Origin of the sequence: Pseudomonas oligotrophica, from assembly GCF_021726475.1 — a bacterium.
Taxonomy (GTDB): Bacteria; Pseudomonadota; Gammaproteobacteria; order Pseudomonadales; family Pseudomonadaceae; genus Stutzerimonas; species Stutzerimonas oligotrophica.
In genome coordinates this window covers 169,880-227,550 of the sequence record NZ_JAKJRU010000004.1, presented here as the reverse complement: position 1 = coordinate 227,550, position 57,671 = coordinate 169,880, and the positions used below count along the sequence as shown (strand labels likewise).

At 67.1% G+C, this 57,671-nt stretch carries 45 protein-coding genes and 2 pseudogenes (2 of these 47 running past the window's edge); 25 read left to right on the top strand and 22 right to left on the bottom strand.

Translation table 11 applies throughout. The features are described 5' to 3' along the window. The 7 genes and pseudogenes from glgA to L3N39_RS10385 all read left to right on the top strand — a co-directional run. A protein-coding gene (glgA, locus tag L3N39_RS10415) for a glycogen synthase GlgA (RefSeq protein ID WP_237257260.1) crosses the window boundary here: on the top strand, positions 1-163 show its 3' end. Its footprint begins 1,400 nt before the window's first position; 163 of the gene's 1,563 nt are visible here — the last part of the coding sequence; the start codon falls outside the window, past its left edge; the stop codon is at positions 161-163. Between the two features lie 8 nt (positions 164-171). Next, entirely contained in the window at positions 172-1,941 is a 1,770-nt protein-coding gene (gene treZ, locus L3N39_RS10410; protein ID WP_237257259.1) for a malto-oligosyltrehalose trehalohydrolase, read from the top strand. Beyond that, positions 1,938-4,010: a 4-alpha-glucanotransferase gene (gene malQ, locus L3N39_RS10405; RefSeq protein WP_237257258.1), complete on the top strand. Its 2,073-nt coding sequence runs from the start codon at positions 1,938-1,940 to the stop codon at positions 4,008-4,010. The genes treZ and malQ overlap by 4 nt, the downstream gene beginning before the upstream one ends. After that, positions 4,011-6,835 (top strand): annotated as a pseudogene (locus tag L3N39_RS10400) (malto-oligosyltrehalose synthase). After that, complete coding sequence (locus tag L3N39_RS10395; RefSeq protein WP_237257256.1) at positions 6,832-7,179, top strand: DUF2934 domain-containing protein; 348 nt, start codon at positions 6,832-6,834, stop codon at positions 7,177-7,179. Before L3N39_RS10400 ends, L3N39_RS10395 begins: the two are co-directional and overlap by 4 nt. 66 nt (positions 7,180-7,245) lie before the next feature. Next, positions 7,246-9,399 (top strand): glycogen debranching protein GlgX, encoded by a 2,154-nt coding sequence (glgX, locus tag L3N39_RS10390; RefSeq protein WP_237257255.1) that lies wholly within the window; start codon positions 7,246-7,248, stop codon positions 9,397-9,399. 161 nt (positions 9,400-9,560) lie between these two features. Further along, positions 9,561-10,421 (top strand): M23 family metallopeptidase, encoded by an 861-nt coding sequence (locus tag L3N39_RS10385; protein ID WP_237257254.1) that lies wholly within the window; start codon positions 9,561-9,563, stop codon positions 10,419-10,421. 3 nt (positions 10,422-10,424) lie between these two features. On the opposite strand, the gene L3N39_RS10380 is transcribed toward L3N39_RS10385, so the two are convergent. Both L3N39_RS10380 and L3N39_RS10375 read right to left on the bottom strand, forming a co-directional pair. Next, on the bottom strand, positions 10,425-10,712 hold the full coding sequence (locus L3N39_RS10380; protein ID WP_237257253.1) for a DUF2218 domain-containing protein: 288 nt from the start codon (positions 10,710-10,712) through the stop codon (positions 10,425-10,427). 25 nt (positions 10,713-10,737) lie between these two features. Next, on the bottom strand, positions 10,738-11,559 hold the full coding sequence (locus L3N39_RS10375; RefSeq protein WP_237257252.1) for a DODA-type extradiol aromatic ring-opening family dioxygenase: 822 nt from the start codon (positions 11,557-11,559) through the stop codon (positions 10,738-10,740). Positions 11,560-11,666: 107 nt separating this feature from the next. On the opposite strand from L3N39_RS10375, the gene L3N39_RS10370 reads away from it, so the two are divergent. The 6 genes from L3N39_RS10370 (at position 11,667) to L3N39_RS10345 (ending at position 18,076) form a co-directional block, all read left to right on the top strand. Then, positions 11,667-12,590, top strand: coding sequence for a LysR family transcriptional regulator (locus L3N39_RS10370; protein WP_237257251.1), 924 nt, complete (start codon positions 11,667-11,669; stop codon positions 12,588-12,590). A gap of 260 nt (positions 12,591-12,850) precedes the next feature. Beyond that, the gene (locus L3N39_RS10365; protein WP_237257250.1) at positions 12,851-14,098 is read left to right on the top strand and encodes a zinc-dependent alcohol dehydrogenase; all 1,248 of its coding nucleotides are present in this window, start codon (positions 12,851-12,853) and stop codon (positions 14,096-14,098) included. A 15-nt stretch (positions 14,099-14,113) separates the two neighbouring features. Next, a complete protein-coding gene (locus tag L3N39_RS10360; RefSeq protein WP_237257249.1) occupies positions 14,114-15,034 on the top strand; it encodes a DUF72 domain-containing protein in 921 nt (306 codons plus the stop codon). Then, entirely contained in the window at positions 15,031-15,831 is an 801-nt protein-coding gene (locus L3N39_RS10355; RefSeq protein ID WP_237257248.1) for an endonuclease/exonuclease/phosphatase family protein, read from the top strand. Before L3N39_RS10360 ends, L3N39_RS10355 begins: the two co-directional genes overlap by 4 nt. After that, a complete protein-coding gene (clsB, locus tag L3N39_RS10350) occupies positions 15,828-17,081 on the top strand; it encodes a cardiolipin synthase ClsB (protein ID WP_237257247.1) in 1,254 nt (417 codons plus the stop codon). The genes L3N39_RS10355 and clsB overlap by 4 nt, the downstream gene beginning before the upstream one ends. Beyond that, entirely contained in the window at positions 17,078-18,076 is a 999-nt protein-coding gene (locus L3N39_RS10345) for a lysylphosphatidylglycerol synthase domain-containing protein (protein WP_237257246.1), read from the top strand. Before clsB ends, L3N39_RS10345 begins: the two co-directional genes overlap by 4 nt. Before the next feature lie 59 nt (positions 18,077-18,135). On the opposite strand, the gene L3N39_RS10340 is transcribed toward L3N39_RS10345, so the two are convergent. Beyond that, positions 18,136-19,917 carry a PQQ-dependent methanol/ethanol family dehydrogenase gene (locus tag L3N39_RS10340; RefSeq protein ID WP_237257245.1) on the bottom strand — a complete coding sequence of 594 codons (1,782 nt, stop codon included), beginning with the start codon at positions 19,915-19,917 and terminating at the stop codon, positions 18,136-18,138. Between the two features lie 281 nt (positions 19,918-20,198). On the opposite strand from L3N39_RS10340, the gene L3N39_RS10335 reads away from it, so the two are divergent. Continuing rightward, positions 20,199-21,437, top strand: a complete 1,239-nt coding sequence (locus tag L3N39_RS10335) for a substrate-binding protein (protein WP_237257244.1) — start codon at positions 20,199-20,201, stop codon at positions 21,435-21,437. Positions 21,438-21,523: 86 nt separating this feature from the next. Here the strand turns inward: L3N39_RS10335 and L3N39_RS10330 are convergent, their stop codons facing one another. The 6 genes from L3N39_RS10330 to L3N39_RS10305 all read right to left on the bottom strand — a co-directional run bounded on the left by L3N39_RS10330 (position 21,524) and on the right by L3N39_RS10305 (position 31,408). Continuing rightward, a complete protein-coding gene (locus L3N39_RS10330) occupies positions 21,524-22,702 on the bottom strand; it encodes an NAD(P)-dependent oxidoreductase (RefSeq protein ID WP_237257243.1) in 1,179 nt (392 codons plus the stop codon). Between the two features lie 315 nt (positions 22,703-23,017). Next, the gene (gene tpx, locus L3N39_RS10325) at positions 23,018-23,518 is read right to left on the bottom strand and encodes a thiol peroxidase (RefSeq protein WP_237257242.1); all 501 of its coding nucleotides are present in this window, start codon (positions 23,516-23,518) and stop codon (positions 23,018-23,020) included. 62 nt (positions 23,519-23,580) lie between these two features. After that, positions 23,581-24,933 (bottom strand): alanine/glycine:cation symporter family protein, encoded by a 1,353-nt coding sequence (locus tag L3N39_RS10320; protein ID WP_237257241.1) that lies wholly within the window; start codon positions 24,931-24,933, stop codon positions 23,581-23,583. 304 nt (positions 24,934-25,237) lie between these two features. After that, entirely contained in the window at positions 25,238-28,918 is a 3,681-nt protein-coding gene (locus L3N39_RS10315; RefSeq protein WP_237257240.1) for a translocation/assembly module TamB domain-containing protein, read from the bottom strand. Continuing rightward, on the bottom strand, positions 28,915-30,615 hold the full coding sequence (locus tag L3N39_RS10310; RefSeq protein WP_237257420.1) for an autotransporter assembly complex protein TamA: 1,701 nt from the start codon (positions 30,613-30,615) through the stop codon (positions 28,915-28,917). Before L3N39_RS10310 ends, L3N39_RS10315 begins: the two co-directional genes overlap by 4 nt. A 154-nt stretch (positions 30,616-30,769) precedes the next feature. Then, positions 30,770-31,408, bottom strand: coding sequence for a GNAT family N-acetyltransferase (locus L3N39_RS10305; RefSeq protein ID WP_237257239.1), 639 nt, complete (start codon positions 31,406-31,408; stop codon positions 30,770-30,772). 135 nt (positions 31,409-31,543) lie between these two features. On the opposite strand from L3N39_RS10305, the gene xthA reads away from it, so the two are divergent. Both xthA and L3N39_RS10295 read left to right on the top strand, forming a co-directional pair. Then, positions 31,544-32,356, top strand: a complete 813-nt coding sequence (gene xthA / locus L3N39_RS10300) for an exodeoxyribonuclease III (RefSeq protein ID WP_237257238.1) — start codon at positions 31,544-31,546, stop codon at positions 32,354-32,356. 100 nt (positions 32,357-32,456) lie between these two features. Beyond that, positions 32,457-33,824 carry a substrate-binding domain-containing protein gene (locus L3N39_RS10295; protein ID WP_431978020.1) on the top strand — a complete coding sequence of 456 codons (1,368 nt, stop codon included), beginning with the start codon at positions 32,457-32,459 and terminating at the stop codon, positions 33,822-33,824. 43 nt (positions 33,825-33,867) lie between these two features. Here the strand turns inward: L3N39_RS10295 and L3N39_RS10290 are convergent, their stop codons facing one another. Continuing rightward, the gene (locus L3N39_RS10290; protein ID WP_237257237.1) at positions 33,868-35,094 is read right to left on the bottom strand and encodes an acyl-CoA dehydrogenase; all 1,227 of its coding nucleotides are present in this window, start codon (positions 35,092-35,094) and stop codon (positions 33,868-33,870) included. A gap of 140 nt (positions 35,095-35,234) precedes the next feature. Here L3N39_RS10290 and L3N39_RS10285 point away from each other — a divergent pair, with 140 nt between their 5' ends. Continuing rightward, entirely contained in the window at positions 35,235-36,152 is a 918-nt protein-coding gene (locus tag L3N39_RS10285) for a LysR family transcriptional regulator (protein WP_237257236.1), read from the top strand. Positions 36,153-36,179: 27 nt separating this feature from the next. On the opposite strand, the gene L3N39_RS10280 is transcribed toward L3N39_RS10285, so the two are convergent. The 4 genes from L3N39_RS10280 to L3N39_RS10265 all read right to left on the bottom strand — a co-directional run bounded on the left by L3N39_RS10280 (position 36,180) and on the right by L3N39_RS10265 (position 40,744). Next, positions 36,180-37,199, bottom strand: coding sequence for an HTH-type transcriptional regulator GntR (locus tag L3N39_RS10280; protein WP_237257235.1), 1,020 nt, complete (start codon positions 37,197-37,199; stop codon positions 36,180-36,182). 58 nt (positions 37,200-37,257) lie between these two features. Further along, entirely contained in the window at positions 37,258-38,274 is a 1,017-nt protein-coding gene (locus tag L3N39_RS10275; protein WP_237257234.1) for a TRAP transporter substrate-binding protein, read from the bottom strand. A 61-nt stretch (positions 38,275-38,335) separates the two neighbouring features. After that, positions 38,336-39,613 carry a TRAP transporter large permease gene (locus L3N39_RS10270; protein WP_237257233.1) on the bottom strand — a complete coding sequence of 426 codons (1,278 nt, stop codon included), beginning with the start codon at positions 39,611-39,613 and terminating at the stop codon, positions 38,336-38,338. A gap of 51 nt (positions 39,614-39,664) precedes the next feature. Beyond that, positions 39,665-40,744 carry a gluconokinase, GntK/IdnK-type gene (locus L3N39_RS10265; RefSeq protein ID WP_431978024.1) on the bottom strand — a complete coding sequence of 360 codons (1,080 nt, stop codon included), beginning with the start codon at positions 40,742-40,744 and terminating at the stop codon, positions 39,665-39,667. Between the two features lie 228 nt (positions 40,745-40,972). Here L3N39_RS10265 and L3N39_RS10260 point away from each other — a divergent pair, with 228 nt between their 5' ends. Next, the gene (locus L3N39_RS10260) at positions 40,973-41,251 is read left to right on the top strand and encodes a peptidylprolyl isomerase (protein WP_048330477.1); all 279 of its coding nucleotides are present in this window, start codon (positions 40,973-40,975) and stop codon (positions 41,249-41,251) included. Here the strand turns inward: L3N39_RS10260 and zapE are convergent. Continuing rightward, entirely contained in the window at positions 41,239-42,378 is a 1,140-nt protein-coding gene (zapE, locus tag L3N39_RS10255; protein WP_237257231.1) for a cell division protein ZapE, read from the bottom strand. The two genes, L3N39_RS10260 and zapE, sit on opposite strands and share 13 nt — an antisense overlap. 354 nt (positions 42,379-42,732) lie before the next feature. Here zapE and L3N39_RS10250 point away from each other — a divergent pair, with 354 nt between their 5' ends. Next, a complete protein-coding gene (locus L3N39_RS10250) occupies positions 42,733-44,322 on the top strand; it encodes an ABC-F family ATPase (RefSeq protein ID WP_237257230.1) in 1,590 nt (529 codons plus the stop codon). Positions 44,323-44,445: 123 nt separating this feature from the next. On the opposite strand, the gene L3N39_RS10245 is transcribed toward L3N39_RS10250, so the two are convergent. From L3N39_RS10245 to L3N39_RS10215, 7 genes are all read right to left on the bottom strand, one after another. Continuing rightward, entirely contained in the window at positions 44,446-46,299 is a 1,854-nt protein-coding gene (locus L3N39_RS10245) for a SurA N-terminal domain-containing protein (protein ID WP_237257229.1), read from the bottom strand. Between the two features lie 203 nt (positions 46,300-46,502). Next, positions 46,503-46,775: a nucleoid-associated protein HU-beta gene (hupB, locus tag L3N39_RS10240; RefSeq protein WP_003282502.1), complete on the bottom strand. Its 273-nt coding sequence runs from the start codon at positions 46,773-46,775 to the stop codon at positions 46,503-46,505. Between the two features lie 133 nt (positions 46,776-46,908). Beyond that, on the bottom strand, positions 46,909-49,305 hold the full coding sequence (gene lon / locus L3N39_RS10235; protein ID WP_237257228.1) for an endopeptidase La: 2,397 nt from the start codon (positions 49,303-49,305) through the stop codon (positions 46,909-46,911). A gap of 126 nt (positions 49,306-49,431) precedes the next feature. Further along, complete coding sequence (gene clpX / locus L3N39_RS10230) at positions 49,432-50,712, bottom strand: ATP-dependent Clp protease ATP-binding subunit ClpX (RefSeq protein WP_237257227.1); 1,281 nt, start codon at positions 50,710-50,712, stop codon at positions 49,432-49,434. Between the two features lie 99 nt (positions 50,713-50,811). Then, a complete protein-coding gene (clpP, locus tag L3N39_RS10225) occupies positions 50,812-51,450 on the bottom strand; it encodes an ATP-dependent Clp endopeptidase proteolytic subunit ClpP (protein ID WP_237257226.1) in 639 nt (212 codons plus the stop codon). 89 nt (positions 51,451-51,539) lie between these two features. Further along, positions 51,540-52,850: a trigger factor gene (gene tig / locus L3N39_RS10220; protein WP_237257225.1), complete on the bottom strand. Its 1,311-nt coding sequence runs from the start codon at positions 52,848-52,850 to the stop codon at positions 51,540-51,542. A gap of 199 nt (positions 52,851-53,049) precedes the next feature. Continuing rightward, a complete protein-coding gene (locus L3N39_RS10215) occupies positions 53,050-53,880 on the bottom strand; it encodes an undecaprenyl-diphosphate phosphatase (protein ID WP_237257224.1) in 831 nt (276 codons plus the stop codon). A 168-nt stretch (positions 53,881-54,048) separates the two neighbouring features. Between L3N39_RS10215 and L3N39_RS19020 the strand changes: the two are divergent. From L3N39_RS19020 to L3N39_RS10190, 6 genes and pseudogenes are all read left to right on the top strand, one after another. Next, a pseudogene (locus L3N39_RS19020) lies at positions 54,049-54,936 on the top strand (cache domain-containing protein); the annotation flags it as partial. 120 nt (positions 54,937-55,056) lie between these two features. After that, a complete protein-coding gene (locus L3N39_RS19015; RefSeq protein WP_431978023.1) occupies positions 55,057-55,791 on the top strand; it encodes a methyl-accepting chemotaxis protein in 735 nt (244 codons plus the stop codon). A 331-nt stretch (positions 55,792-56,122) separates the two neighbouring features. Further along, positions 56,123-56,392, top strand: coding sequence for a hypothetical protein (locus tag L3N39_RS10205; RefSeq protein ID WP_237257222.1), 270 nt, complete (start codon positions 56,123-56,125; stop codon positions 56,390-56,392). Between the two features lie 137 nt (positions 56,393-56,529). Beyond that, on the top strand, positions 56,530-56,814 hold the full coding sequence (locus tag L3N39_RS10200; protein WP_237257221.1) for a hypothetical protein: 285 nt from the start codon (positions 56,530-56,532) through the stop codon (positions 56,812-56,814). Positions 56,815-56,873: 59 nt separating this feature from the next. Then, a complete protein-coding gene (locus tag L3N39_RS10195; RefSeq protein ID WP_237257220.1) occupies positions 56,874-57,566 on the top strand; it encodes a DUF421 domain-containing protein in 693 nt (230 codons plus the stop codon). Positions 57,567-57,659: 93 nt separating this feature from the next. Beyond that, positions 57,660-57,671, top strand: partial view of a hypothetical protein gene (locus tag L3N39_RS10190; protein WP_237257219.1) — the beginning only. The gene runs 153 nt beyond the window's last position; only the first 12 of its 165 coding nucleotides appear in the window; its start codon is at positions 57,660-57,662; the stop codon falls past the right edge of the window.

The following is a 57,671-nucleotide window of genomic DNA, read 5'->3' as shown; positions in this document are numbered from 1 at the left end:
GCAGCGGGCGCTGGCCATCCACCGCAGCCCGGAACTGCTCGGTGCCATGCGCTGCCGCGCGATGAACGCGGGATTTTTCTGGCGCCACGCGATCGAACCCTATGACCAGCTCTACCGGCAGTTGCTGGCCGAGCGACGCGAGGTTCATCTTTCCCCGGCCTGAGGTCATCAATGCCCAATCAGCGTGCTCATATCTGGCGACATGGACCGCACCCGATCGACCCCAACAGGACCCTGTTCAGACTCTGGGCACCGGACGCCAAAAGCGTCCAGCTCGACATCGTCGGCGGCGAGACGCTGGCGATGCAGGCCGCGCAAGACGGCTGGTACGGGGTGGAAGCGCCCTACGGCAGCGGCACCCTCTACCGCTTCCTGATCGACGGCGAGCTGGCCGTCCCCGACCCCGCCTCGCGCGCCCAGGCTGGTGACGTCCACGACCCGAGCATCGTGGTCGCGCCCGGCGACTACCTGTGGCAGCACCGCGACTGGCAGGGCCGGCCCTGGCACGAGACGGTGCTCTACGAACTGCACGTCGGCGCGCTCGGCGGCTATGCCGGCGTCGAGCGCCACCTGGCCGAGCTCGCCGAGCTGGGCGTCACGGCGATCGAGCTGATGCCGCTGGCCGAGTTCCCCGGCGAGCGCAACTGGGGCTACGACGGCGTGCTGCCCTACGCACCCGAGGCGTCCTACGGCACCCCGCAGGACCTCAAGCACCTGATCGACACCGCCCATGGCCTGGGCCTGATGGTGTTCCTCGACGTGGTCTACAACCACTTCGGCCCGGACGGCAACTACCTCGGCCGCTACGCCCGGCACTTCTTCCGCCACGACCAGCAGACCCCCTGGGGCGACGCCATCGACTTCCGCCGCCGCGAGGTGCGCGATTTCTTCATCGACAACGCGCTGATGTGGCTCAACGAGTACCGCTTCGACGGCCTGCGCCTAGATGCGGTGCACGCGATCCCCGAGCGCGGCTTCCTGCTGGAGCTGGCCGAGCGGGTGCGCCGCGAAACGGCGCCCGGCCGCCACGTGCACCTGGTGCTGGAGAACGAGGACAACCGCGCCAGCCTGCTCGGCGAGGCGCGCTTCGACGCGCAGTGGAACGACGACGGCCACAACGTGCTGCACGTGCTGCTGACCGACGAGCAGCAAGGCTACTACGCCGACTACAGCCAGGAGGCCAGCGCCAAGCTGGCGCGCTGCCTGGGGGAAGGTTTCGTCTACCAGGGGCAGAACAACCGGCGCGGCGAATCGCGCGGCGAGCCGAGCAGCCATCTGTGCCCCACCGCCTTCGTGCTGTTCCTGCAGAACCATGACCAGGTCGGCAACCGCGCCTTCGGCGAGCGCCTGGTCAGCCTGGCCGAGCCCGAGGCGCTGCGTGCGGCAACCACCCTGCTGCTGCTCTCGCCGATGATCCCGCTGCTGTTCATGGGCGAGGAATGGGGCGCGCGCCAGCCTTTCCTGTTCTTCACCAGCCACCATGGCGAACTGGCCGACGCGGTGCGCGAAGGCCGCCGCGGCGAGTTCGCCGAATTCGCCGCATTCGCCGACGCAGCCACCCGCGAGCGCATCCCCGATCCCAACGACGAGGCGACCTTCGCCGATTCCCGACCGGATTTCGGCGCCCGCCGCGAACCCGGCCATCGCGAATGGATGGCGCTGTACCGCGAGCTGTTGCGCATCCGCCATGCCGACATCGTGCCGCGCCTGCCGGGTTCGCGCTTCGCTGGCGCCCAGGTGCTCGGCGAAGGCGCGGTGCTGGCGCGTTGGCAACTGGGCGACGGCAGCCGCCTGCGCATCGCACTGAACCTCGGTCGCACGCCGGTGGCGCTGGAGCCGGTTGCCGAATCGGCCAGGCTGCTGTTCGCCAGTGCCACGGCCGAGGCGCCCGACCGCCTGCCCCCACGCACCACCCTGGTTCACCTGGAGCACGCGCTATGAGCGAGACCCCACTCCACCGGCTGGCCACGGCCGCCGGCCTGTCGATCGACTGGCTCGACGCCGACGCGCGCCCGCAGCGGGTTTCCGACGAGGTGCTGCGCGCCGTGCTCGCCGGCCTCGGCCTGCCGGCAGGCGATGACGGCGAGATCCAGGCCAGCCTCGAGCGCCTCGACGGCGCCGGCCACCAGGAATTGCCGCCCCTGCTGACCGGCGACCAGCACCGGCCGTTCGAGCTGGGCAACTGGTTCGCCCCGGGCACTGACTATCGCCTGGCGCTGGAGAGCGGTGAGCGGCGCGAAGGCCGGCTCGACGAGCACGGTCGCCTGCCGGGTATCGGCGAGCCGGGCTACCACCAGTTGCAAGTCGATGCGCGCAGCCTGACCCTGGCCGTCGCCCCCGCCGCCTGCCCCAGTGTGCTGGAACTGGCCGGTGGCCCCTGCTGGGGCCTGACCGTGCAGCTCTACAGCCTGCGCCGCCCCGGCGACGGCGGCCTCGGCGACACCCTGGCGCTGGAGGCCATGGCACGCAACGCCGCGGCCCACGGCGCCGATGCGCTGGGCATCAGCCCGGTGCATGCGATGTTCAGCGAACACCTGAACCACTACAGCCCCTACTCGCCGTCCAGCCGGCTGTTCTTCAACGTGCTGCACAGCGCGCCGGAGGCCATCCTCGGCGAGCGCGCGCTGCGCCAGGCCATCGAGCGCTGCGGCCTGGAGGCTGAGCTGCTGCGTCTGGAGGAACTGGAGCTGGTCGACTGGCCCGGCGTGGCCCGTGCCCGCCAGTGCCTGCTGCGCGCGCTGTACGAGGATTTCAGCCAGGGCGGCAACGCCCTGCAGGCCGACTTCGACAGCTTCCGCGCCGCCGGTGGCGAGGCGCTGGAGGACCACTGTCGCTTCGAGGCGCTGCATGCCGCGCTGACCGACGCCGAGGGCTACCCGCAGCACTGGCGCAACTGGCCCGAGGCCTACCGCGACCCACGCAGCGCCGCGGTACAGCGTTTCGCCGAAGAGCAGGCCGGGCAGGTGCGCTTCCACGTGTTCGCCCAGTGGCTGATGGCCCGGGGCCTGGAACGCGCCCAGGTGGCCGCCACCAGCGCCGGCATGCGCATCGGCCTGGTCAGCGACCTGGCGGTCGGCGCCGACGGCAGCGGCAGCCAGGCCTGGAGCCGCCAGGGCGAAGTGCTCGACTCGCTGAGCATCGGCGCGCCGCCGGATATCCTCAACCGCGCCGGGCAGAACTGGGGGCTGGCGGCCTTTTCGCCCACCGGCCTCAGGCGCCACGGCTACCGGGCGTTCATCGAGATGCTGCGCGCCAACCTGGCCCACGCCGGCGGCATGCGCATCGACCATGTGATGGGGCTGATGCGCCTGTGGGTGATGCCGGCCGGCGCCGACCCGCAGCACGGCGCCTACCTCAACTACCCGTTCGACGACCTGCTGCGCCTGCTCAGCCTCGAGGCCTGGCGGCACCGCGCGGTGATCCTCGGCGAAGACCTCGGCACGGTGCCGCACGGGCTGCGCGACAAGCTGGCCGAGCGCAACATCCTCGGCATGCGCGTGCTGCTGTTCGAGCGCGACGGGCAGTCGTACTTCTTCCCCGCCGCGCACTGGTCGGACCGTGCGCTGGCGACCAGCACCACCCACGACATCCCGACCCTGCACGGCTGGTGGCAGGGCCATGACATCGACTGGCGCATCCGCGTCGGCCAGGTCGGCGAGGCATCGCGCGACGATCTGCTGCAAGAGCGCGACCGCGAACGCGCCGGGCTCAACCGGACCCTGCGCGAGGATGCCGGCAAGCCGGGCGAGGACCTGCTCAGCGTCGACGAGGCGGTCGATGCCGCCGCCTGCTTCCTCGGCCACACACCGGCGCCGCTGGTGCTGCTGCCGGTCGAGGACGCCCTTGGCCTCGCCGAGCAGACCAACATGCCGGGCATCGTCGACAAGCACCCCAACTGGCGCCGGCGCTACCCCGGCGACAGTGCCAGCCTGCTCGACGGCGAGCCGTGCAACCATCGCCTCGACTGCCTGCGCCAAGCCCGCCAGCAGTCCCGTGGGAGCCATGCCTAGATGAAACCCCTGAGCGCCACCCTGCGGCTGCAGTTCCACCGCGACTTCACCCTCGACCACGCCGCCGAGCTGGTCGACTACTTCGCCGCGCTGGGTATCTCGCACCTCTACGCCTCGCCGCTGCTGACCGCCCGCCCGGGCTCGATGCACGGCTACGACGTGATCGACCCTACCCGCATCAACCCCGAACTGGGGGGCGAACAGGCGCTGCAGCGGCTGGTGGCGAAGCTGCGCGAGAAAGGCATGGGGCTGATCCTGGACATCGTCTCCAACCACATGGCGGTGGGTGGCGACGGCAACCCCTGGTGGCTGGACGTGCTCGAATGGGGCCGACGCAGCCCCTACGCGCAGTTCTTCGACATCGAGTGGAATTCCCCCGACCCGCTGCTCGAAGGCCAGTTGCTGGTGCCCTTCCTCGGCAGCGACTACGGCGAGGCGCTGCAGCAGGGCAGCGTCACCCTGCAGCTGGACGTGGAAGCCGGCGCGCTCTACGCCAAGCATTACGAGCATCGTTTCCCGATCACGCCACCGTCCTACGGCGAAGTGCTGCGGCTGACCGAGCACCCGGCGCTGCGCGCCCTCGCCCAGCATTTCGATGCCCTGCGCACCGAACCGGCGCCCTACCAGGCGGCCCGCCAGCTGCGCAGCGAGCTGGCGCAGCTGCTCGAGGACGGCGACGCCCGCCGCCAGCTGGAGGCCGCGCTGCAGCACTACGACGGCACCAGCACCGAAGGCTTCAAGCGCCTGCACGCGCTGCTCGAGCGCCAGCATTACCGCCTGGCCAGCTGGCGCACCGCGGCGGACGACATCAACTGGCGGCGCTTCTTCGACATCAACGAGCTGGGCGGCCTGCGCGTCGAGCGGCCGGTGGTGTTCGAACAGACCCACGAGAAGATCTTCCAGCTGATCGGCGATGGCCTGGTCGACGGCCTGCGCATCGACCACATCGACGGCCTGGCCAACCCGCGCGGCTACTGCCGGCGCCTGCGCCGGCGCGTCGACCGCCTCGCCGCGCTGCGCCCCGCGATCGACGGCACGGCCCAGGCGGGCCACCACCTGCCGATCTACGTGGAGAAGATCCTCGCTGCCGGCGAAAGCCTGCACGACGACTGGGGCGTGGACGGCACCACCGGCTACGAGTTCATGAACCAGGTGTCGCTGCTGCAGCACGACCCGGCCGGGCTCGAACCGCTCTGCGCGCTGTGGAGCGAACTCAGCGGCCGCCCGGCCGACTTCATGGAGGAAGTGCGCCAGGCCCGCCAGCTGGTGGTCACCGGGCCCCTGGCCGGCGACTTCGAGACCGTCGCGCAGACCCTGCTGGCCATCGCCCGCGGCGACGTGATGACCCGCGACATCACCCTCGGCGCGATCCGCCGCGCACTGCTCGAACTGATCGTGCACTTCCCCGTCTACCGCACCTACATCGCCGCGCCCGGGCGCCGGCCGGCCGACGAGCCGTTCTTCCAGCAGGCCCTGGCCGGCGCGCGCACCACGCTCAACGAAGCCGACTGGCCGTTGCTCGAGCACCTGGCCCTCTGGCTCGGCGGCGAGCACCTGCGCAGCGTCCCGCCGGGGCCCATGCGCAGGCTGCGGCGCTACGCCTGCGCGCGCTTCCAGCAGCTCACCTCGCCGGCCGCGGCCAAGGCCGTGGAAGACACCGCCTGCTACCGCTCCGGCGTGCTGCTGTCGCGCAACGACGTCGGCTTCGACCCGCAACGCTTCAGCGCGCCGGTGCAGGCCTTCCACGACGAGTGCCTGCGCCGCGCCGAACACTTCCCGCGCAACCTGCTGACCACCGCCACCCACGACCACAAGCGCGGCGAAGACACCCGTGCGCGCCTGGCGGTGATCAGCGAGCGCGCGCACTGGTTCGCCGAGCAGCTGCGCGGCTGGCGCGAGCGCGCCGCCGCACGGGTGCGCGAGCTGGACGACGGCCCGGCGCCCTCGCCGGCCGACGAGATGATGCTCTACCAGACCCTGCTCGGCTCCTGGCCGCTGGCGCTGGCCGCCGACGACCGCGCCGGCCTGGACGCCTACTGCGCACGCATCCTGCGCTGGCAGGAAAAGGCCGTGCGCGAGGCCAAGCTGCGCAGTACCTGGGCGGCCCCGAACGCGGCCTACGAGTCGGCCTGCCGCGACTACGCCGACTGGCTGCTGCGTGCCGACGACAGCCTGCCGCTACGCGTGGAGATCGCCGCCGCGGCCATGGAGCTGGCGCCCGCCGGTGCGCTGAACAGCCTCGCGCAATGCCTGCTGCGCATGACCACGCCGGGCGTGCCCGACCTCTACCAGGGCGCCGACTACTGGGACTTCAGCCTGGTCGACCCGGACAATCGGCAGCCGGTGGACTTTGCCGCGCGCCGTAGCGGCTTCGACCTCGACCTGCCCGCCGACCAGCTGCTGGACGCCTGGCACGATGGTCGCATCAAGCAATGGCTGATCGGCCGCACGCTGGGCCTGCGCCAACGCTGCCCGCAGTTGTTCAGCGAAGGCCGCTACCTGCCGCTGGAGGTCGAGGGCGCGCAGGCCGGGCGCATCCTCGCCTTCGCCCGCGAGCACCAGGGGCGATGGCTGCTGGTGGTGGTGCCGCGCCTGGCGGCCGGGCTGATCGGCGAGCAACGCCGGCCGTGCATCGCCGCCGAACGCTGGGAAGACACCCGCATCCTGCTGCCCGAGGCGCTGGACGGTCGTGAACTGCAGCGACTTTTCCGCCCGGCGGCAGTCAGATCGGAACGAGCCAGCCTTGAGGTCGGACAGCTGCTGGACGGCCTGCCGATCGCTGTACTGCACGCACTTTGAATCAACCAGGAGAATCCAAACAATGACTTCAGAAGATCAACGCATCCGCGAATTCGCCTACCAGATCTGGCAATCCGAAGGCTGCCCGCACGGCCAGGACGAACGCCACTGGGACATGGCCCGCAAGCTGGTCGAAGCGGAGAAAACCCCGCTGGCGGCCAGCGTGAAACCGGCGGCCAACCGCGCGCGCAAGCCGGCCGCCAAGGCGATCGAGACGGCGGCCGCCACGCCCTCCGCGGCCAAGCCGCGCGCCACCCGCGCCGGCGCCAAGGCCAGCCAGGCCGCACCCAAGGCGGGCACCGAGGCCGCCGCCGGTGCACCGGAAAAGGTCAAGAAGCCGCGGGCCAGTCGCGCCAAGCCGCAAGCCTGACCCCCGCCACGCCGTACCGCTGCCGTCCCGGAGCCAGGCCCATTCGAGTCTGACCATGGAGTGTTCATGAGCAAGAAGAAACCGTTTGCCCCGCAGGTCCTGACCCCCTCGCGAATCCGCGAGGGGTTGCCGTTCCCGCTGGGCGCCACCTGGGACGGCCTCGGCGTCAACTTCGCGATCTTCTCGGCGCACGCCACCAAGGTCGAGCTGTGCCTGTTCGACGACAAGGGCGAGACCGAGATCGAGCGCATCGAGCTGCCCGAGTACACCGACGAGATCTGGCACGGCTACCTGCCCGACGCGCACCCCGGGCAGATCTACGGCTACCGCGTCCATGGCCCCTACGAGCCGGACGCCGGCCACCGCTTCAACGCCAACAAGCTGCTGATCGACCCCTATGCCAAGCAGCTGGTGGGCGAACTGCGCTGGTCCGAGGCGCTGTTCGGCTACACCATCGGCCACAAGGATGCCGACCTCAGCTTCGACGAGCGCGACAGCGCGCCCTACGTGCCGAAGTCGAAGATCATCGACCCGGCCTTCACCTGGGGCCGCGACCACCCGGTGCAGGTGCCCTGGGACAAGACGATCATCTACGAGACCCATGTACGCGGCTACACCATGCGCCACCCGGCGGTGCCGGACGAACTGCGCGGCACCTTCGCCGGCTTCAAGACGCCGGATGTGATCGACTACATCCGCAAGCTCGGCGTCTCGTCCATCGAGTTCCTGCCGATCCACGGTTTCGTCCAGGACCAGCACCTGCTGGAAAAGGGCATGAGCAACTACTGGGGCTACAACAGCATCGCCTTCTTCGCCCCGCACCCCAAGTACCTGGCCAGCGGCAAGATCTCCGAGTTCAAGGAGATGGTCGCGCACCTGCACAACGCCGACCTCGAGGTGATCCTCGACGTGGTCTACAACCACACCGCCGAAGGCAACGAGCTGGGCCCGACGCTGTCCATGCGCGGCATCGACAACGCCACCTACTACCGGCTGATGCCCGACGACAAGCGCTACTACATCAACGACTCGGGCACCGGCAACACGCTGGACATGAGCCACCCCTGCGTGCTGCAGATGGTCACCGATTCGCTGCGCTACTGGGCCACCGAGATGCACGTCGACGGCTTCCGCTTCGACCTGGCGACCATCCTCGGCCGCGAGCATGACGGCTTCGACGAGCGCCACAGCTTCCTCGTCGCCTGCCGCCAGGACCCGGTGCTGGCCAAGACCAAGCTGATCGCCGAACCCTGGGACTGCGGCCCCGGTGGCTACCAGGTGGGCGGCTTCCCGCCCGGTTGGGCGGAATGGAACGACCAGTTCCGCGACACCGTGCGCGCCTTCTGGAAAGGCGACGACGGCAAGCTGGCCGACTTCTCCGCGCGCCTGACCGGCTCGGGCAACCTCTACAACCAGCGTGGCCGCCGGCCGTTCAGCTCGGTCAACTTCGTCACCGCCCACGACGGCTTCACCCTCAAGGACCTGGTGTCCTACAACCACAAGCACAACCAGGACAACGACGAGGACAACCGCGACGGCAGCGACAACAACCTCTCCTGGAACCACGGCGTCGAAGGCCCGACCGACGACCCGGAGATCAACACCCTGCGCTACCGGCAGATGCGCAACTTCTTCGCCACCCTGCTGTTCTCCCAGGGCACGCCGATGATGGTCGCCGGCGACGAGTTCGGCCGCACCCAGCACGGCAACAACAACGCCTATTGCCAGGACAGCGAGATCGGCTGGGTCAACTGGGACATCAGCGAGGACAGCCAGGGCCTGCTGGCCTTCGTGCGCAAGCTGATCCGCCTGCGCCAGCGCTTCCCCATGCTGCGCCGCAGCCGCTTCCTGGTCGGCGCCTACAACGAGGAACTGGGCGTCAAGGACGTCACCTGGCTGGCGCCCAACGCCGAGGAAATGAGCATCGAGCAGTGGGAAGACCCGCACAACCGCTGCCTGGGCATGCTGCTCGACGGCCGCGCGCAACCGACCGGTATTCGTCGCGCCGGCTCCGACGTGACGCTGCTGATCATCGTCAACGCGCACCACGACCTGGTGAACTTCAGCCTGCCGGAGGTGCCGCAGGGCATCTACTGGAACCGCCTGGTGGACACCAACAACCCGACCGCGCGCCCGGAGCGCTTCGACTTCGGCGACGAGTACGCCGTCACCGGGCGCTCGCTGTTGCTGCTGGAGCTGTACAAGGCCGACGAAGCCTGAATGGCCCGCCCTGCGCCTGGGCAACGGACGCCCGGCGCAGGCAAACAGTGAACCCTGTCACGTTTGCGTAGTCCGAACCGGCGCGGCAACCGAACAACGAGCAGCGGATTCGTCCTGCCGGGCCGCAGGCAGGCTGTCTTGTCCGTGACGGATCACAGGCCATGCAAAACACCCGACACCTTTTCATTGCCATCGCCCTGGCCCTGGGCGGCGCGGCCGTGCCCGCAGGCGCGGCGACCGGCGCCGTGGCCAAACCCATCGAAGTCTCCGAGAAGCGCCCGGCCACCGTGCGGCTGCTGGTCAACCGTGCCGGCGGCGGCAAGGCGATGGACGTGCGCAACGAGCTGGACGTCCCGGTCGAGGCGACCCTGCGCCTGAGCCGGCTGGTGAACGTCGCCGGCCTGCGCGACGGCGTGATCCGCAAGACGGTGCCGCCACGCAGCCAGCTGCGCATCGCCACGCTGAACAAGCGCCAGGCCGGCTACCCGCTGATGTATCGCCACAGCTTCAGCTACGGGCTGATCTTCTCGCCGGACCCGGCGCGGCGGTTGACCGGCAAGGCCGCCGGCGGCTATGCCTATGCGCTGCCCTGGCGCGGCGGCCCGTTCCGCATTTCCCAGGGTGCCGGCGGCGACTACAGCCACAACACCCCCAAGGGGCGCTACGCGGTGGACATCGCCATGCCGGTGGGCACACCGATCATCGCTGCGCGCGCCGGCACCGTGCTCAAGGTGCGCGACGGCCAGGGCGGGCGCTTCCCCGACCCGGCCGGCAACCATGTGCGCATCGTGCATGACGACGGTACCCACGGCGCCTACCTGCACCTGCAGCGCGGCTCGGTCGCGGTGCGCCCGGGCATGCGCGTCGGCAAGGGCGAGTTGCTCGGCAAGTCCGGCAATACCGGGCGCAGCACCGGGCCGCACCTGCACTTCGTGGTGCAGAAGGAAATCGGCGAGGGCCTGGTGTCGATCCCCTTCCGCTTCGCCCAACCGGTGGAATCGCTCGCCCTCAACCGCGACTGAGGCTCAGGCCTGGCGCTGCCAGGCGATCACCAGGCTCTCGTCGCTGGCCATGCGTTGCAGGTGGTCGGCGACCACCTGTTCCAGCCGCGCCAGGTCGGCGGCACTGGACGCCTGCAGCGCCACGCGCAGGCTCGGCGCATCGTCATGCAGCGTGCAGACGCCGATGGGCAGCTCGATGCGGCCGTGGTGCTCGCCGGTCTCGACCGGGAACTTGTGCCCCCAGTGCTTGCACAGCCGCCTGACCAGGCGGCCGGGGTTCTCGCTGGCGATCTGCGTGGCGGATGCAGGCATGTTTCGGTTCTCCTGTGAACGATCGTCAGCCGAAGCGATAGGCCGACAGGGTGGTTTCCATGACGCGGTCGCTGAACACGCGTTGCCCGGCGCTCTCGCCGGCGGCCCCGGCTGCGACCATCAGCGGGATCAGGTGTTCCTCGGCACGTGGCGGATGGCACAGTCGCGCGGCCGGCGCCTGCGCCCAGGCCTGCAGCAGCGCGTCGCGCTCGACCGGCGGCGCCTCGACCGCGGCGGTCAGCCAGGCGTCGAACTCGTCGGAGATCGGCCCGAAGCGCGGGTCGCCGTAACCCCGCATGTTGTGGAAGCTCATGCCGCTGCCAACGATCAGCACGCCCTGCTCGCGCAGCGGCGCCAGCGCCCGCCCGGCAGCCAGGTGTGCCGCGGGGTCCAACCCCTGCTGCAGGGCGAGCTGCAGTACCGGAATGCGCGCCTCGGGGAACATCAGCTTGAGCGGGATGAACACGCCATGGTCGAAGCCGCGCTGCTCGTCGATCCCGCTCGGCAGGCCGGCTTGCCCGAGCAGGCGGGCCACCTCGGCCGCCAGCGCCGGGTCGCCCGGGGCCGGGTAGGTCAGCTCGTAGGTGTGCGGCGGGAAGCCGTAGTAGTCGAAGATCAGCCCCGGCTGGCGCGCGCCGGTCACGCTGAACGCCGGGCTCAGCCAGTGGCCGGAAACCAGCACGATCGCCTTCGGCGGCTGCGGCAGCGTCGCGGCCACACCCTTGAGGAAGCCGGCCATCGCCTGCCAGGCATCGGCCGGGTTCCAGTCCATGAAGAAGCACGGCCCCGCGCCATGCGGGACGAACAGGGTCGGCATAAGCGCGTTGGAAGATGCTGTTTGGGTCATGGCCTGGGCCTCGTTGGGTTTGACGGACGCCAGTATCGGCTTCATCTTTCATGAGCAGAACCCGCCAATCACGGCCAACAGTTCCTACCCAGAGAAGGAAATGCACGATGCTCGACCGCATCACCGGCATGCGAGTGTTCATCCGCGCCGCCAGCGCCGGCAGCCTGTCGGCGGCTGCGCGGCAGCTCGGCATGTCGCCGGCGATGGCGACCAAGCATGTCGACGCGCTGGAGGCACGCCTGGGGGTGAAGCTGTTCCACCGCAGCACCCGGCGCCTGAGCCTGACCGAGGCCGGCAGCGACTACCTCGACGCCTGCCAGCGCATCCTGCCGGAGATCGAGGAAACCGAGGCGCGCATCGCCTCGCGGCGCGTCGAGGCCAGCGGCCTGCTGCGCTTGAACGTGCCGCTGACCTTTGGCGCCCAGCATGTCGCCCCGCTGATGCCGGGCTTCAGCGAGCGCCACCCGGCGGTCAACGTGGAGCTGGGCCTGACCGACAGCCAGGTGGACCTGATCGACGGCGGTTGGGACATGGCCGTGCGCATCGGCCGGCTCGGCGACAGCCCGCTGCAGGCGCGCCGACTGGCCGACTGCCCGCTGCTGGTCTGCGCCGCGCCGGCCTACCTGGATCGCCACGGTGTGCCGCGCAAGGTCGCCGACCTGGTGCAGCACAACTGCCTGGGCTACACCCTGTCGGCACAGACCGGCTACCGCCGCTGGGCCTTCGGCCGCGACGGCGAGGTGCGCGCGTCCGTGCACGGCAATCTGGTCGCCAACAACGGCGCGGCGCTGGTGGCGGCGGCAGTCGGCGGCCAGGGCGTGATCTACCAGCCGCAGTTCATCGTCGCCGAGGCGCTGCGCCGCGGCGAACTGGTGGTCCTCGAACTGGACCAGCCGACCCTCGAACTGGGTGGTATCCATGCCGTCTATCCGCCGGACCGGCGCCCGCCGGCCAAGGTGCGGGTGATGATCGACTACCTGGTCGAGGTCTTCGCCGGCCCCGCGCCCTGGGCCATCGCCGGGCACGGCTGAGGCCTTCGCACGGCGGCGCCCGCCGCCCTCCCCGCGCCAGAAAAGATGAACCGCCACCGCCGGCACAAGTCGGAAGAATGAGTGGGCCGGCCGTTGCCGCCCGGGAAGGGAATCTCGCGCGCAGGCCGCCCGAGAGGAGTTCGTGCCTGGCCACCCGAAGGTGGCGGCGGCGCCCCTGGGCGCGGCAACAGCGGCTCCCGCGCTTCGATCACTGCCGGCCGGCGACGCCTGGACGGGGCCGCCGCCACCTCGGAGAAGCCATGAAAGCAGTTGTCTACCACGGCATCGGCGACATCCGCCTGCAAGACGTACCCGAACCACGCATCGAGGCTCCGACCGACGCCATCGTGCGCATCACCGCTTCGGCCATCTGCGGCACCGACCTGCACTTCGTGCGCGGCACCGTCAGCGGCATGCAGCCAGGCACCATCCTCGGCCACGAGGGCGTGGGCATTGTCGAGGCGCTCGGCGAGGACGTGCGCAACCTGAAGATCGGCGACCGCGTGGTGATCCCCTCGACCATCGCCTGCGGCAACTGCGCCTACTGCCGCGCCGGCTACTTCGCCCAGTGCGACGTTGCCAACCCCAACGGCATGGGCGCGGGCACCGCCTTCTACGGCGGGCCGTCGGCCACCGGGCCGTTCCATGGCCTGCAGGCCGAGAAGGCGCGCATCCCCTTCGCCAACATCGGCCTGGTCAAGCTGCCGGCGGACATCAGCGACGACCAGGCGATCCTGCTCTCGGACATCTTCCCCACCGGCTATTTCGGCGCCGAGATGGCCGAGATCGGCAGCGGCGACACCGTCGCGGTGTTCGGCTGCGGCCCGGTCGGCCAGTTCGCCATCGCCAGCGCGCGGCTGCTCGGCGCCGGCCGCGTGTTCGCCATCGACCAGCATGACGACCGCCTGCGCGCCGCGCAGAGCCAGGGCGCCGAGATCATCGACTTCAAGCGCGAGGACCCGGTCGAAACCCTCAAGCGGCTGACCGGCGGCGTCGGCGTGGACCGCGCCATCGACGCGGTCGGCGTGGACGCCGAGCACGGCTGCTGCGGCAGCCAGCCCAGGCAGCCGCGCAATGGCCAGTGGCAACCGGGCGATGCACCGTCCCAGGCGCTGGAATGGGCCGTCCAGGGGCTGGCCAAGGCCGGCACCCTGTCGATCATCGGGGTCTACCCGCCGGATGCGATGACCTTTCCCATCGGCCTAGCGATGAACCGCAACCTGACCATCAACATGGGCAACTGCCACCACCGCAAGTACATCCCGCGGTTGATCGAGATGGTCCTCGCCCGGCGCATCGACCCGGCCAAGGTGCTCACCCAGGTCAAGCCGATGAACGACGTGATCGCCGCCTACGAGGCCTTCGACCGCCGCGACAACGGCTGGATCAAGGTCGAGCTGCAGCCCCAGCGCCGCGACAGCCAAGGCAGCGAGGAGCGGGTGATGGACCAGGCCGTGGCCGACACCTTCCCGGCCAGCGACCCGACCACCATGCAGAACCCGCGCTAACGCAGAGGGCGCGCCATGGCAGAGATCTGTATCGGCATATCCGGCTGGCGCTACGCGCCCTGGCGCGGGGACTTCTACCCCGAGGGACTGATCCAGAAGAACGAGCTGCGCTTCGCCTCGCGAGCGGTCAACAGCATCGAGATCAACGGCTCGTTCTATGCACTGCAGCGCCCGGAGCGCTACGCCGAGTGGCATGCCGACACGCCCGAGGGCTTCGTCTTCAGCGTCAAGGCGCCGCGCTTCATCACCCACGTGAAGCGCCTGCGCGAGGTCGAGGGGCCGTTGGCGAACTTCTTCGCCTCCGGCCTCTTCGCGCTTCGCGAAAAGCTCGGCCCGCTGCTCTGGCAGTTCCCTCCGTCGTTTCGCTTCGATCCCGGATTGTTCGAAGATTTTCTCGCCCAGCTACCACACGACACCGAGGCGGCGCTCGAGCTGGCGCGCGGCTGCGAACCGCGCATGCAGGGCCGCAGCCTGCTGGAGATCGACCGCAAGCGGCGCCTGCGCCACGCGGTGGAGATTCGCCACGAGAGCTTCGTCGACCCGGCCTTCGTCGCGCTGCTGCGGCGCCATGACGTGGCGCTGGTGGTGGCCGACACCGCCGGCAAGTGGCCCTACCGCGAGGACCTGACCAGCGACTTCCTCTACCTGCGCCTGCACGGCGCCGAGCAGCTCTATACCAGCGGCTACTCGGACAGCGCGCTGGACGCCTGGAGCCGGCGCATCCGCGCCTGGACCGCAGGTTCGCAACCCGAAGACGCCCACCTGATCAGCGACACGCCGCCGCGGCGGCGCAAACAACGCGACCTCTACTGCTACTTCGACAACGACGTGAAGGTGCGCGCGCCCTACGACGCGCGTCGCCTGCTGCACCTGCTCGGCCTGGACGCGGGCCTGCAGACCACACCCGGCCAGCTGCAAGAAGGAGCCCTTGAGTGACCTTGCCCAAAGATCACCCCATCGAGAGCAAAGACCTGGACGCCCACATGGCCAGCGCGGTGGACGCCATCCGCGTGCTGACCGTCAACACCCACAAGGGCTTCACCACCTTCAACCGCCGCTTCATCCTGCCGGAGCTGCGCGAGGCGGTGCGTGCGGTGTCGGCGGATGTGGTGTTCCTGCAGGAAGTGCTCGGCACCCATGAAAAGCACGCGCTGCGCTTTCACAACTGGCCGCAGACGCCGCAGTACGAGTTCCTCGCCGACAGCATCTGGACCGATTTCGCCTACGGGCGCAACGCGGTCTACCCGGACGGCGACCACGGCAACGCCCTGCTCTCGAAATTCCCCATCCTGCGCTACGAGAACCTCGACGTGTCGATCGCCGGCCCCGAGCGACGCGGCCTGCTGCACAGCGTGCTGCAGGTGCCGGGGCACGAGCTGCATGCGGTATGCGTGCACCTGGGGCTGCGCGAATCGCACCGCCAGCAACAGTTGCAACTGCTCTGCGACCTGCTCGATTCGCTACCCCGAGACGCACCGGTGATCGTCGCCGGCGACTTCAACGACTGGCGCCTGCGCGCGACCGAGCCGCTGGAGCGCTGCGCCGGCCTGCACGAGGCCTTCGCCCTGCACCACGGCCAGGTGGCCAAGACCTTCCCGGCGCGCTGGCCGATGCTGCGCCTGGACCGCATCTACGTGCGCAACGCCACCTGCCACCAACCGCGCATCCTCGGTAACAAACCCTGGACGCACTTGTCCGATCATCTGCCCCTGGCGGTGGAGATACACCTATGAAATTCCACTGGAGAGATGGAAATCGTCTTCAGTTGCTGGAAAACGGCGAGGAGTTCTTCCCGGCCGTCTTCGATTGCATTGCCAATGCCAAGAAGGAAGTGCTGCTGGAAACCTTCATCCTCTTCGAGGACAAGGTCGGCAGCGAGCTGCAGCGGGCGCTGATCGCCGCTGCCGAGCGCGGGGCCAGCGTCGACGTGACCGTCGACGGCTACGGCTCGGCGGACCTGACGCCGGCCTTCGTCGCAGAGATGACCCGCGTCGGCGTGCGCATCCACATGTTCGACCCCGGCAAGCGCCTGCTCGGCAAGCGCCTCAACGTGTTCCGCCGGCTGCATCGCAAGATCGTGGTGGTCGACGGCGAGGTGGCCTTCATTGGCGGCATCAACTTCTCCGCCGACCACCTGGGCGACTTCGGCCCGGAAGCCAAGCAGGACTATGCGATGCGCGTCGAGGGCCCGGTGGTGCACGACCTGCACCGCTTCGCCCTGCGCACCATCGCCCCGGTGCGGCCGCGGCGCTGGTGGCAGCGCCGCGGCCGCGAGCAGGCCAACGGCTACGTCGGCGCCAGTCGTGGCGAGGCGCGTGCGCTGCTGGTCACGCGCGACAACGACGAGCACAAGGACGACATTGAGGAGCACTACCTGCAGGCGATTCGAGATGCGCGCTCCAGGTTGTTGATTGCAAACGCTTACTTCTTTCCCGGCTACCGGGTGCTGCGGGAGATTCGCAACGCCGCGCGGCGCGGCGTGCGGGTGCGGCTGATCCTGCAGGGCGAGCCGGACATGCCGATCGCCAAGTTCGGCGCGCGCATGCTCTACAACTACCTGATGCGCGATGGGGTCGAGGTTCATGAGTACTGCCGCCGGCCGCTGCACGGCAAGGTCGCGCTGGCCGACTACGAGTGGTCCACGGTCGGCTCGAGCAACCTCGATCCGCTGAGCCTGTCGCTGAACCTCGAGGCGAACCTGATCATCCGCGACCACACCTTCAACCGGCAGCTGCACGAACGCCTGGACCGCCTGCTGCAGGAGGACTGCCGGCGCATTCCGCTGGAACGCATCGTGCGTGGTTACTGGTGGCGGGCGCCGCTGGCGTTCGTGATCTTCCACTTCCTGCGCCATTTCCCCGAGCTGGTCGGCATGTTCCCGGCGCACAAGCCGCGGTTGCAGACGCTGCAGCCGGCCCCTGACCCTGCGCCGAGCAGCCCGACTCCTGCTGCCGCCCCTTCCTTGCAGCGAGAACAACGATGAGCGCCACCTCCAGCGGAGCCGAAACCCGGGGCGGCTGGCGTCGCCACTGGCCGTTGCTGAAGAAGATCCTCACCTACGCCTTCTTCGTGCTGGTCGGCGCGCTGCTGGTCAGCCTGGCGCGCCAGCTCGACTGGGCCGAGGTGTGGCAGACGCTGCGCAGCTACAGCGGCCTGACGCTGCTGCTGGCCGGCGTCGCGGCCGCCGGCAGCTACACCGTGTATTGCTTCTTCGACGTGCTCGGCAAGCGCTATACCGGCCACGACATCCCGGTGCGCCAGGTGATGCCGGTGACCTTCGTCTGCTACGCCTTCAACCTCAACCTCAGCGCCTGGGTCGGCGGCATCGCCCTGCGCTACCGCCTCTATTCGCGCCTGGGGCTGCGGCCGGCGCAGATCACCCGGGTGTTCACCCTGAGCCTGCTGACCAACTGGCTGGGCTACATGTGGCTGGCCGGGCTGATCTTCGCCCTGGGCGGCATCAGCCCGCCGGCCGGCTGGGAGATCGGCATGGGCGCGCTGCGCGTGCTTGGCGTCGGCCTGCTGCTCGCCTGCCTGGTCTACCTCGGCCTGTGCGGCTACTCGCGGCGCCGCGAATGGACCCTGCGCGGCCACGAGATCCGCCTGCCGTCGCTGCGCCTGGCGCTGCTGCAGATGGTCCTGGGCGCGGTGAACTGGGGCCTGATGGCGCTGGTGGTGTACTTCATGCTGGCGCAGAAGATCGCCTACCCCGAGGTGCTGGGCATCCTGATGATCAGCAGCATCGCCGGGGTCATCACCCATATCCCGGCGGGGCTGGGCGTCATCGAGGCGGTGTTCGTGGCGATGCTCGGCGATGAGATGAGCCGCGCGGCGATCATCGGCGGGCTGATCGGCTACCGGGTGATCTACTTCCTGATCCCGCTGCTGCTGGCCACCGCCGTCTACGTGCTGCTCGAAACCCGCGCACGCAAGCTGCGGCGCGACAACCAGGGCCAGCCGCAGGCCGAGCGGCCCTGAGCCGGGCGGCCTGAACGAAGAAAGCCGGCACGAGGCCGGCTTCTTCGACAGCGATGCGATCAGCGCTTGGCGACGGTCGCAACGTCCTTCGGCAGCTTGAAGGTCCAGACCATGCCGCCCTGGTTGAAGTCCTTGATGCGCTTGGCGACTTCACCGCCCCACAGCGGCACCGCACCACCCCAGCCGGAGAGCACGGAGACGTACTGCTCGCCGTCCATCTCCCAGGTGACCGGGGAACCGACGATGCCCGAGCCGGTGTTGAACTCATAGAGCTTCTTGCCGGACTTGGCGTCGAAGGCCATCAGGAAGCCTTCCGGGTTGCCGGTGAACACCAGGTTGCCCTTGGTCGCCAGCACACCGCCCCACAGCGGCGCGTAGTTCTTGTAGCGCCAGACTTCCTTGCCGGTCTTCGGGTCGATGGCGCGCAGCACGCCGATGTAGTCCTCGTTCAGCGGGTGGATGGTGAAGCCCGCGCCCAGGTAGGCCGCGCCCTTCTTGTAGGCCACGCCTTCGTTCCAGATGTCCATGCCCCACTCGTTGGACGGCACGTAGAACAGCCCGGTGTCCTGGCTGTAGGCCATCGGCATCCAGTTCTTGCCACCGAGGAACGACGGCGCGACGAACACCGACTTGCCCTTGTCCGCATCGCCCGGGTTGCCCGGACGGTTCTCGTCGATGTAGAGCGGACGGCCGTCCTTGTCCAGTCCCTTGGCCCAGGTGATCTTGTCGACGAAGGGGAAGCCGCGGATGAACTTGCCGTTGGTGCGGTCCAGCACGTAGAAGAAGCCGTTGCGGTCGGCGGTGCCGGCGGCCTTCACGGTCTTGCCGCCGTCCTTGTAGTCGAAGGAGATCAGCTCGTTGACGCCGTCGAAGTCCCAGCCGTCATGCGGGGTGGTCTGGAAGTGCCACTTGATCGAGCCGTCTTCGGGGTTGAGCGCCAGGCGCGAGGAAGAGTACAGGTTGTCGCCGGGGCGCAGGTGCGAGTTCCATGGCGAGGGGTTGCCGGTGCCGAACAGCAGCGAGTCGGTATCCGGGTCGTAGTAGCCGCCCAGCCAGGTGGCCGCACCGCCGGTCTTCCACAGGTCGCCCGGCCAGCTCTTGCCGGCTTCGCCGCCAGAAATGCCGGACTCGACCTTCTTGCCGTCCTTCCAGACGTAGCCCATGTGGCCTTCCACGGTCGGACGGGTCCACAGCAGCTCGCCGTTCTTCGGGTTGTAGGCCTCGATCTTGCCGACCACGCCGAACTCGCCACCGGACACGCCGGTAATCAGCTTGCCCTTGACGATCAGCGGCGCGGCGGTGATCGAATAACCGGCCTTGTAGTCGGCGACGGTCTTCTTCCAGACCACCTTGCCGGTGTCCTTGTTGAGGGCGACCAGCTTGGCATCGAGGGTGCCGAAGATCACCAGGTCGTCGTACAGCGCGACGCCGCGGTTGATCACGTCACAGCACGGCATGATGCCGTCGGGCAGGCGCGCGTCGTACTGCCACAGTTCCTTGCCGGTGCGCGCGTCGATCGCGTAGACCCGCGAATAGGAACCGGTGACGTACATCACGCCGTCCTTGATCATCGGCTGGGATTCCTGGCCGCGCTGCTTTTCGCCGCCCAGGGAGAAGGCCCAGACCGGGCGCAGCTGGGTCACGTTCTGCGTGTTCAGTGCATCGAGGGTGCTGTAGCGCTGGCCCTGCAGGCCCAGGCCGTTGGTGACGATGTCGCCCTGGGTCTTGGTGTCGTTGAGGATGTCCTGATCGGTAACTGCCCATGCCGACAAGCTGGACAGTGCCATTGCGGCAGACAGTGCAGTCAGGGCAAGGGGCTTGCGAAGACCGGTGTGCTTCATTGCGGCTACCTCTGCGGGTTCATTGTTGTCGCCGGGAAGTTCTCCCGGTCTGTAGGAAATTCTTGGTTCGCCTCGCCGTACCAACAATTGCCCGCAGTGTCGATTTGTCTCCTTCCTTGGTAGCAATACCCGCTCGCCAGCCCCGTCCGGCGGGGCCTGCGCGAGGTGCGATGACACCGGGCCAGCACCGAAGTCGCAGCCTTTCGGCCTGATAGGACTATTTCGCCGGGCCGCCTGCGCTCTTACAACGGACGGCCCGACCGCTCACAAGGAAACGAGCCATGCCCCGTCGTGCCCTGATCGCCCTGCTCCTGCTGCTGACCGCGCCCGCCCTGCCCGCCGCCGAGCCGATTCGCCTCGGGCTGAACTACCCGAGCACCGGCAACTACAAGTCCGAGGGCCTGGAGCTGCGCCGCGGTGCGCTGCTGGCCGTAGAGCAGCTCAACGGCCAGGGCGGCGTGCTCGGCCGGCCGCTGGAGCTGGCCAGCCTGAACTCCGCGGCCAGGGCGGAGAAGGCCCGCAGCAATGTCGAGCGCTTCGCCGTCAGTGGCGTGCGGATGGTCTTCGGCGGCGCCAACAGCGAGGAGGCCCTGGCTGCCGGCCAGCGTGCCCGCGAACTCGGCCTGCTGTACTTCCCGACCCTGGCCTACGCCAACGGCGTCACCGGCCACGACGGCCATCGCTACCTGTTCCGCGAATCCAACAGCGCCTGGATGAGCGCGCGGGTGCTCGGCGAGTACCTCAGCTGGCACATGCCCAACCGCCGCTACCACTACATCAGCCTCGACGATGCCTGGGGCGCGAGCATGGAGCAGGCGCTGCGCGAGGCGACCCGCAGCCGCGACCGCGCCCGCCACGGCTATTCGAAGATCGCCGCGCGCGGCGCCCGTCGCGGCGACTACCTCGCCGCGCTGCAGAAGGCCGCGGCCAGCAAGGCCGACGTGCTGGTGATCGTCCTGCTCGGCCAGGACCTGGTGCAGACCATGCGCCTGGCCCATGGCCTGGAGCTGGGCAAGCGCATGCAGATCATCGTGCCGAACCTGACCCAGAGCATCGTCGAGCAGGCCGGGCCGCTGGTGATGGAAAACGTCATCGGCACCGAGGCCTGGACCTGGCAGGTGCCGAAAATGGAGGCCAGCAGCGAAGGCCAGGCCTTCGTCGAGCGCTTCATCCGCGAGCACCAGGCCTACCCCGGCAGCACCGCGGCCTCGGCCTACGGCATCGTGCGCCAATGGGCGGCGGCAGTGCAGCGTGCCGGCTCGCTGGACAGCGAGGCGGTGATCGCCGCGCTGGAGAACCACCGCTACCAGCTGCTCAAGGGCGAGCAGTACTGGCGCGATTTCGACCACCAGAACGTGCAGGCCATCTACGCGGTGCGGGTAAAGCCGCGCAACGAGATCATGCAGGACCGCTTCAAGCAGGATTACTTCACCATCATCCACCGCATGGCTGGCGACGAGGCTGCGCCGGACCTCGAAGCCTGGCAGCAGGAACGTGGCGACGAGCTGAGCCTGCAGTAGAAACGAGAAGGCCCCGGTCATTCGACCGGGGCCTTGCCTGCCAGGCCGCGCTTCGGCGGCCTGCGATGCCCGTGCGGCGGGGCGGCTCAGCCGCCCAGCGCCACCATCCCGAGCGGCCCGGCGGCGTCCCAACCGCTGTCATCGCGGAAAGGGCCGAACATGGCCCGCCGCTGCTGCACGACGATGTCCAGTGCGCGGCTGGGCAGGATGTCGACGTCGTCGAAGGTAATCAGCTGGCCAGGCTCGACGGCGCGCTTGAGCGCGGTCTTGCGCAGCAGACCGATGGGCACGTAGTCCGGCTGGTCGGCCAGGCGGATCGCCTCGCCGCGGAACTGGAAGCCGCCGATGCCGCGCTCGATCAGATCGCCGGGGCGCATGGCGCGCTTGGCGATCGCCGCGACGCCGAGCGTCGGCCGGGTGGAGTTGTTCAGCAGCACGCCGCCGCCGTTGAGTACGCGGCGCACGGTCTTGCCGACTTCCAGCGAGCACAGGTGGAACGGCCGGACCAGCGTGTAGTACGGCCCGCGACCGAGCTTGAAGTACTCAATGGCCGGTGCCTGCTCCTTGTCGTGCCGGCAGACCAGGAACACCCCGCCCGCCGCGTAGCCGGAGGGCACCACGTAGTCGACGATGGGCTGGCCGGCGCGCTCGGCCATCATGCCGAGCAGGCTGGCGCTGTCGTCGAGGTTCGTCGAGGCCAGGCCTTCGAGGCCCTGGCGGGTGATGGTCGCGCCCAGGCCGTTGCCGACGATCACCTGCTCGATCTGCACCTTGGTGCCATCGGTGAAGGAGGTCGTCTGGTCGACGCTGATGCCCTGGCGGGCCGCCCAGTAGGCCATGTCCTCCGGCGTCGGGTCATGGTTCAGGTAGCCCTTCATGTTGCCGTACACCAGCGGCTGGAAGCCCATCTGCAGGGCGTCCTCGTGCAGCGCCGCGAGCGAGCCGGGCTGGTCGCCCTCGGCTTCGGTGAGCAGGCCCTTGCCGGCCAGGTAGGAACCGGTGGTGACCTGCAATTCGGCGTTCACCGTGACCACCGGCAAGCCGGCCTCGAAGGCGCGCTCGATCACCGCGGTACCGTGGAACACGTCACCGCTGCACTCGACCACCAGGTCGCTGTGGTCGACCAGGTCGTCGATGGAGTTGGTCAGCGCCTCGGGCAGCGGGAAGTCGGTGAACGAGTCCAGCGGTCGTCGGGTCAGCACTCGGGATATGACCATGTCCGGGTAATGCTGCTTGATCAGCCGCACGAAACCGTAGGCGATCATTCCGGTTCCGGAGACGCCGATTCTTTTTACGTTGGGGGTAGGCATGGGCTTGAATCCATTCTTTTTGGGCATCGGCTATAGGACCGCGTGGTGGCAAAAAAAATTCGCCGCAGTGGCCAATTAGTTGCCTTGTGACATCGTGGTCGTCTTACCGCCTTCCTGCGCTGGCGGTCGTTTCGAAGCTACCCGTGCGATAGAAAACGACGCCAATAGAGACAACGCGAGGCGACAGGTGGTTCGACCGTTTGTCGCCGCCAAAAAGAAAGCGGCGCCCGACTTGCACCGGGCGCCGCTTCAATGGATCTAGCCGGGCGATCAGGCCAGTGCCGCGATGGCCGCCTCGTAGTTCGGCTCGCTGCCGATCTCGCTGACCAGCTCGCTGTGCAGCACCTTGTCATGCTCGTCGAGCACCACCACCGCACGCGCCGCGACGCCTGCCAGCGGGCCGCTGGCGATGGCCACGCCGTAGTCGACGAGGAACTCGGCGCCACGCATGGTCGACAGGTTGACCACGTTGTCCAGGCCTTCGGCGCCGCAGAAGCGCTTCTGGGCGAACGGCAGGTCCGCCGAGATGCACAGCACCAGGGTGTTGGCCAGCGCGCTGGCCTGGGCATTGAACTTGCGTACCGAAGTGGCGCAGGTCGGCGTGTCGATGCTCGGGAAGATGTTCAGCACCTTGCGCTTGCCGGCGAAGGCGGAAAGCTCGGTGTCGGCGAGGTCGCCATTGACCAGGCGGAAGGGCTTGGCCTGCTGGCCGGGCTGCGGAAAGTCGCCGACGACCTGGATCGGATTTCCGCGCAGGGTTACTTCACTCATTGTTATTCCTCTACATGCAGGGCATTTAACGAAGGGGCCGCGCTACGCGGCCCCGGGTGATCTCAGCGCTTGGCGCCGTCGGCGAAGTAGTCGCGGGTCAGCTTGACCACGACCGGGCTGAGCAGCAACAGCGAGATCAGGTTGGGGATGGCCATCAGCCCGTTGAGGGTGTCGGCCAGCAGCCAGGCGAAGTCCAGCTGGGCGACGGCGCCGAAGGGCACGGCGACCACCCAGATCACGCGGAACGGCATGATGGCCTTGGTCCCGACGAGGAATTCCCAGCACTTCTCGCCGAAGTAGCTCCAGCCCAGGATGGTGGTGAAGGCGAAGACCACCAGCGCGATGGTCAGGATGATCCCGCCGATGCCGGGCATGGCCGCCTCGAAGGCCGCGGCGGACAGCGCCGAGCCGCTTTCGCCGCTGGTCCACACGCCGGTGCAGATGATCGCCAGGCCGGTCATCGAGCAGACGATGATGGTGTCGATGAAGGTCCCGAGCATGCCGATCATCCCCGAGCGTACCGAACTGGTGGTGGTGCCGGCCGCCTGGGCGATGCCGGCGGTGCCCAGGCCCGCCTCGTTGGAGAAGATGCCGCGCGCCACGCCGAAGCGGATCGCCGCCATCACCGCCGCCCCGGCGAAGCCGCCGGTGGCGGCGATCGGGGTGAAGGCGTGGGTGAAGATCAGGTCGAAGGCCGCCGGGATCGCCTCGGCATTGACCACCAGCACGACGATCGCCGCGATGATGTAGGCCAGGCACATGAACGGCACCAGGGACGCGGCGACCACGCCGATGCGGCGGATACCGCCGAGGATTACCAGGCCGACGATGACCATGGTCAGCACGCCGGTCAGCCACAGCGGGACCGAGAAGGTGGTTTCCAGGGCATGGGCCATGGAGTTGACCTGCACCATGTTGCCGATGCCGAAGCCAGCCAGGCCGCCGAAGATGGCGAAGGCGCCGCCGAGCCAGGCCCACTTGGCGCCGAGGCCGTTCTTGATCGCGTACATCGGGCCGCCGACGTGCTCGCCGCGGTCGTCCTTCTCGCGGTAGTGCACCGCCAGCACCACCTCGCAGTACTTGGTCGCCATGCCCACCAGCGCGGTGCACCACATCCAGAACAGTGCACCGGGGCCGCCGAGGAAGATGGCCGTGGCCACGCCGGCGATGTTGCCGGTACCCACGGTGGCCGCCAGGGAAGTCATCAGCGCCTGGAACGGGCTGATTTCGCCGGTCCCCTCCTCGCCCTTGGCCCGTCCGCGCCACATCAGTGCGAAGCCGGTGCCGATGCGGGCCAGCGGCATGAACTTGAGCATGACCATCAGGATGAGGCCGGTACCGAGGATCAGCACCAGCATGGGCGGTCCCCAGACCAGACCGTTGACGCTATTGACGAGGTTTTGCAGCAATTCCATTCGTGGCACCTATTCTTCTTGGGGCGAGCCTGGCTCGCGTTATATGGGCCCGTATCTCCGTGCGGGACATGGGAACGACAGGCCGGGTGGGCCCATGTCCTTCCGCAGTCCGGGTGATGACGGTTGATGTCCGCGGCTGCGGGATGTCCGCAACCACGACCGCGACTTGCAAGAGGCGTGCTAGGCGGGATCTCCGCACAGGCACGTCGCCGGATGCTACCACCGCTGCGCCGGAGCGAAAGCAGGTGATTTGCGCCACTTTTGCAGAAAAGCAGGGCGCGGCGCGCTACAGCCTAGACGCTGTTCAGAAGTCGCGCCGATAGAACAGGTCCAGCGAGCTGGCCAACCCGCTGGCAGCCTCGAGGAACAGGCGCCGGGTCAGGCGGTAGCGCAGCCCGATGGTGTTGGACGGCTCGAACACGCCGACGCCATAGCGCAGGGTCAGCCGCTCGGTGAGCTGACCGCTGGCGACGACGCTGGTCTGGTTGCCGCTGCCTTCGGTGTCGAGCTGGAAATCCTCGATGCCCAGCCGGCTGGCCAGCCCGCCGGTGAGCGACGAGCTGCCGGCCAGGCCCAGCCCCAGGGCGGCGCGCGCCAACAGGTTGCTGTCATCGCTGTCGGCACCCAGCGGGCGCCCCAGCACCAGGTAGGACAGCGCCTGCTCCTGGCTCATGGCCGGCTCGGAGAACACCTCGACCCGCGGCTGCTGGGCGCTGCCGCTGATGCGCAGGCCGGCGATCACGTTGTGTGCCTCGACCCGGCGGATGGCCTCGATGTCCAGGTACGGCTGGGCCAGCGGCCCGGTGAACAGCAGGCGCGCGCGGCGGATCGTCAGGCGCTGGCCGTAGGCGCGATAGCGGCCGTTGTTGAGCTGCAGCTCGCCGCGGGTGTCGAGGTCGTCCCCCACGTGCAGGTAGCCCGCCAGGTCCGCGGTCAGGCCGAATCCGGCGAAGCGCAGGCGCTCCTGGCCGACCTCGACATCCACGTCCATGCGCAGGCGCAGCGGCGTGCCGGCCGCTTCGTCCTCCGCGCCGACGATCACCGCGTCCTCGGAAACGGTCACGGTGGACGGCGGCAGCTCGCGCACGGTGATCTTGCCGCGCGGCACCCTGACCTTGCCGCTGACCAGCAGCTCCTGGCCTTCCAGGGTGATCTGCAGGTCCGGCGCGGCCTCCAGCTCGGCGTAGGGTTCGACGACGATGGGCAACTGCTGGCCGCGCACGCGCAGGGCCAGGTCCGGTTCGGCCTGCCAGTCGAGCGTGCCGTCGAGCTGGCCGCGGCCCTGCTCGCCACTTCGCCAGTTGCCATCGAAGCGCATGCGCTGGCCGTCGATGGCCACGTCCAGCTGCAGGTTCTCGAAGCTGGTGGGCAGCTCGTTGCCGGAAATCTCGCCGTCGCGTAGCGCCAGCCGGCCGGACACCTGCGGTTCGAGCAGGCTGCCGGCCAGCTGCCCGCTCCCCGAGAGCCGCCCCTCGATTCGCTCGACCATCGGCAGGAACGGCCGCGCCGCGGCCAGGCTCAGGCCGTCGAGGCGGAACTGGCCGTCGAGCGGCTTGCGTTCGCCGCGCGGGTCGATGCGCGCCTGCAGGCTGAGTTCGCCGAGCTCGCCGCCGACGAAGCGCAGCTCGCTGTCGATCCGCTCGGGCAACAGGCGGCTGTCGAGGGCCAGGGCCTGGTAGGGAAACTCATGCCAGGCGTCGCCTTCGCGCATGCGCAACACGCCGCTGCCGGCATCGATGCGCAGGCTGCCGTTCGGCCCGCTGGCCGGCAGGTCGAGGTCGAGATCGGCGTTGAGCTCGCCCTGCCAGGCGAAATCCTCGGGAAAGAAGGTGGCCAGGCTCTGCAGCGGGAAATCGCGCAGGCGGTAGCGCAGCCTGGGTTCGGGTAGCAGCTGCTGGTCGCTGCCGCAGAGGCTGGCCTGGCCGGAAACCCAGCAGTGCGCGGCCAGTTGCAGGCGCCCTTCGGCCGAGCGCTGGATGCCGGCCGGGCTTTGCAGGCGCCAGCGCTGGTCGCCGGCCTCGAGCGAAGCGCTGGCCAGCCGGCCGCGCCAGGCCTGGCCCTGCAGCCCGCCATCCAGCGCCATGGCCAGCGCCAGCTGTGGGCCCTGCAGTTGCAGGTTGGCGGTGTGCTGCTCGCGTGTGCCGCGCGCCGCCAGGCTGAGGTCGCCCAGCGCGGTGTCGCCGAGCCGCAGGCTGCTGGCCGCCAGCTCGAGCGTCGCGCGCTCGCCCTGCTCCAGCCGCCCGTCCAGTTGCAGGCGCGCCAGGCGCTTGTCCTGCAGGGCGAGCTGCGTGGCCTCCAGGCGCAAGGTGCCCTGCGGCTGCGTGGGTGTACCGGCCAACGCCAGGGCGCCGGATGCGCGCCCCTCCAGCCCGGGCCAGAGCTGGGCGAGCCGCTCCAGCTGGAGCTGCAGGTTGGCCTCCAGCCGCTCGGCCCAGCGCCCCTCGCCGCGGATACGGTTGTCGCCGACGCGCAGCGCCAGCGTGGGCACCGTCCAGCTCGCACCGGCGCCTTCGGCCTGCAGCTGCAGGCTCGCCGGCTGCCGGCGCAGCTCGCCGTCGAGGGCCAGCGCAGCGCTGGCGCGCAGCTGCTCGTCCTGCAGCGCGCCAGCGCTCTTCAGCGTGCCGCCCAGGCGCCCGGGGAGTTCGGCGACCCAGTAGGCCGGGTCGAGGTCGCGCAGCGCCAGGTCGGCCTTCCACTCGATCTGCTCGGCAAAGCCCAGGCTGAGGCTGCCCTGCGCCGCGCCCTGCCCGGCCTCCAGCTGCAGTTGCGGCAGGTGCACGCGCTCGAGGTCGCCGCTCAGCGGGCTGGCCAGGGTAAAGGGGCCCGCCGGGCCGCTGAGCGCCGAGTCGAAATGGCCGAGGTAGTTGCCGGCCTCGTACTGCAGTTCGGCCGTGAGCCGGTTCAGCGTGACCGGCGGGGCCTCGGCCAGGGGATACAGGCGCTGCCAGGGAAATTCGCGCCAGTCGAGCCTGGCCTCGCCGCGCAGCACCTCGTGCCAGTCGGCGCTGCCTTCCAGGCGCAGGTACTGGCCCTCGGCGGCGCTCAGCTCGAGGCGCTCGACCTCGGCCCCGCTGGCGCGCAGCAGCCCGGCCAGGGCCAGCTCCACCGGCTGCCCGTCGCCGGCGAAACGCCCCTGCCCCTGCAGGCGGTAGCCGTCCTCGAGGTTGCCCTCGGCGGCCAGCGTGGCCGCGTCCAGGCGCAGGTTGGCCGGCAGCACGGGCGCCGCGGTGAAGTCGGCCAGCTCCAGCTGCAGGCGTGCCGGCAGGCGTTGGTCCAGCGGCCGCAGGCTGCCACCGAGCTGGCCGGCGAGATAGCCGCTACTGGCGACCGCCAGGTGCAGCTCGTCGCGCAACTGGCCGTCGATCTGCAGGTCCAGCTGCCACGGGCGATCCTCCACCAGCCGCAACGCCGCCTGGCCCTGCAGCTCCAGCGGCCAGCCAGCGGTCGGCTGCAGCTGCCCGCTGAGGCGCAGGTCGGCCTCCTCCCGCTCGACGGCGAGCTCCTCGATGGCCAGGGCGCCGTCGCGCCAGTAGGCACGCAGGCGCGCCTGGCGCAGTTGCTCGGCGCCATCGATACGCAGCCGGCCGATCTGCACCTGGGTAATGCGCAGGGCCAGTGGCAGGTCGAGATCCGGCAGGCTGAACGGCTCGCTGGCCGGGGCCTCGGGCGCCGGCGCGAAGCGGGCGTCGATGTCGCCGGTCGCCAGCAGATCGATGCACAGCGTCAGGCGCAGCAGGCAGCCTGGCGACCAGTCCAGCTGCGGCGCCTCGATCCGTACGCTGTCCTCGCCCTGCTGCCAGTGCAGCCGCTCGGCCTGCCAGTGCCCGCCGAGGCGTCCCTCGAAGCCCTCCAGCGTGAGGCCGGGCACCCAGCCGAGCAGGCGTCGGCTGCCGCTCTCGCTGCCCAGCAGGTAGCCCGCCGCCAGGGCCAGTGCCAGGGCAAGGCCGAGGACCAGCAGCGCGACGGCCGCCAGCAGCCGCTTCACAGCTCCGGCCCCATGGAGAAATGCAGGCGCACGCCCTGGTCGCCATCGAGCGGATGCGCCAGGTCGACGCGGATCGGCCCGACCGGCGACACCCAGCGCAGGCCGAGGCCGACGCTCTGCTTGAGGGTCGGGAACTCGAGGTCGTTGAAGGCGTTGCCCTGGTCGGCGAAGGCCGCGATGCGCCAGCGCTCGGCGACGGAGAACTGGTACTCGACGCTGGCGGCGAACTGGTAGCGACCGCCGATGCGGTCGCCGTCGGAGTTGGTCGGCGACAGGCTCTGGTAGTCGTAGCCGCGCACGCTCTGGTCGCCACCGGCGAAGTAGCGCAGCGAGGGCGGCACGTTGACGTACTCATCGGTCCAGTTGCCGCCGAGCTGTACCCGGCCGAGGAAGCGATGGCGCCGGCCAAGGGTGGTCAGCCCGCGCGCCTGGGCATTGGCGTGCACCAGGTTGGCGTCCGACAGCACGCCTTCCTTGGCGGCGGCGACCTCGAACTGCAGCCGGTAGCCGTGGCTGGGGTCGATGCGGTTATCCGAGCGCAGGTAGCTGAAGGCGATGCCGGGCATCAGCAGCGTGCTCAGCCCCGAGTCGTCGCCCAGGCGGTATTCCTCGCGCTGCCATTTCAGCGACAGCACGCGCTGCCAGCCGTTGGCCAGCTCGCTGTGCCACTCCGGGCCGAGCCGCAGCAGGCGGCTGAGGCTGTCGGTGTCGGCCAGCTCCTCGTTCTGGTAGCCGGCGACGTAGCGCAGCTTGTCGGTCAGCGGCGGGTCGAGCGGGATGTCGTAGTAAAGCCCGACGTTCTGCCGCGGCGCCGAAAGCTCGGCCTCGGCACCGTAGCTATGGCCCTGGGGGTTGACCCAGTGGCGGGTCCAGTCGGCGCGCACCCGCGGGCCGACGTCGGTGGAAAAGCCGACCCCGAGCCCGAGCGTGCGCGGCTCGCGGGTGGTGAGCAGCACATCGACCGGGATGCGCCGCTCGACCGCACTGCTGGGGTTGGCATCGACGCGGGTGCCGGCGAAATAGCCGCTCGACTGCAGCGCGCGATTGAGTTCGGCGATCAGCGCCGAGTCGTAGGCCGTGCCGGGCTGGAACGGCACCATGCGCGCGAGCAGGTCCTCGTCGAACGGCGTGTCGCCGGCGAACCGCACCTCGCCGAGGCGATAGCGCTCGCCGCTGTCGTAGACCAGTTCGATGTCGGCCGCGCCCTGCTGCGGATCGACCCGCAGGCGCTGGCGGGCGAAGCGGCCGTCGAAATAGCCGTAACGCGAGGCCTGGTTGAGGATGCGCTGCTTGGCCTCCTCGTAGCGGCCGTGGTTGAGCACGTCGCCCGGGCGCAGCAGCTTGGCGGGGAGTTCGAAGCCCGGCTGGTCGCGTGCCGGGCCGTCCAGGCGCACCGTCACGTTGCGCAGGCGCACCGGCTCGCCCGGCGTGATCCGCAGGATCAGCCGCGGCTCGTCGCCCGCGGCGACCTCGGCGTCGATCCCCGGCTGGTAGAAGCCCAGCGCCTGCAGCGCGCGGGTCGCCTGCTCACGGGCGATGCGGCTGTAGCGCAGCAGCTCGCGCTCGTCGCGGTCGCCCAGCTCGCCGATGTAGTTCTCCACGTTGCGACGGACCTCGGCATTGGCCGGTTCGACGCGGACCTCGAGTTCGGCGGCAGGCAGCAGCGGGATGAACAGCAGCGAGGCGAGCGCCAGCATGCGGCGCAGGAGGACGTTGAGCATGGCGCGGCATGCTAGCACGCCGAAGATGACGCGCTGGCGTGCCGGGCGGCGTGCGGGGAGGACTGCGGGCATGGCTGGATTCGGTTGGGCCTGAGCCATTCGGACAGGCGAAACGCCCGGCAAATTCCCCTCAGCCGGCCGCCGACATGAGCGGCTGCGGCGAGGGATGGAAGAACACATGCTCGACCACCGGGCCCACCGCGACCTGGGCGATCTCCTGGTAACCCTGGCGCTGGTAGAAGTTGAGGTAGCGCACGTTGCCGGTATCGACCACCAGCCCCTCGGAGGTCGGGTCCTCGGCGCACCAGTTGTGCACCGCCTCGAGCAGCCGCTCGCCATGGTGTCGGCCCTGGTGCTGCGGATGCACCGCCAAGAGCGGCAGCACATGGAAGCGCCCCGGCGGCAACGCGCCGAGCACCACCGCGTGGTAGTCGAGATAACGCCGCGTGCAGCGCAGCCCGGTGCTGAGCAGCATGCGCAGGCGCCAGGCCCAGCTCTCGGTGATCTCGAGCCGCCGCTGCGGCGGGGCGATCAGCGCGATGCCGATCAGCCGCTCGCCGAGCATCAGGCCCAGCGCCGGCTGTTCCTGCAGGAAGTGCTGGTTGACCAGCTCGCGCACCGTCGCCCTCACCCGCTGGTCGTAGCCTGGCCGCTCGGCTTGCAGCAGATAGCCGAAGGTCGGCTCGTGCCGGTAGGCCTGGTACAGCAGCGAACGTGCTTCGCGGGCGTAGCTGCCATCGAGCAGACGAACGTCGACGGGTTCGACCATGGCGGGTCTCCTGGCTGGGCGCGTCGGGCGTGCGCGACTCTAGGACCTTAGCACCGCCCTGCGGCTTGCGCCCGGGCTCGCCTGGACGGCGTGGGCGCCCTAGAATTGCCCTTCGTTTTTGCCGGACCGCTTTCGATGAAGATCGTCTCCTTCAATATCAACGGGCTGCGCGCCCGCCCGCACCAGCTCGCCGCGCTGATCGAGAAACACCAGCCGGACGTGATCGGCCTGCAGGAAACCAAGGTCGCCGACGAGCAGTTTCCCCAGGCCGATATCGAGGCGCTGGGCTACCACGTGCACTTCCATGGGCAGAAGGGCCACTACGGCGTCGCCCTGCTCTCGCGCCAGGCGCCGCTGGAGATCCACAAGGGTTTTCCCAACGATGGCGAAGAGTCGCAGAAGCGCTTCATCTGGGGCCGCTTCGCCGATCGCGACGGACAGCCGGTGACGGTGATGAACGGCTACTTCCCCCAGGGCGAAAGCCGCGCGCACCCGGTCAAGTTTCCGGCCAAGACCCGCTTCTACGCCGACCTGCAGGCCCTGCTGGAGGAGCGCTTCAGCCCGGAGCACCCGGTGGCGGTGATGGGTGACTTCAATATCTCGCCCGAGGACTGCGACATCGGCATCGGCGAGGCCAACGCCAAGCGCTGGCTGCGCACCGGCAAGTGCAGCTTCCTGCCCGAGGAGCGCGAGTGGCTGTGCCGGCTCAAGGCCTGGGGCCTGCAGGACAGCTTCCGCACGCTCAACCCGGAAGTCGCCGACCGCTTCAGCTGGTTCGACTACCGCAGCCGCGGCTTCGAGGACGAGCCGCGTCGCGGCCTGCGCATCGACCTGATCCTGACCACCGCGGCGCTGCACCAGCGGGTGCGCGACGCCGGGGTCGACTACGACATCCGCGGCATGGACAAGCCCTCCGACCACTGCCCGGTGTGGATCGACTTCAGCTGAGACCTGGATCACGCAAACGCCCGTGCCAGAGCGGTCGCTGTCATCGTTCCGTCACCGTATCGTCTTAATCTCGCGGCACTCAAGAAAGGGAGTCCGCGAGATGTCACCCCGTCGTTCCGAGCGCGAGATCTGGTCGCGCGTGCTGTCCATGGTCCTCTTGGGATCGCTCTGCTACGGCCTGCCCTGGCAGGTGTTCGCCGCCCCGGCCGACGCCAGCGCCGTGCTGCGCATCCAGGGCTCCAACACCGTGGGCGCCAAGCTGGCGCCGATGCTGGTCAGCGGCTTCTTCGAAGCCCAGGGCCTGAAGGACGTCCGCGTCAGCGACGGTCCGGTGGCCAACGAGCAGCGCATCGAGGCGCTCGACGCCCAGGGCCAGCGCCTGCATGCGACGGTCGCCGCCCACGGCACCGGCACCGGCTTCGCCGCGCTGGCCGACGGCAGCACCGACCTCGCCGCCGCCTCGCGACCGATCAAGCCGAAGGAGCAGCAGGCGCTCGTCGGCCTCGGCGACCTGACCAGCGCAGCGGCCGAGCAGGTGATCGCCATCGACGGCCTGGCCATCGTCGTGCACCCGGACAATCCGCTCGGGGCACTGGATACCCGCGCGGTTGCCCGCCTGTTCGCCGGCGAGGTGACCAACTGGCGCGAGCTGGGCGGCGCCGACATGCCGGTGCGCATCCACGCCCGTGACGACCGCTCGGGCACCTATGACACCTTCAACGAGCTGGTGCTGGGCGCGCACGGAAAGGCGCTCACCGCCTCGGCGCGGCGCTACGAGTCCAACGACGAACTGGCCGCTGCCGTCGGCCGCGACCGCGGGGCGATCGGCTTCGTCGGCCTGGCCTCCATCGGCAGCGTGAAGGCGCTGGGCATCGTCGACGGCGAGTCACAGCCGATGGCCCCGGACCTGACCACGGTGGCGACCGAGGACTACCCGCTGTCGCGCCGGCTATTCCTCTACGCCGCACCCAACGACCAGTCGCCATGGACGCGCGCCTTCATCGACTTCGTGCACAGCAAGGCCGGCCAGCAGATCGTCGGCCAGTCGGGCTACGTCGCGCAGAGCGTCGAGGCGGTTCGCACCCAGCCGCAGGACGGCATGCCGGCGTTCTACCGCCAGCTCGCCAGCGACGCCCGCCGGCTGACGGTGAACTTCCGCTTCGACGAGGGCAGCGCCCAGCTGGACAACAAGGCCCTGCGCGACATCGCGCGCGTCGCCGAGTACCTGCATGCGCAAAAGCGCAGCATCGGCAGCGCCGCGCTGGTGGGCTTCGGCGACCCGAAGAGCGACCCGAGCCGCGCCGCCCTGCTGTCCAAGCTGCGCGCCATGACGGTGCGTCGCGAGCTGGTCAAGCATGGTGTCTATGTCAGGGATATCAACGGGTTGGGCTCTGAACTTCCAGTAGCATCCAACGAAGGCAGCGGCGGCCGGGTGAAGAACCGCCGGGTGGAGATCTGGATCTACTGATCCGCCGCGCAATAGAAAGGCCGCAATCGCGGCCTTTCTTCGTTCAGTGCCCGCGCAGCATTTCGCGCGGCACGTACTTGCCCAGTTCGTACTTGCCGATGGCGGCGCGGTGCACCTCGTCCGGGCCGTCGGCCAGGCGCAGGGTGCGCTGCATGGCGTACCAGTGCGCCAGCGGGAAGTCATCGGACACGCCGGCGCCACCGTGGATCTGGATCGCGCGGTCGATGACCTTCAGCGCCACGTCGGGCGCGACCACCTTGATCTGCGCGATCTCGCTGGCGGCGACCTTGTTGCCCACCGTATCCATCATGTAGGCCGCATTGAGCGTCAGCAGCCGCGCCATGTTGATCTCGATGCGCGAGTTGGCGATGTGATCGAGGTTGCCGCCCAGGCGCGCCAGCGGCTTGCCGAAGGCGGTACGGCTGACCGAGCGCTGGCAGAGCAGCTTGAGCGCGCGCTCGGCCATGCCGATCGAGCGCATGCAGTGGTGGATGCGCCCCGGCCCGAGGCGCCCCTGGGCGATCTCGAAGCCGCGGCCTTCGCCGAGGATCACGTTGTCGTAAGGCACCCGGACGTTCTCCAGCAGCACCTCGGCGTGGCCGTGCGGGGCGTCGTCGTAGCCGAACACCGGCAGCGGCCGCAGCACCTTCACGCCGGGCGCGTCCATCGGCACCAGGATCATCGAGTGCTGCGCGTGGCGCGGCGCGTCCGGGTTGGTCAGGCCCATGAAGATCATCACCTTGCAGCGCGGGTCGCAGGCACCGGAAGTCCACCACTTGCGACCATTGATGACCCACTCGTCACCCTCGCGCACCGCGCGGGCCTGCATGTTGGTGGCGTCGGACGAAGCCACGCCCGGTTCGGTCATGCCGAACGCCGAACGGATCTCGCCGCGCAGCAGCGGTTCCAGCCACTCGCGCTTCTGCGCCTCGCTGCCGTAGCGCACCAGCACTTCCATGTTGCCGGTGTCCGGTGCCGAGCAATTGAACGCTTCCGGGCCGAGCAGCGAGCTGCCCATGATCTCGGCCAGTGGGGCGTACTCGGTGTTGGTCAGCCCCGCGCCGTAGGCGGACTCGGGCAGGAACAGGTTCCACAGCCCCTCTGCGCGCGCCCTGTCCTTCAGCTCCTCGACGATGGCCGTCGGCTGCCAGCGATCGCCCTCGGCGACCTGCTGGTAGAACAGTTTCTCGGACGGGTACACGTGGGCGTCCATGAAGGCCTGCACGCGCTCGCGCAGCTCCTGGACCTTGGGGGAATAGGCGAAATCCATGGGTACGACCTTTATGCGGGTTTGTTGTAGGAAGGATGCTAGAGGACGTATCTGGATTTATCGAAGCTATTTTGCCCGTGTATTAACATTCATAACCCATATATGATCGCCAGGCCCGTTCATGCCGGAGAAGCACAACAATGAACCTGAACAAGGTCGACCTGAACCTCTTCATCGTCTTCGACGCGATCTATACCGAAGCCAACCTGACCCGTGCCGGGCAGATCGTCGGCATCACCCAGCCGGCGGTATCCAACGCCCTCGCCCGCTTGCGCGAGACCTTCAACGATCCGCTGTTCGTGCGCACCGCACAGGGCATGGTGCCGACGCCGATGGCGCAGAACATCATCGGCCCGGTGCGCAATGCGCTGCAGCTGTTGCGCGTCTCGGTGCAGGAAAGCCGGACCTTCAGCCCGGCGCAGGCGAACAAGGTGTTTCGCATCAGCATGACCGACCTCACCGAGGCGGTGATGCTGCCGCCGCTGTTCCAGCGCCTGCGCCGCCTGGCACCGAACGTGAAGATCGAGAGCATGCTGGCCAAGCGCCGCGAGACGACCAAGGAGCTGGCCGCCGGCCGCCTGGACTTCGCCATGGACGCGCCGCTCAATACCGATCCGCAGGTGCGCCACGTCAAGCTGCTGGAGGACCGCTACATCTGCGCCATGCGTCGCGGCCACCCGCTGGCCAAGGACAAGCTCACCCTGGAGCAGTACCTGTCGCTGTCGCACATCCACATCTCCAGCCGCCGCAGCGGCCTTGGCCTGGTGGACCTGGCGTTGGGCAAGATGGGCCTGCAGCGCAAGATCGCCCTGCGTTCGCAGCACTACCTGATGGCAACCCAGGTGATCGAGCAGACCGACATGGTGGTGACCGTGCCGGAGCGCTTCGCCCGTCGCCACGACTTGCACCAGGTGGACCTGCCGGTGGACGTCGCACCGCTGGAAACCCACATCTACTGGCACGAAAGCACCGACCAAGACCCGGCCAACCGCTGGATGCGCGAGCAGATGATCGAGATTGCCCAACAAGTGACCGCACAGCAGCAGGCGCAGCCCTGACGCCTCGGCGGGTGCCGAAAGCCCGCCTCAGGCGCTGTCGCGCATGATCACTTCGAAGCCCACGTCGACACAGCGCTGGGCAGGCTGCTGACCGCGCATCAGGCCGAGCAGCATCTGCGCGGCCAGCTCGCCGATCTCGCCACGCCGGGTGCGTACGGTACTCAGCGCCGGATGCATCCAGGCCGCCGCCGGCAGGTCGTTGAAGCCGGCGATCGCCAGCCGCCCCGGCACTTCGAGCCCCAGCTGATGGGCCCGGAACAGCGCACCGAGGGCCAGGTCGTCGTTGTTGAAGAACACCGCGTCGATCTCGGGATGCTGCGCCAGCAGCCGATCCAGCAGCTCGGCACCCAGACCGATGGATGACAGCTGCGGCGTCAGCAGCTCCAGGGTCGGTTCATAACGCCCGGCCTCGCGCATTGCCTGGCGATAGCCTTCGGCGCGCTGCAGGGTGCGCGGGTCCAGCTGCGCCGCGGCGAAGGCGACGTGACGATAGCCGCGCTCGAGCAGCGTGCGGGTCATCGCCGCGCCGGCCTGCAATTGCGAGAAGCCGACGCAATAGCTGTCCGCCTGATCGCTCAGCTCCATCAGCGTGACCCGTGGCGCCGTGTAGCTGGCCAGCACTGCCCGCGCCGCCTCGCTGCGCTCGAAACCGGTGAGCAGCAGTCCGGCCGGCTGATGGGCCAGGTACGCGCGCAGCAGGCGTTCATCCTCCTCGGGCCGATAGTGGCTGACGCCAATCATCATTTCGTAGCCCGCCGGCATCAGCACGCGCTGGATGGCCTCGACGGTATCGACGAACACCGCGTTGGACAGCGAGGGGATGATCACCGCCACCAGATTGGAGCGCGAACTGGCCAGGCTGCGCGCCGCGGGGTGCGGCACATAGCCAAGTGCCTTGACCGCCTGCTCGACACGCTCACGCAATGCATCGGAAACCAGCTCCGGTTGTGACAGCGCGCGGGATGCCGACATCAGCGAGCAGCCGGCGTTGCGTGCGACATCGGACAGGGTTACCCGCTCGGCGGAGCGGCGACGGCGTGTGGTCATGCGCAATCCATGGGTCGAAAGCGGCGGATTCTAGCAGCGGGCAGGTGCCGATCGGCTCCTAGCGCGCGGCCTTTTCGACTTCGGCCTGGACCTGGTCGAACAGCTCCTGGCCGACGGCGTCGATCACCGTCTGGATCGCCGGCTGCGCCTGTTCGCGCATGCGCTGGATCTCCTCCGGGCTGACCTCGTTGATCTGCATGCCGTGCTCCTTCAGCGCCGCCAGGGCCTGGCTCGCCTCGCGACGGGTGTCCTCGCGCTCGGCATCACGCGCCTTCTGGGCCGCCGCCATGATGATGCCCTGCTCGGTTTCCGAGAGCCCGTCCCACCAGCGCTTGGAAACCGTGACGATCCAGGGGCTGTAGACGTGATTGGTCACGCTCAGGTACTTCTGCACTTCATAGAACTTGGAGGAGAGAATGGTGTTGTAGGGGTTTTCCTGGCCGTCGACCGCTTTGGTTTCCAGCGCAGTGAACAGCTCGGAGAACGGCAGCGGCACCGCGTTGGCGCCCATGCGCTTGAAGGTGTCGATAAACACCGGATTGGGCATCACGCGCAGCTTGATGCCCTCGAAGTCCTCGAGCTTCTCGATCGGCCGCGCACTGTTGGTCACGTTACGAAAACCGTTCTCCCAGTACACCAGCCCGACCAGACCCTTCTCCTCGAGTTTGTCCATCACCTGCCTGCCTACCGGGCCGTCCAGTACCTGATCCGCCTGGCGCGGATCGGTGAACAGGAACGGCGTATCCCACACCGCCATCTCCTTGCTGATGCCGACCAGCGTCGCGGTCGAGCCAACCATCATTTCCTGTGCGCCGCCGATCAGCGCGTTCTGCATCTGGTCGTCCGAGCCGAGGCTGGCCGAACCAAAGGTACGCACTTTCAGCTTGCCGTCCGAAGCCTTGGCCACCTCTTCGGCGAGCAGTTTCACTGCCCTGCCCTGGTTGCTGTCTTCGTTGAGGCCGTAGCCGAAGCGGATCATGCGCGGGCGGATGTCGTCCGCGGCGTGGACCTGGCCGAGGCCGAGCGTGCTGCCGAGCAATGCGGCGGTCAGGGTGCTGATGATGAGTCGTTTCATGGAGCGGTACCTTTCTTGTTGTTGGGCTGTTGGGTGTGTCGTTGGGGTTGCACGACCGGCGTTACCGCAGCCAGGCCAGGGGTACGGTAATGATCGAGGGCACGGCTATGAGCAGCCCGACGATCACCAGGTAGACGAGGAAGAACGGCATCACGCCGCGCACCAGGGTTTCCATGCGCAGCCGGCCGATGCCGCCGACCACGTTGAGCACGGTGCCTACCGGCGGGGTGATCAGCCCGATGGAACCGATCAGCACGAACATCACGCCGAAATACACCGGATCGATGCCGGCCTTGATCGCGATCGGCGCCAGCACCGGACCGAGGATCAGAATGGTCGGGGTCAGGTCCAGCACCATGCCGACAGCGATCATCAGCAGCATGATGGCGACCATCAGCAGCTTCGGGTCCTGCGCCAGCGGACCGAGCATCGCCGCGATCTCGTCGGGCAGCTGGGCCAGGGTGATCATGTACGCCGATACCGTCGCCGCGGCGCAGAGAAACATCACCGACGCCGTGGTGCGGCTGGCACGCGTGAGCACCTCGACCAGCCCGGCCCAGGTCAGTTCGCGATACAGCAGGGTCGAAACGGCCAGAGCATAGACGGCGGCGACCACCGCCGCTTCGGTCGGGGTGAACAGGCCGCCACGCAGCCCGCCAACGATGATCACCGGCAGCATCAGCGCCGCCGCCCCGTCGACTAGCACGCGGCGGCGAACGGCACCGCTGGCCTTTTCCTGCTTCGGTTCGTCGATCCGCCGGGCGATCAGCGTCCAGGCGACGATCAGGCCCATGCCCATGATCAGCCCCGGCACCATGCCGGCGAGAAACAGCTGGCTGATCGACGTGCCGGTCACCACGCCGTAGATCACGAACGGCATCGACGGCGGAATGATCGGGGCGATGATCCCGCCCGCCGCCACCAGGCCCGACGACGAGCTCAGCGGGTAGCCGCGCTCGCGCATCATCGGCAGCAGCAGCGTCGCCAGCGCGGCGGTATCGGCCAGCGCCGAGCCGGACATGCTCGCCAACAGCACCGAAGCGGCAATCGCCACGTAACCCAGGCCGCCACGCTTGTGACCGAAATAGGCCTGCGCCATGGCGATGATGCGCCGCGAGATGCCGCCTGCATTCATCAGTTCGCCGGCCAGGATGAAGAACGGCACCGCCAGCAGCGGGAAGCTGTCAGCGCCGGCCTGAAGGTTCTGAGCCAGCAGCTGCACGTCCCAGAAATCCAGGTACCACATCAGCACCGAGCCGGTGAGCAGCAGCGCGAAAGCGATGGGCATGCCAAGCGTCATGAAGGCCAGCAGCGATGAAAGGAAGACGACGACGGTCATGAAAGGTCCTCGGTTGGGCAGTGCCCGTATTGTTCTGATTGCGGCGTCGCTTCAGTCCGCGGTGACATTCGCAGCGGCGGTGGCCGATGGCTGATCGCGCCGCCAGACGTAGGCCAGCTGCAGCAGCGCGAGTACCGCCAGCGCGACCATGCTGGCAGCCACCGGCAGCATCGCCAGGCCCAGCGGATAGCCGACTACCGGGCTGTTGATGGTCCAGCCGAACTGCATCTGGTTCCAGCCGCCCCAGGCCGCCAGGCCGCTCGCAGCTGCCACCAGCAGCCAGCTAAGGGAATCGACGACGCGGCGGAACAGCCGCGGGAAACGGTCGCGCAGCATGGAGAAACTCATCAGCTCGCCGCGGCGCATGCTCGAAGCGACGCCGACGAACACCAGCCAGACGAACGCCAGCCGCGACAGCTCCTCGGCGCCGGTCCAGCCAGTGCCGAAGGCATAACGCAGCACCACGCTGGAGAACACCACGATGACCATGAAGGCCATCAGCGCGGCCATCAGCCAATCGGTCAGACGGTCGAAGTGTCGCGCGACCGTGCCGCTGTAGATCGGCGCATTGGTCAGCGGTGGCGCCGTGGTAGCGCTATCAAACGGGCGCGCGGAAAGATCGACGCGGGACTCGATCAGTTCATCCAGCTCGGCGCCGCGCATCCATTCGACGATTTGCAGCAACACCACGTCGCGAGACTGACTGGCATCGACGGTCAACACGCCTGGCTCACCCTCGGGCGATTCGAGGGTGGCGAATTGGCTGTCGACCAGGGAGATCGGCATGAAGTGCCCCGGTCGCGCACCGACGCGCTGCACCGCGGTGTCGTAATCGATGGCCAGATGGGCGAAACGCAATCCCGGGACGACACTGCGCAAGCGCTCACGGTAGCTGCGCTTGAGCGCCGAGCAGGCCAGGACGAAGCCACTGCCGCTATCGAGCGTGCGCTGCATCTCGCCGATCAGTGCGTGCAGCCATTGCACGCGGTCGGTATCGGACAGCGGTGTACCGGCACGCATACGCGCGACGTTTTCCGCAGGGTGAAAGTTATCCGCCTCGATGTGCGGCAGGCCGAGCGCGTCGGCGACGGCGTGGCTGGTATCGGTCTTGCCCGAACCGCTGACGCCCATGACAACCAGGACCGGCAACGCGGTAGCCCGGGAAGGCTGCTTTGAAGGCATGAAGAAATCCGTCGTTGTTGTGCTTGTTTGGCCGGATGTTAGCGCTATCAAACAGACAGATAAAACTACCGCTCGTCGTGCCTGACCAGACCCAGTGCCGACAGCGCAACGGCTGGGCGATCGACAAGCGCGGCAAGGCGACTACAATCGCGCCCCTCAATGCATGAGGACAGCGACATGCCCAAAGCCATGGCCCGCCACATTCTGGTCAAGACCGAAGCCGAAGCCGCGCAACTGAAGAAGCGCCTGGCCAACGGCGAGGCGTTCGACCTGCTGGCGCGCAAGTATTCGACCTGCCCGTCCGGGAAGAAAGGCGGCGACCTCGGCGAAGTGCGCCCTGGGCAGATGGTGCGCAGCATCGATCAGGTGATCTTCAAGAAGCCGCTGCGTGAGGTGCATGGCCCGGTAAAGAGCCAGTTCGGCTATCACCTGGTGCAGGTGTTCTACCGCGACTGACTCAGATGCCCGTGGCCGAAGCGCCTCAGCTGCATCTCCCGCAGCCGGCTCAGCGTGCGGCGGAACGGGAACGCCAGGTACCCCTCGGTGTACAGCTCGTCCAGGGCCACCTCGGCTTCGATATACAGCGGAATCCGCCGGTCGTAGCACTCGTCGACCAGGGCGATGAAGCGTCGCACCGCATCGTCCCGCGCGGAGAGCCGTGGTAGCTGGCGGTCCCCGGCTGCCACCCGCGCGGCTCCATCCTCGGTGCCGCGGGCGATGCGCCCCTCGCGCTGCGTGCCACCGAGCCGCGGCACGTCACCAATCAGGATCGCCGCATGGCGGTCGCACAGCTCGATAAAGTCCAACGCCGAGAACGGCTGCTCGCAGAGATCGGCGAAGCGGCACCAGAGCACCGATTCGCTACGCCGCACGACGTCGAGCTGGCGACGGCTGAGGCCCAAGGGCTCGGTGCTGACCGGTCCATTGGCCAGCGCAGCGAACGTCGCAGCCAGCGCGCTGCCACTGTCGGGCTGGGCGATCCAGTAGCGCTGCAGCGCCGCGCCGGGACGCAGGCGGTGATCGGCGCCACCATCCACATCCACCACATGCATGTGCTCCACGATGGCGTCGATGGCCGGCAGGAAGCGCTCGCGATTGAAGCCGTCGGCGTACAGCTGCTCCGGCGGCTGGTTGGAGGTGGCGACGATCACTACGCCCTGCTCGAAGAGCACCTGGAACAGCCGGCCGAGGATGATCGCGTCGCCAATGTCGCCGACGAACAGCTCGTCGAAGCACAACACGCGAATCTCCTCCGCCAGCTCACTGGCCAGGGCCTGCAGGGGATCGGCCGTGCCGTTGAGCTGGAACAGGCGGATATGTACCCAGCGCATGAAGTGGTGGAAATGTTGGCGTCGCGCGAGCACCTGCAGGCTGGTATGGAATAGGTCCATCAGCCAGGTCTTGCCACGCCCCACCGGGCCCCAGAGATAGACGCCGGCCGGCGAGGCCTCGCCGGCCTCGGTGTGCAGCTGCTCATGGCACTGCTGCAGCAGTTCGACGGCCTGCCACTGGGCTGCATCGTGGACGAAACCGTTGCGGTCGATGGCCTGGCGATACAGGACGAGCGGTGATGAGGTGAGCATGCTGGCGGGCCGTTGTAAGGACGCGGCGATGGTAACGCAGCGACGGCCTGGCAACCTGTACCCTGGTCATGTCACGGGCCAGTTCGCGCGCGCCGTTTCGTCGGCCCGACACGGCGATGCGCCCGTTCAAGGGCACCACACGCTGTGGATCATTCGCTCAAGTGCTACCATGCGCGCCGCATCCGGCCGCCCGCGTCGCCAACGACGTCTCCTCGATGAGCTTCCCGATCCATGACCGGCTGCCTGGCGGCAATCGACCGCACGCGCCGACTCCGGCCGCAAAGCCGCGCGCGGGCAGCCCGGGCCACCCTGCGGCTGCCACCAAGCCCTCTGAAACCCGCGAGATAGAGCCTCTTGATTTCAACCGCTAATATCACCATGCAGTTTGGCGCCAAGCCGCTGTTCGAAAACGTTTCCGTCAAGTTCGGCAACGGCAACCGCTATGGCCTGATCGGCGCCAACGGCTGCGGCAAGTCGACCTTCATGAAGATCCTCGGCGGTGAGCTCGAGCCGTCGGCAGGCCAGGTCATGCTCGAGCCCAACACGCGCCTGGGCAAGCTACGCCAGGACCAGTTCGCCTATGAGGACTTCTCGGTGATCGACACCGTGATCATGGGCCACGAGGAGCTCTGGCAGGTCAAGGCCGAGCGTGATCGCATCTACGCCCTGCCGGAAATGAGCGAGGACGACGGCATGAAGGTCGCCGAACTCGAAGTCCAGTTCGCCGAGTTCGACGGCTACACCGCCGAATCGCGCGCCGGCGAGCTGCTGCTCGGCCTCGGTATTCCGCTCGACCAGCATCTCGGTCCGATGAGCGCGGTGGCACCGGGCTGGAAGCTGCGCGTGCTGCTGGCCCAGGCACTGTTCTCCGATCCGGAGGTGCTGCTGCTCGATGAGCCGACCAACCACCTGGACATCAACACCATCCGCTGGCTGGAAGGCGTGCTGACCGCCCGCAATTCCACCATGATCATCATTTCCCACGACCGTCACTTCCTGAATTCGGTCTGTACTCACATGGCGGACCTGGACTACGGCGAGCTGCGCTTGTTCCCGGGCAACTACGACGAGTACATGACCGCCGCCGAACAGGCACGCGAGCGACTGCTGGCAGACAATGCCAAGAAGAAGGCGCAGATCGCCGAACTGCAGACCTTCGTCAGCCGCTTCTCGGCCAACGCCTCGAAGGCCAAGCAGGCCACCAGCCGCGCACGACAGATCGACAAGATCCAGCTCGAGGAGGTCAAGCCGTCCAGCCGCGTCAGCCCCTTCATCCGCTTCGAGCAGCAGAAGAAGCTGCACCGCCAGGCGGTCACCCTGGAAAAGGTCAGCCAGGGCTTCGACGGCACGCCACTGTTCCAGAACCTGTCCATGCAGATCGAAGCCGGCGAGCGGGTGGCGATCATCGGCCCCAACGGCATCGGCAAGACGACCCTGCTGCGCACCCTGGTCGGCGAGATGCCGGCGATGGGCGGCGCGGTGAAGTGGACCGAGAGTGCCGACGTCGGCTACTTCGCCCAGGACCATGCCGAAGACTTCGAGGACGATGTCACCCTGTTCGACTGGATGTCGCAATGGACCCAGGGCGGCGAGCAACTGGTGCGCGGTACCTTGGGCCGCATGTTGTTCGGCAACGACGAGATCAAGAAGTCGGTCAAGGTCATCTCCGGCGGCGAGCAGGGCCGGATGCTGTTCGGCAAGTTGATCCTGAAGAAGCCCAACGTGCTGGTGATGGACGAGCCAACCAACCACCTGGACATGGAATCGATCGAGGCGCTGAACCTGGCGCTGGAGAACTACCCGGGCACGCTGATCTTCGTCAGCCACGACCGCGAGTTCGTGTCCTCCCTGGCCACCCGCATCATCGAGCTGTCGGACAACGGCGTGACCGACTTCAGTGGCACCTACGACGACTACCTGCGCAGCCAGGGCGTGGTCGTCTGACACGCAGCCGAAACGACAAGGGGCGGGATCGGCCCGGCTGACGCCGGGCTGTCCCGCCCCTGTTTGTTTCCAGGCTTCCTGGGCTCGTGCCCGGCAGCTTCGCCAGGCACGTCCGCAGCCTGATCAGAAACGCTCGATCTTGGCCTCGCTCTGCAGCAACTGGCGGAAGGACGCAAAGTCCTGCTGGCCGATGCGCGAAGCCAGGAAGCGGCGATAGCTGCGCTTTTCCTCGTCGGAGAGCGACTGCTCCGGCTCGTTGACACCCTTCAGGCGCAGCACCACGTAGTCACCGTTCTCCAGCGACAGGCCCATGTAGCTCGGCTTGCCGTCCTGCTCGGGGCGCGGCATGCGGAACGCCGCCTGCAGCACGACCGGTGCGATGCCTTCCTGGGCACGCGTGGCCGCCTCATGGGTTTCCCAGCTGCCGTCGGCCTCGCCGTTGTCGCGCAGCTTGGCCAGCAGGGCTTCGCCATCCTGCCTGGCCTTCTCGGAAGCCTTCTGCTGGCGCAGCTGCTGGACGATCCCCTCGCGGACTTCCTCGAGCGGCCGCAGCTCGGGCTGCAGGTGCTGCTTGGCACGAACGACCACCACGGTATCCGGGTCCAGCTCGATCAGCGAGCTGTTGGCGCCATCGACCAGCACTTCATCGCTGAATGCGGCCTGGATCACCTGGCGATTGGCGGCAATGCCCTCGCCACCCTCGCGGCCGAACGCAGCCGTGGTCTCGACCTTGAGGCCCAGTTCCTGCGCCGGCTGCGCCAGGTCGGACGCTTCGAACGCCGCGTCTTCCAGCTGCTTGGAGGTCTCGACGAAGCGCTGCTCGACCTGCTGCGCCTTGAGCTCGCGCAGCAACTCCGGTTTCAGGCTCTCCAGGCTGGGTACATCGGGCGACTGCACGCCAAGCAGCTTGATCAGGTGCCAGCCGAACTCGGTCTTGACCGGCTGCGAGACCTCGCCCTCCTTGAGCGCGTACAGCGCCTCTTCGAAGGCCGGGTCGTAGACGCCAGGGCCGGCGAAACCCAGGTCGCCACCCTCGCTCGCCGAACCCGGGTCCTGCGAGAACTGCCTGGCCAGGTCGGCAAACGGCTCACCGGCCTGCAGGCGACCGGCGATCTCGTCCAGCTTGGCCTTGGCCTGCTCGTCCGACAGTTCGGCAGTCTCGATCAGGATGTGCGCCGCGCGACGCTGCTCGGCCAGGTTGGCGATCTGCTTCTCGTAGAGCTCCTGCAGCGCCTGCTCGTCGACGTCCACCTGGTCGAAGAAGGCGTCCTTGGTCAGTTGCACGTACTCGAGGACCACCTGCTCCGGCGAGCGATAGCGGTCGGCGTTCTGCTCGTAGTGCTGCTGGATCTCCTCGTCGCTGACCGTGACGTCGTCGACCGAAGCCTTGACGGCCAGGGTGTCGAAATCGCGGGTCTGCATCTCCAGGCGCGCAAAGTCCTCGACCTGCTGGTCGGTCACGAACCCCGTCCCGGAGATCCCGGCGCGCAGCTGGCCGATGAGCATTTCCTGCTCGAGCAGCTGGCGGAACTGGATGCGCGAATAGCCCATCTGCTGGATCACCTGGTCGAAACGCGCGGCACTGAACTTGCCGTCCACCTGGAACTCCGGCGTCTGCAGGATGAGCTGGTCGAGCGCCTGGCTGGAGAAGGCGAAGTCCGCTTCGTGCGCGGCGTGCAATAGCAGCGTGCGGTCGATGAGGCCACCCAGCGCAGCGTCGCGCAGCAGCCGGTCGTCGAGGGAAGCGGCATCGAAATCACGCCCGAGCTGCTGCGCCAGCTGGCGACGCTGCATGTTGACCGCCTGGTCGAGGTCGTATCGGGAGATTGGCTCGCCATTCACCTCGGCGGCGTTCTGCTTATTACCCGCGGAATTGAAGATCGCTTCGAAACCGGTCAGCGCCAGCAACACGATGATGAGACCGATGATCGTCTTCGCGATCCAACCCTGAGAGTTGTCCCTGATGTTTTGAAGCATGCATCCCCCGAGGAAGCAGCCACGTGGTGAATGACGTGACGTGGGTCGTTACCGGATAAAAGAAAGGCGCATCCTGGGATGCGCCTTCTCGGAGCTTTTGGAGCGGATGACATTCCCCCAAGCCTCAGCGTCGCAGGCCCGGCCTGCAATCGCTTCTCCGCTCCTGCCGCGATCCCACAAGGACCGCGACGGATCGAAAACGCTTAGTTGACGGCGTCTTTCAGGGCCTTGCCTGCCTTGAAGCCGGGGATCTTGGCGGCAGCGATGTTGATCGGCTTGCCAGTCTGCGGATTGCGGCCAGTGCGCGCAGCGCGCTCCTTGACAGCGAAGGTGCCAAAACCAACCAGCACGACGGAATCACCAGCCTTCAGGGCGCCGGTGACGGACTCGATCACTGCATCCAGCGCACGGCCAGCAACAGCTTTAGGAATATCAGCAGATGCAGCGATAGCATCGATCAGTTCCGACTTGTTCACTCTAAGTCCCCTTATTTCTGTTGAGTCGTATCTTTAATTTTGGGTGCAAGCAAAGCTCTGCGGGAATGGCTTTTGACACCAGGGGCCGGCTCATGACAGGGGCACCACGATAGTGTCAATCAAGCCGCTCCGCCTAATGCGTGCTGATTCGCTCCTTGGAATCAGACTCGCGCTTGTCTTCCTTTGCAACTATCTCGGGAGCCGCATCGGGCAAGGGCTCCGGCGCGTATTGCAGCGCAATTTGCAGGACCTCGTCAATCCACTTTACCGGTTTAATCTGTAGGTCCTGCTTAATATTCTCAGGAATCTCCTTCAGATCACGCTGGTTTTCCTCGGGGATGATAACGGTCTTGATTCCGCCTCTGTGAGCGGCCAGCAACTTCTCCTTGAGGCCGCCGATGGCCAGTACTTGGCCACGCAAAGTGATCTCGCCGGTCATCGCGACATCGGCCCGTACCGGTATCTGCGTCAGCGCCGAGACAAGTGCCGTGCACATGCCGACACCGGCGCTGGGACCGTCCTTCGGCGTCGCGCCTTCGGGCACGTGGATGTGGATATCCTGCTTCTCGTGGAAATCCGGTGCGATCCCCAGGCTGCGGGCGCGGCTGCGCACCACGGTAAGTGCCGCGGTAATCGACTCCCCCATCACCTCGCCGAGCGAGCCGGTCTTGGTCAGACGTCCCTTGCCGGGAACCACCGCGGCCTCGATGGTGAGCAACTCGCCACCGACCTGCGTCCAGGCCAGGCCGGTAACCTGGCCGATCTGGTCCTGCTGCTCGGCGAGCCCGTAGCGGAACTTGCGCACCCCGAGGAAGTGCTCCAGCGAGTCCGGCGTGACTTCCACGTGGAAGCGCTTGTCGGTCGCATGTTCCTTCACCACCTTGCGGCAGACCTTGGCCAACTGGCGCTCCAGGCTGCGCACGCCTGCCTCGCGCGTGTAGTAGCGGATGACGTCGCGAATGCTCTGCTCCTGGAATTCCAGCTCGCTCTGCTTCAGGCCGTTGGCCTTGATCTGCTTGGGCGCGAGGTAGCGTGTCGCGATGTTGACCTTCTCATCCTCGGTGTAGCCCGGCAGGCGGATGACTTCCATCCGGTCCAGCAGCGGTGCCGGGATGTTCATCGAGTTGGCCGTGCAGATGAACATGACGTCCGACAGGTCGTAGTCGACTTCCAGATAATGGTCGTTGAAATTGTGGTTCTGCTCCGGATCGAGCACCTCGAGCAACGCCGAGGCCGGATCGCCGCGCATGTCGCTGGCCATCTTGTCGATCTCATCAAGCAAGAACAGCGGGTTGCGCACGCCGACCTTGGTCATCTTCTGGATCAGGCGACCCGGCATGGAGCCTATGTAGGTACGCCGGTGACCGCGAATCTCGGCCTCGTCACGCACGCCGCCGAGGGCCATGCGGACGAACTTGCGGTTGGTCGAGCGGGCGATCGACTCGGCCAGCGAGGTCTTGCCGACACCCGGCGGGCCAACCAGGCACAGGACCGGGCCCTTCAGCTTCTTGACCCGTTTCTGCACCGCAAGATACTCGAGGATCCGGTCCTTGACCTCTTCCAGGCCATAGTGGTCGGTATCCAGCACCTGTTCGGCCTTGGCCAGGTCCAGGCGAACCTTGCTCGCGGCCTTCCACGGTACGTTCACCAGCCAGTCGATGTAGGTACGCACCACCGTGGCTTCGGCGGACATCGGCGACATCTGCTTGAGCTTGTTGAGTTCGGCCTGGGCCTTGGCGTATGCATCCTTGCTCAGGCCGGCGTTCTCGATGCGCTTCTTCAGCTCGTCGATCTCGTTGTGGCCTTCGTCTAGATCGCCCAGTTCCTTCTGGATCGCCTTCATCTGTTCGTTGAGGTAGTACTCGCGCTGGCTGCGCTCCATCTGCTTCTTCACACGGCCACGGATGCGCTTTTCCACCTGCAGCAGATCGATCTCGGCATCCAGCAGGGCGAGCACATGCTCGACCCGTGCGGCCAGGTCGGTAATCTCAAGGATTTCCTGCTTCTGCTCGATCTTCAGCGCCATGTGCGCGGCCATGGTGTCGACCAGGCGCGAGGGCTCGTCGATGCCGGTAAGCGAAGAAAGCACTTCGGCCGGGACCTTCTTGCCCAGTTGCACGTACTGTTCGAATTGGCTGAGCAGGCTGCGGGTGAACACCTCGGCTTCGCGTTCCTCGACCTCGGCCTCCTCGACCAGGCTGACCTTGGCACGGCAATGCTCATCGACTTCGAAGAAGCTCTCGATCTCGCCACGCTGCTCGCCTTCGACCAACACCTTGACGGTGCCGTCGGGCAGCTTGAGCAGTTGCAGCACGGTGGCCACGGTGCCCACGCGGTACAGGGCATCCTCGGCAGGATCGTCGTCGGCCGGGTTCTTCTGCGCGACCAGCAGGATCTGCTTGTCGCCAACCATGGCCGACTCGAGAGCTTCGATGGACTTCTCGCGCCCGACGAACAGCGGGATCACCATATGCGGATAGACCACGACATCGCGCAGGGGCAAGAGGGGCAATTCGATGGTTGTCTTCATAATTCAGCTCTACGACGGCCTTGCGGCGGTAAACGGACGGGCGTACCCATGCACCTAAGATGGGGGCAGGCCCGTTAAAAAACAAGAAGGCGAAAAAACGAAGGGGCCCGAGGGCCCCTTCGTGCATCACGCCTCTGGCGCAGCCTTGGCTGGCGGCTCGCTGCTCTCGTAAATGAGCAGCGGCTTGGACGAGCCCTCGATCACGCTTTCATCGATGACGACCTTGCTGACGTCCTTCTGCGAAGGAATCTCGTACATCGTATCGAGCAGCACGCCTTCGAGAATCGAGCGCAACCCACGGGCGCCGGTCTTGCGCTCCAGCGCACGGCTGGCGATCGCCTTGAGTGCATCGGGCCGGAACTCCAGCTCGACGCCTTCCAGCTCGAACAGCTTGGCATACTGCTTGGTGAGCGCGTTCTTCGGCTCGGTGAGGATCTCGATCAGCGCCGCTTCGTCGAGTTCGTCCAGCGTCGCGATCACCGGCAGGCGCCCGACGAACTCGGGAATCAAACCGAACTTGACCAGGTCGTCAGGTTCGACCGAACGCAGCGCCTCGCCGACTTTCTTGCCCGGGTCCTTGCTGCGCACCTCGGCACTGAAGCCGATGCCGCCTCGGGTCGAGCGCGCCTGGATGACCTTCTCCAGCCCGGCGAATGCACCGCCACAGATGAACAGGATGTTGCGGGTATCGACCTGCAAAAATTCCTGCTGTGGATGCTTGCGCCCGCCCTGCGGTGGCACCGAGGCCACGGTACCCTCGATCAGCTTGAGCAGCGCCTGCTGGACGCCCTCCCCCGACACGTCACGAGTGATCGACGGGTTGTCGGACTTGCGCGAGATCTTGTCGATTTCGTCGATGTAGACGATGCCCATCTGGGCCTTTTCCACATCGTAATCGCACTTCTGCAGCAGCTTCTGGATGATGTTTTCCACATCCTCGCCAACGTAGCCGGCTTCGGTGAGCGTCGTGGCGTCGGCAATGGTGAACGGGACATTGAGCAGGCGGGCCAGGGTTTCGGCCAGCAGGGTCTTGCCCGAACCGGTCGGACCGATCAGCAGGATGTTGCTCTTGCCGAGCTCGACCTCTTCCTTCTTGTCGCGCTGGTTCAGGCGCTTGTAGTGGTTGTACACCGCTACTGCCAGGATCTTCTTGGCGCGCTCCTGACCAATGACGTACTGGTCGAGGATGCCGCTGATCTCCTTAGGCGCAGGCAGCTTGTGCGAGCTGCTCTCGGCCTGTGCTTCCTGAACTTCTTCACGAATGATGTCGTTGCACAGGTCGACGCACTCGTCGCAGATGAAAACGGAGGGACCGGCAATCAACTTGCGCACTTCATGCTGGCTTTTGCCGCAGAAGGAGCAATAAAGCAGCTTGCCGGAATCCTCGCCGTTGCGGGTATCAGTCATTCGATCGATCCAATCGGGGGAGCTTGAAAAACAAGATGAAGGCAATCGTGGGCTTTTTCAAGCCCACGCAGACAGCCGCCCAAACGGGCGGACAGGTGATCAGACGGCCAGCTGGCGCTGGGTCAGGACCTGGTCGATCAGGCCGTACTTCACGGCTTCGTCGCCGCTCATGAAGTTGTCGCGGTCGGTGTCGCGGGCAATCACGTCGATCGGCTGGCCGGTGTGCTGGGCAAGCACCTTGTTCAGCCGCTCGCGGATGGTGAGGATCTCGCGCGCGTGGATCTCGATGTCCGAGGCCTGCCCCTGGAAACCGCCCAGTGGCTGGTGGATCATCATGCGCGAATGGGGCAGGCAGTAGCGCTTGCCCGCCGCGCCGCCCGCCAGCAGCAGCGCGCCCATGCTGCATGCCTGGCCGATGCAGATGGTCGACACGTCCGGCTTGATGAACTGCATGGTGTCGTAGATGGACATGCCTGCGGTCACCGAGCCACCGGGCGAATTGATGTACAGGTGAATGTCCTTTTCCGGATTTTCTGCTTCGAGGAACAGCAGCTGGGCGACGATCAGGTTGGCCATGTAATCCTCCACCTGGCCGACCATGAAGATCACCCGCTCCTTGAGCAGCCGGGAGTAGATGTCATAGGCGCGTTCGCCGCGAGCGGACTGCTCGATCACCATCGGGACCAGGCCGCCTGCAGCCTGAATCTCCGGAGCCTGCATGAAAGAATTGCGGGACATGTTCCAACGATACTCCCTATGTCATGCCTCAAACACATAAGCCAGCACGAGGCTGGCTTATGTTTGTGCACTCGAGAAAATGGAAGAAATCAGGCGGCTTGCGGGGCTTCCGCAGGCTTGACTGCTTCTTCGTAGGAGACCGACTTGTCGGTCACTTTGGCCTGCTGCAGAACAGTATCTACAACTTGTTCTTCGAGCACAACCGAACGCACTTCGTTCAACTGCTCGGCATTCTTGTAGTACCAGGCCACCACCTGCTCGGGCTCCTGGTAGGCCGAAGCCATCTCCTCGATCAGCTCACGCACGCGCGCTTCGTCCGGCTTGAGCTCCTTCTGCTTGACCACTTCGGCGACGATCAGGCCCAGCAGCACACGGCGCTTGGCCTGCTCGCTGAACAACTCGGCCGGCAGCTGGTCGGGCTTGATGTTGCCGCCGAACTGCTGGACGGCCTGGACGCGCAGGCGGTTCACTTCGTTGTCGATCAGTGCGTTGGGCACTTCGATCGGGTTGTTGGCCACCAGGCCTTCCATCACCTGGTTCTTCACCTTGTTCTTGATCGCCTGGCGCAGTTCGCGCTCCATGTTCTTCTTCACTTCAGCGCGGAAGCCATCCAGGCCGCCTTCCTGCACACCGAACTGGGCGAAGAACTCTTCGTTGAGCTCCGGCAGCTGGGGCGCTGCGACACTGTTGACCGTGACGGTGAACTCGGCGGTCTTGCCGGCCAGGTCGAGGTTCTGGTAGTCCTCGGGGAAGGTTGGGTTGATCACACGCTCTTCGCCGGCCTTGACGCCAACGAGCGCGTCCTCGAAGCCCGGAATCATGCGACCCGAGCCCAGCACCAGCTGGGTGCCCTTGGCCGAACCACCGGCGAAGGCCTCACCATCGATCTTGCCGACGAAGTCGATGTTGACCTGGTCGCCATTCTCGGCAGCACGCTCGACGGTCTCGAAGCGAGTGTTCTGCTTGCGCAGGATGTCCAGCATGTTGTCGACGTCGGCGTCGGATACTTCGGCCTGCAGGCGCTCCACCTCGATGCTGTCGAAGCCGGCGACTTCGAACTCGGGGAAGACTTCGAAGGTGGCGACGTATTCCAGGTCCTTGCCCTTCTCGAATACCTTCGGCTCCACCGACGGAGCGCCAGCCGGGTTCAGCTTCTCGGCCACGACGGCTTCATAGAAGGTGGCCTGGATCAGGTCGCCGAGCACTTCCTGACGGGCGGAGGCTTCGTAACGCTGACGGATCACGCTCATCGGCACCTTGCCGGGACGGAAACCGGGGATCTTGGCACGGCTGGCGGTCTGCTGCAGACGCTTGTTGACTTCGGTCTCGATGCGCTCGACCGGCACGCCAATGGTCATGCGGCGCTCAAGAGCGGAGGTGCTTTCAACAGAAACTTGCATGGATTTTCCTCGTTGCACAGACATAAGCCGGGCGTTCCGGCGCCAGAATGGGCACGCATTCTAGTGGCTCGAATGGCAGAAGTCACCCCGCCGCCATGCCGGGCCGACGCTTTCGCGCGCAGCCGGTACGCCTCGTTTTTGCAGTCATGAAAGAAGCCCCCGCCGGTGGCGGGGGCTGGATGTGGCCCGGACACCAGGATCAGCCCTGGGCCGTACTCCAGTCGATGATTCCAAACTGCCAGGTCGCCAGGATGATGATGCCGAAAACGATCCGATACCAGGCGAATGCCGCATAGCTGTGGTTGCCGATGAATTTCAGCAGCGCCCGCACCGCCAGCATGGCGAAGATGAAGGAGGTCACGAAGCCGATCGCGAACACCGGCAGATCGGCGGGCTGGAACAGGTCGCGGTACTTGTAGCCGGAGTAGACCGCCGCCCCGACCATGGTCGGCATCGCCAGGAAGAAGGAAAACTCGGTGGCGGCCTTGCGCGACAGCCCGAACAACAGGCCACCGATGATCGTCGAGCCGGAGCGCGAGGTCCCGGGCACCAGCGCCAGGCACTGGGCGAAGCCGACCTTCAGCGCCAGGGTCCAGTTCATGTCGTCGACCGTCTCGGCCCTGATGCTGTGTTCGCGCCGCTCTGCCCAGAGCATGACGACGCCACCAATGACCAGCGCCGTCGCCACGGTGATCGGGTTGAACAGGTATTCGTGGATCAGGTCGGCGAAGGCCACACCGAGCACCACCGCCGGCATGAAGGCTACCAGCAGGTTGACGGTGAAGTTCTGCGCCTGGCGCTCCCGTGGCAGGCCGACCACGACACCGATCACCCGATGCCGGTATTCCCAGACGACGGCGAGGATCGCCGCGAGCTGGATGATGACGTTGAAGGCGATCGCCCGCTCGCCGCCGAACCCGATCAGGTCGGCGACGATGATCTGGTGACCGGTGCTGGAAATAGGAAGAAACTCGGTGATTCCCTCGACGACGCCCAATATCAGTGCTTGTACCGCAAGCCAAAGATCCATCTATTCCCCATCAGCGATGACACCCATCGCACTTGTAATTACAACGAAGACGACCCGGCGCTCGGCCAGACCGCTGATCTGACCGGCCGCGCACCAGTAAATTCCGCTTTCGACTTTGGTGGGGCTCATTTTTCGCCAGGGGCGGCCGAAAAGCTATCAGGAGTTTGCATGTCGCAACCTCCCCACAAGCGCTCCATTCAGATGCACGGGTCATGCGTCACCAAGCAAAGCCGTTGCCATAACAAGAAAAGCGAGAGCTCATCAGGAGTCACTCAAATGAATTTGTTGCGAAAATTTCCCATCAGCAAACGGCTCTGGCTCATCCCGGTGGTTGCAACGCTGATGCTCTTCGTACTGGGCATGCTGATGATCCAGCAAGTCCGCCAGGATCTGTACAAGGGCAAGCAGGAGATGACCACCTATGTCGTCGAGACGGCGGCGGGCATCCTCGATCACTACCAGCGCCTGGAAGCCAGCGGCGAGATGACCACCGAGCAGGCGCAGGCTGCCGCGCTGCAGCAGGTCCGTGCGCTGCGCTACCGGCAGAACGACTACTTCTGGATCAACGACCTGGCGCCGAGGATGATCATGCATCCGATGCAGCCCAAGCTCGACGGCCAGGACCTGTCGCAGATCAAGGACCCCAACGGCAAGGCCCTGTTCAACGAGATGGTCGCCATCGCCAAGCGCGACGGCGCCGGCCTGGTCGACTATATGTGGGCCAAGCCGGGCGAGGAACAGCCGGTACCGAAGCTCTCGTACGTCAAGCTGTTCAAGCCGTGGGGCTGGGTGATCGGCTCGGGCATCTACGTCGATGACGTGGAAAGCGAGTTCTACAACTACCTGGTGCGCTTCACCTTCATCGGCCTGGCGATCGCCGCGCTGATGGCCGTGATGGTCGGCGTGTTGATCCGCAGCATCACCGTGCCGCTACGCAACTCCATGGCCGCCATGGCCAACATCGCCAGCGGCGAAGCCGATCTGACCCGCGAACTGGACGTCAACGGCAACGACGAGCTGACCGCCCTGGGGCGCGACTTCAACAGCTTCGCCCGCAAGCTGCGCGCGGTCATCGCCCAGTTGCTGGAAACCGCCGACTCGCTTGCCCGCTCCTCGAACACCTTGGGCAGCGTCTCGCGCCAGGCCTTCGAGCAGAGCCAGCAGCAGCTGCAGCAGATGGAACTCGTCGCCACGGCGATCAACGAAGTGACCTATGCGGTGCAGGAAGTGGCGAAGAACGCCGAGCATGCCTCCAACGAGGTGGGCGATGCAGAAAGCCAGGCAGGCCATGGCCAGCAGAACATCGAGACCAGCCTGCAGCAGATCGACCAGCTTTCGACCACCATCAGCCAGGCCGTCAGCGTCATCCAGTCGCTGGCCGACGAGACTTCGAAGATCGGCAGCGTGCTCGACGTGATCGGCTCGATCGCCGACCAGACCAACCTGCTGGCCCTCAACGCCGCGATCGAAGCGGCGCGTGCCGGCGAGCAGGGTCGCGGCTTCGCCGTGGTTGCCGACGAGGTACGCCTGCTGGCCCAGCGCACCCAGCAGTCCACGGCCGAGATCCACACCATGATCGAGCGCCTGCAGAAGAACTCGGGCGCCGCCGTCAACGTGATCATGGAAAGCAACCGCGCGTCGCAACTGACCGTCGAGCAGGCCAGCCAGGCCGGCGAGAGCCTCGGGCAGATCGCCCAGGCGCTACGCAACATTTCCGGGCTCAATGCATCGATTGCCAGCGCCACGCTGCAACAATCCCACGTGGTCGAGGACATCAACCAGAACGTGACCCAGGCCGCGAGCCTGGCCCAGAGCAGCAACGATGCCGCCGAGCAGTCCAGCGAAGCCGGCAAGCACCTGGGCGAACTGGCCGATCGACTCAACGGCATCCTGCGTCAATTCAAGATCTGACCCCTCCCCGGCTGGCGCCCGAGCGGGCGCCAGCCGCTTCTTTCGACTTGCGGTGCAATGTCGCATGCGTTTTCCACAGGCACGCGACACGCACTGACCGTCAGAAAAACTTTTCCTATCCAATCAATAACTTAGGCGCGCTATTGGTCCGATCGTCGGGTCGCTGGACGACTAAGACTTTCGGCTAATTGCAATGCCTTCGATTTTTTTTGAATTCCGGTGTGACTCGCGGGTCTTCTGAGCGCATCATCTGGATAAGGCCAACGCCATGGCACCCGAAATACTGGCGGTAACCCGATATCCGCATCGTTTTCAGAGAGACCATTGCCATATGAACGCTACCCTCCGCATCAATGACGCCCTCCTCATCACCGACCGCGCCTTCAAGCCGTTCCAGTGTGTCGCCTGGATCCTCCCCGAGGGCAACGGCGAAGTCAGCATCAGCGTGGTAGACCGCCAGGAAGCGCGCCTGCTGGGTCGCTGCAAGATGTCCAGCAGCGTCTACACCGACCCGGTCAAACTCGAGCAGACCCTGGAGCAGACCCGCGAGCAACTCAGCCGCAACGGTGCGCATTTTTCCGAGTGGCACATGCCTGCCTGATCCGCGGCGCGTTCAGAGCAAACAGGCCCGACGGCATCCCGCCCCGGGCCTTTTTCATGCCTTGATGGCGCTTCGGGAGTCGTCTCGTTGCCGCAGCGGTCTCAACAGGACCGACACACGCGAACGAGGAGCCCCCTATGAAAGGCGCCGAAGCCTACGTCAACGACCAGTGGCACAGCAGCGGCCTGGCGCACCTGCCGCAGGGCACGCAAAGCCACGCCATCACCCTCCACTTCGTGGTACCGCGGGCTGAGCAGAGCACCGGCCTGCTCGATCACATCTGCGAAGTCGCCCAGCGGCATATCCGCCAGGCCTACCCGGGCCGCGAGGTCAGCCATCGGCCGGTGGTCGGCTCGGTGGTCGGCGACGGCACCGGCGATGGCGTGCAGTTCGTCTTCCACGTATCCCCCGAGCGGGCCTAACGCATGCGGCGCGTCCTCCCTGGGCACCCCTCGACGACGAACGACACGGGAGCTAGCCGATGACGCCCTTCGATTGGCAGCGGATGCTGCTGGACCAGTTTCCGCCGTTGTTTCTCGCCGAGGTCGCCTTGCGGGCGCTGTTCGCCTTCGCTGCCGTGTTCGTCTTTCTCAAGGTCAGCGGGCGGCGCGGCATCCGCCAGCTTTCGGTATTCGAGCTGGTGATCATCCTCACCCTCGGCTCGGCAGCCGGCGACGTGTCCTTCTACGAAGACGTACCGCTGCTGCCGGTGGCCGCGGTGTTCATCACCCTGCTGGCGCTCTATCGCCTGACCGTCGCGCTGATGACCAAGAGCCACCGCTTCGGCGGCTGGGTCGAAGGGCGCCCGATCACCATTATCCGCGACGGCATCTACGAGTTGCGTAGCCTCGACCAACTGCAGATATCGGCCGACGAGTTCTTCATGGAACTCAGGCAGCAGGGCGTCGAGCACCTGGGGCAGGTGCGCCTGGCGATCCTGGAGACCGATGGCGAAGTGAGCCTGTATTTCCATGGGCCGGACGAGGTGCGCCCCGGCCTGTCGGTGCTGCCTCCGGAGCATCGCCCGACTTTCCGGCAGGTGCCCGCCAGCGGGATGTACGCCTGCACGCGCTGCGGCTTCCCGCATGTCCTGGAGACCGGCCAGGAACAGCCCTGCCCGCGCTGCCACAACCCCCACTGGGCCAGGGCGCTGACCAGCTTGCGTAGCCGTTGACCACCGGTGCGAACCGCTGAGCAAGGCGTAGGTCAGCTATTAGGACAGCCGCCCCGCTCCGGGGCCCGCCAAACACAGACCAGGAGTCCGTCCATGCTAGGTGAC

What these genes read in the sequence shown, in the direction of transcription:
- L3N39_RS10335 (WP_237257244.1), top strand. Translation starts at nt 20,199, where the DNA reads ATGCCCCGTCGTGCCCTGATCGCCCTGCTCCTGCTGCTGACCGCGCCC.
- L3N39_RS10305 (WP_237257239.1), bottom strand. Translation starts at nt 31,408, where the DNA reads ATGGTCGAACCCGTCGACGTTCGTCTGCTCGATGGCAGCTACGCCCGC.
- malQ (WP_237257258.1), top strand. Translation starts at nt 1,938, where the DNA reads ATGAGCGAGACCCCACTCCACCGGCTGGCCACGGCCGCCGGCCTGTCG.
- L3N39_RS10395 (WP_237257256.1), top strand. Translation starts at nt 6,832, where the DNA reads ATGACTTCAGAAGATCAACGCATCCGCGAATTCGCCTACCAGATCTGG.
- L3N39_RS10205 (WP_237257222.1), top strand. Translation starts at nt 56,123, where the DNA reads ATGAACGCTACCCTCCGCATCAATGACGCCCTCCTCATCACCGACCGC.
- L3N39_RS10380 (WP_237257253.1), bottom strand. Translation starts at nt 10,712, where the DNA reads ATGCCTGCATCCGCCACGCAGATCGCCAGCGAGAACCCCGGCCGCCTG.
- L3N39_RS10280 (WP_237257235.1), bottom strand. Translation starts at nt 37,199, where the DNA reads ATGACCACACGCCGTCGCCGCTCCGCCGAGCGGGTAACCCTGTCCGAT.
- L3N39_RS10310 (WP_237257420.1), bottom strand. Translation starts at nt 30,615, where the DNA reads ATGCTGGCGCTCGCCTCGCTGCTGTTCATCCCGCTGCTGCCTGCCGCC.
- L3N39_RS10345 (WP_237257246.1), top strand. Translation starts at nt 17,078, where the DNA reads ATGAGCGCCACCTCCAGCGGAGCCGAAACCCGGGGCGGCTGGCGTCGC.
- clsB (WP_237257247.1), top strand. Translation starts at nt 15,828, where the DNA reads ATGAAATTCCACTGGAGAGATGGAAATCGTCTTCAGTTGCTGGAAAAC.
- L3N39_RS19015 (WP_431978023.1), top strand. Translation starts at nt 55,057, where the DNA reads ATGGAACTCGTCGCCACGGCGATCAACGAAGTGACCTATGCGGTGCAG.
- zapE (WP_237257231.1), bottom strand. Translation starts at nt 42,378, where the DNA reads ATGCTCACCTCATCACCGCTCGTCCTGTATCGCCAGGCCATCGACCGC.
- L3N39_RS10265 (WP_431978024.1), bottom strand. Translation starts at nt 40,744, where the DNA reads ATGGGCGTCAGCGGTTCGGGCAAGACCGATACCAGCCACGCCGTCGCC.
- L3N39_RS10270 (WP_237257233.1), bottom strand. Translation starts at nt 39,613, where the DNA reads ATGACCGTCGTCGTCTTCCTTTCATCGCTGCTGGCCTTCATGACGCTT.
- L3N39_RS10200 (WP_237257221.1), top strand. Translation starts at nt 56,530, where the DNA reads ATGAAAGGCGCCGAAGCCTACGTCAACGACCAGTGGCACAGCAGCGGC.
- L3N39_RS10290 (WP_237257237.1), bottom strand. Translation starts at nt 35,094, where the DNA reads ATGGATTTCGCCTATTCCCCCAAGGTCCAGGAGCTGCGCGAGCGCGTG.
- L3N39_RS10245 (WP_237257229.1), bottom strand. Translation starts at nt 46,299, where the DNA reads ATGCTTCAAAACATCAGGGACAACTCTCAGGGTTGGATCGCGAAGACG.
- L3N39_RS10360 (WP_237257249.1), top strand. Translation starts at nt 14,114, where the DNA reads ATGGCAGAGATCTGTATCGGCATATCCGGCTGGCGCTACGCGCCCTGG.
- L3N39_RS10385 (WP_237257254.1), top strand. Translation starts at nt 9,561, where the DNA reads ATGCAAAACACCCGACACCTTTTCATTGCCATCGCCCTGGCCCTGGGC.
- L3N39_RS10365 (WP_237257250.1), top strand. Translation starts at nt 12,851, where the DNA reads ATGAAAGCAGTTGTCTACCACGGCATCGGCGACATCCGCCTGCAAGAC.
- L3N39_RS10330 (WP_237257243.1), bottom strand. Translation starts at nt 22,702, where the DNA reads ATGATCGCCTACGGTTTCGTGCGGCTGATCAAGCAGCATTACCCGGAC.
- clpP (WP_237257226.1), bottom strand. Translation starts at nt 51,450, where the DNA reads ATGTCCCGCAATTCTTTCATGCAGGCTCCGGAGATTCAGGCTGCAGGC.
- glgX (WP_237257255.1), top strand. Translation starts at nt 7,246, where the DNA reads ATGAGCAAGAAGAAACCGTTTGCCCCGCAGGTCCTGACCCCCTCGCGA.
- L3N39_RS10285 (WP_237257236.1), top strand. Translation starts at nt 35,235, where the DNA reads ATGAACCTGAACAAGGTCGACCTGAACCTCTTCATCGTCTTCGACGCG.
- L3N39_RS10370 (WP_237257251.1), top strand. Translation starts at nt 11,667, where the DNA reads ATGCTCGACCGCATCACCGGCATGCGAGTGTTCATCCGCGCCGCCAGC.
- tig (WP_237257225.1), bottom strand. Translation starts at nt 52,850, where the DNA reads ATGCAAGTTTCTGTTGAAAGCACCTCCGCTCTTGAGCGCCGCATGACC.
- xthA (WP_237257238.1), top strand. Translation starts at nt 31,544, where the DNA reads ATGAAGATCGTCTCCTTCAATATCAACGGGCTGCGCGCCCGCCCGCAC.
- clpX (WP_237257227.1), bottom strand. Translation starts at nt 50,712, where the DNA reads ATGACTGATACCCGCAACGGCGAGGATTCCGGCAAGCTGCTTTATTGC.
- tpx (WP_237257242.1), bottom strand. Translation starts at nt 23,518, where the DNA reads ATGAGTGAAGTAACCCTGCGCGGAAATCCGATCCAGGTCGTCGGCGAC.
- L3N39_RS10260 (WP_048330477.1), top strand. Translation starts at nt 40,973, where the DNA reads ATGCCCAAAGCCATGGCCCGCCACATTCTGGTCAAGACCGAAGCCGAA.
- L3N39_RS10295 (WP_431978020.1), top strand. Translation starts at nt 32,457, where the DNA reads ATGTCACCCCGTCGTTCCGAGCGCGAGATCTGGTCGCGCGTGCTGTCC.
- L3N39_RS10340 (WP_237257245.1), bottom strand. Translation starts at nt 19,917, where the DNA reads ATGAAGCACACCGGTCTTCGCAAGCCCCTTGCCCTGACTGCACTGTCT.
- treZ (WP_237257259.1), top strand. Translation starts at nt 172, where the DNA reads ATGCCCAATCAGCGTGCTCATATCTGGCGACATGGACCGCACCCGATC.
- L3N39_RS10195 (WP_237257220.1), top strand. Translation starts at nt 56,874, where the DNA reads ATGACGCCCTTCGATTGGCAGCGGATGCTGCTGGACCAGTTTCCGCCG.
- L3N39_RS10375 (WP_237257252.1), bottom strand. Translation starts at nt 11,559, where the DNA reads ATGACCCAAACAGCATCTTCCAACGCGCTTATGCCGACCCTGTTCGTC.
- lon (WP_237257228.1), bottom strand. Translation starts at nt 49,305, where the DNA reads ATGAAGACAACCATCGAATTGCCCCTCTTGCCCCTGCGCGATGTCGTG.
- L3N39_RS10275 (WP_237257234.1), bottom strand. Translation starts at nt 38,274, where the DNA reads ATGAAACGACTCATCATCAGCACCCTGACCGCCGCATTGCTCGGCAGC.
- L3N39_RS10215 (WP_237257224.1), bottom strand. Translation starts at nt 53,880, where the DNA reads ATGGATCTTTGGCTTGCGGTACAAGCACTGATATTGGGCGTCGTCGAG.
- L3N39_RS10320 (WP_237257241.1), bottom strand. Translation starts at nt 24,933, where the DNA reads ATGGAATTGCTGCAAAACCTCGTCAATAGCGTCAACGGTCTGGTCTGG.